53 protein-coding genes (2 of these 53 cut by a window edge) are annotated in these 56,250 nt (G+C 74.0%); 26 read left to right on the forward strand and 27 right to left on the reverse strand.

Features of this window, described 5'->3' with window-relative positions:
• A protein-coding gene (locus GQ466_RS26685; RefSeq protein ID WP_161105809.1) for a GNAT family N-acetyltransferase crosses the window boundary here: on the forward strand, positions 1-462 show its 3' portion. 129 nt of this gene lie to the left of the window's left edge; 462 of the gene's 591 nt are visible here — the last part of the coding sequence; its start codon lies beyond the left edge, outside the window; its stop codon occupies positions 460-462.
• On the opposite strand, the gene GQ466_RS26690 is transcribed toward GQ466_RS26685, so the two are convergent.
• The 4 genes from GQ466_RS26690 to GQ466_RS26705 all read right to left on the reverse strand — a co-directional run bounded on the left by GQ466_RS26690 (position 366) and on the right by GQ466_RS26705 (position 3,189).
• Positions 366-800 (reverse strand): DsbC family protein, encoded by a 435-nt coding sequence (locus GQ466_RS26690; RefSeq protein WP_161105810.1) that lies wholly within the window; start codon positions 798-800, stop codon positions 366-368. The two genes, GQ466_RS26685 and GQ466_RS26690, sit on opposite strands and share 97 nt — an antisense overlap.
• Positions 801-880: 80 nt before the next feature.
• Positions 881-1,453 carry a hypothetical protein gene (locus tag GQ466_RS26695; RefSeq protein WP_202421175.1) on the reverse strand — a complete coding sequence of 191 codons (573 nt, stop codon included), beginning with the start codon at positions 1,451-1,453 and terminating at the stop codon, positions 881-883.
• 75 nt (positions 1,454-1,528) lie between these two features.
• Positions 1,529-2,302, reverse strand: a complete 774-nt coding sequence (locus GQ466_RS26700; protein ID WP_161105811.1) for an ABC transporter permease — start codon at positions 2,300-2,302, stop codon at positions 1,529-1,531.
• Positions 2,299-3,189 carry an ATP-binding cassette domain-containing protein gene (locus tag GQ466_RS26705; protein WP_161105812.1) on the reverse strand — a complete coding sequence of 297 codons (891 nt, stop codon included), beginning with the start codon at positions 3,187-3,189 and terminating at the stop codon, positions 2,299-2,301. The genes GQ466_RS26700 and GQ466_RS26705 overlap by 4 nt, the downstream gene beginning before the upstream one ends.
• A gap of 146 nt (positions 3,190-3,335) precedes the next feature.
• Between GQ466_RS26705 and GQ466_RS26710 the strand changes: the two genes are divergently transcribed.
• The gene (locus GQ466_RS26710; RefSeq protein ID WP_161105813.1) at positions 3,336-6,734 is read left to right on the forward strand and encodes a hypothetical protein; all 3,399 of its coding nucleotides are present in this window, start codon (positions 3,336-3,338) and stop codon (positions 6,732-6,734) included.
• On the opposite strand, the gene GQ466_RS26715 is transcribed toward GQ466_RS26710, so the two are convergent.
• From GQ466_RS26715 to tkt, 8 genes are all read right to left on the reverse strand, one after another.
• A complete protein-coding gene (locus GQ466_RS26715; RefSeq protein WP_161105814.1) occupies positions 6,731-7,390 on the reverse strand; it encodes a response regulator in 660 nt (219 codons plus the stop codon). The genes GQ466_RS26710 and GQ466_RS26715 overlap by 4 nt on opposite strands.
• 53 nt (positions 7,391-7,443) lie before the next feature.
• Positions 7,444-8,637, reverse strand: coding sequence for an Ig-like domain-containing protein (locus GQ466_RS26720; RefSeq protein WP_161105815.1), 1,194 nt, complete (start codon positions 8,635-8,637; stop codon positions 7,444-7,446).
• Between the two features lie 95 nt (positions 8,638-8,732).
• A complete protein-coding gene (gene pgl / locus GQ466_RS26725; protein ID WP_161105816.1) occupies positions 8,733-9,476 on the reverse strand; it encodes a 6-phosphogluconolactonase in 744 nt (247 codons plus the stop codon).
• The gene (locus GQ466_RS26730; RefSeq protein WP_161105817.1) at positions 9,473-10,501 is read right to left on the reverse strand and encodes a glucose-6-phosphate dehydrogenase assembly protein OpcA; all 1,029 of its coding nucleotides are present in this window, start codon (positions 10,499-10,501) and stop codon (positions 9,473-9,475) included. The genes pgl and GQ466_RS26730 overlap by 4 nt, the downstream gene beginning before the upstream one ends.
• A gap of 2 nt (positions 10,502-10,503) precedes the next feature.
• Positions 10,504-12,033: a glucose-6-phosphate dehydrogenase gene (gene zwf / locus GQ466_RS26735; RefSeq protein ID WP_161105818.1), complete on the reverse strand. Its 1,530-nt coding sequence runs from the start codon at positions 12,031-12,033 to the stop codon at positions 10,504-10,506.
• Positions 12,034-12,298: 265 nt separating this feature from the next.
• The gene (locus GQ466_RS26740) at positions 12,299-13,948 is read right to left on the reverse strand and encodes a phosphoheptose isomerase (RefSeq protein ID WP_161105819.1); all 1,650 of its coding nucleotides are present in this window, start codon (positions 13,946-13,948) and stop codon (positions 12,299-12,301) included.
• A 154-nt stretch (positions 13,949-14,102) separates the two neighbouring features.
• Entirely contained in the window at positions 14,103-15,221 is a 1,119-nt protein-coding gene (gene tal / locus GQ466_RS26745) for a transaldolase (protein ID WP_161105820.1), read from the reverse strand.
• Between the two features lie 40 nt (positions 15,222-15,261).
• Positions 15,262-17,379 (reverse strand): transketolase, encoded by a 2,118-nt coding sequence (gene tkt, locus GQ466_RS26750; RefSeq protein WP_161105821.1) that lies wholly within the window; start codon positions 17,377-17,379, stop codon positions 15,262-15,264.
• 530 nt (positions 17,380-17,909) lie between these two features.
• Between tkt and GQ466_RS26755 the strand changes: the two genes are divergently transcribed.
• The 3 genes from GQ466_RS26755 to GQ466_RS26765 all read left to right on the forward strand — a co-directional run bounded on the left by GQ466_RS26755 (position 17,910) and on the right by GQ466_RS26765 (position 21,212).
• On the forward strand, positions 17,910-18,884 hold the full coding sequence (locus GQ466_RS26755) for a heme o synthase (RefSeq protein WP_161105822.1): 975 nt from the start codon (positions 17,910-17,912) through the stop codon (positions 18,882-18,884).
• 74 nt (positions 18,885-18,958) lie between these two features.
• Positions 18,959-20,164, forward strand: a complete 1,206-nt coding sequence (locus GQ466_RS26760) for a PrsW family intramembrane metalloprotease (RefSeq protein ID WP_161105823.1) — start codon at positions 18,959-18,961, stop codon at positions 20,162-20,164.
• A 58-nt stretch (positions 20,165-20,222) separates the two neighbouring features.
• Positions 20,223-21,212 carry a COX15/CtaA family protein gene (locus tag GQ466_RS26765; RefSeq protein WP_337193641.1) on the forward strand — a complete coding sequence of 330 codons (990 nt, stop codon included), beginning with the start codon at positions 20,223-20,225 and terminating at the stop codon, positions 21,210-21,212.
• A gap of 14 nt (positions 21,213-21,226) precedes the next feature.
• On the opposite strand, the gene polX is transcribed toward GQ466_RS26765, so the two are convergent.
• The 5 genes from polX to GQ466_RS26790 all read right to left on the reverse strand — a co-directional run bounded on the left by polX (position 21,227) and on the right by GQ466_RS26790 (position 26,522).
• Complete coding sequence (gene polX / locus GQ466_RS26770) at positions 21,227-22,957, reverse strand: DNA polymerase/3'-5' exonuclease PolX (protein ID WP_161105825.1); 1,731 nt, start codon at positions 22,955-22,957, stop codon at positions 21,227-21,229.
• Positions 22,958-23,002: 45 nt separating this feature from the next.
• Positions 23,003-23,839 carry a proteasome subunit beta gene (gene prcB, locus GQ466_RS26775; RefSeq protein WP_161105826.1) on the reverse strand — a complete coding sequence of 279 codons (837 nt, stop codon included), beginning with the start codon at positions 23,837-23,839 and terminating at the stop codon, positions 23,003-23,005.
• A gap of 75 nt (positions 23,840-23,914) precedes the next feature.
• Entirely contained in the window at positions 23,915-24,832 is a 918-nt protein-coding gene (locus GQ466_RS26780; protein WP_161106004.1) for an EamA family transporter, read from the reverse strand.
• Positions 24,829-25,599 carry an ABC transporter permease gene (locus GQ466_RS26785; protein WP_161105827.1) on the reverse strand — a complete coding sequence of 257 codons (771 nt, stop codon included), beginning with the start codon at positions 25,597-25,599 and terminating at the stop codon, positions 24,829-24,831. The genes GQ466_RS26780 and GQ466_RS26785 overlap by 4 nt, the downstream gene beginning before the upstream one ends.
• The gene (locus tag GQ466_RS26790) at positions 25,596-26,522 is read right to left on the reverse strand and encodes an ABC transporter ATP-binding protein (RefSeq protein WP_161105828.1); all 927 of its coding nucleotides are present in this window, start codon (positions 26,520-26,522) and stop codon (positions 25,596-25,598) included. Before GQ466_RS26790 ends, GQ466_RS26785 begins: the two co-directional genes overlap by 4 nt.
• Before the next feature lie 141 nt (positions 26,523-26,663).
• Between GQ466_RS26790 and GQ466_RS26795 the strand changes: the two genes are divergently transcribed.
• From GQ466_RS26795 to GQ466_RS26855, 13 genes are all read left to right on the forward strand, one after another.
• Positions 26,664-28,055: an APC family permease gene (locus GQ466_RS26795; protein ID WP_161105829.1), complete on the forward strand. Its 1,392-nt coding sequence runs from the start codon at positions 26,664-26,666 to the stop codon at positions 28,053-28,055.
• A 22-nt stretch (positions 28,056-28,077) separates the two neighbouring features.
• Positions 28,078-29,079: an ornithine carbamoyltransferase gene (gene argF, locus GQ466_RS26800; RefSeq protein WP_161105830.1), complete on the forward strand. Its 1,002-nt coding sequence runs from the start codon at positions 28,078-28,080 to the stop codon at positions 29,077-29,079.
• A 30-nt stretch (positions 29,080-29,109) separates the two neighbouring features.
• Positions 29,110-30,045 carry a carbamate kinase gene (gene arcC, locus GQ466_RS26805; RefSeq protein ID WP_161105831.1) on the forward strand — a complete coding sequence of 312 codons (936 nt, stop codon included), beginning with the start codon at positions 29,110-29,112 and terminating at the stop codon, positions 30,043-30,045.
• A 5-nt stretch (positions 30,046-30,050) separates the two neighbouring features.
• Entirely contained in the window at positions 30,051-31,481 is a 1,431-nt protein-coding gene (locus GQ466_RS26810; protein ID WP_161105832.1) for an amino acid permease, read from the forward strand.
• Entirely contained in the window at positions 31,478-32,383 is a 906-nt protein-coding gene (locus GQ466_RS26815; RefSeq protein ID WP_161105833.1) for a universal stress protein, read from the forward strand. The genes GQ466_RS26810 and GQ466_RS26815 overlap by 4 nt, the downstream gene beginning before the upstream one ends.
• A 114-nt stretch (positions 32,384-32,497) precedes the next feature.
• Positions 32,498-33,262 (forward strand): MarR family transcriptional regulator, encoded by a 765-nt coding sequence (locus GQ466_RS26820; protein WP_161105834.1) that lies wholly within the window; start codon positions 32,498-32,500, stop codon positions 33,260-33,262.
• Positions 33,259-34,671, forward strand: coding sequence for a Fe-S cluster assembly protein SufB (gene sufB, locus GQ466_RS26825; protein ID WP_161105835.1), 1,413 nt, complete (start codon positions 33,259-33,261; stop codon positions 34,669-34,671). The genes GQ466_RS26820 and sufB overlap by 4 nt, the downstream gene beginning before the upstream one ends.
• A complete protein-coding gene (sufD, locus tag GQ466_RS26830) occupies positions 34,671-35,795 on the forward strand; it encodes a Fe-S cluster assembly protein SufD (protein ID WP_161105836.1) in 1,125 nt (374 codons plus the stop codon). Before sufB ends, sufD begins: the two co-directional genes overlap by 1 nt.
• A complete protein-coding gene (locus GQ466_RS26835; RefSeq protein WP_161105837.1) occupies positions 35,792-36,109 on the forward strand; it encodes a non-heme iron oxygenase ferredoxin subunit in 318 nt (105 codons plus the stop codon). The genes sufD and GQ466_RS26835 overlap by 4 nt, the downstream gene beginning before the upstream one ends.
• Before the next feature lie 24 nt (positions 36,110-36,133).
• Positions 36,134-36,901, forward strand: coding sequence for a Fe-S cluster assembly ATPase SufC (gene sufC / locus GQ466_RS26840; RefSeq protein ID WP_161105838.1), 768 nt, complete (start codon positions 36,134-36,136; stop codon positions 36,899-36,901).
• On the forward strand, positions 36,898-38,181 hold the full coding sequence (locus GQ466_RS26845; RefSeq protein ID WP_161105839.1) for a cysteine desulfurase: 1,284 nt from the start codon (positions 36,898-36,900) through the stop codon (positions 38,179-38,181). The genes sufC and GQ466_RS26845 overlap by 4 nt, the downstream gene beginning before the upstream one ends.
• Before the next feature lie 43 nt (positions 38,182-38,224).
• Positions 38,225-38,680 carry a Fe-S cluster assembly sulfur transfer protein SufU gene (gene sufU, locus GQ466_RS26850; protein ID WP_161105840.1) on the forward strand — a complete coding sequence of 152 codons (456 nt, stop codon included), beginning with the start codon at positions 38,225-38,227 and terminating at the stop codon, positions 38,678-38,680.
• The gene (locus GQ466_RS26855) at positions 38,677-39,051 is read left to right on the forward strand and encodes a metal-sulfur cluster assembly factor (RefSeq protein WP_161105841.1); all 375 of its coding nucleotides are present in this window, start codon (positions 38,677-38,679) and stop codon (positions 39,049-39,051) included. Before sufU ends, GQ466_RS26855 begins: the two co-directional genes overlap by 4 nt.
• 36 nt (positions 39,052-39,087) lie before the next feature.
• Here the strand turns inward: GQ466_RS26855 and GQ466_RS26860 are convergent, their stop codons facing one another.
• Together GQ466_RS26860 and GQ466_RS26865 are read right to left on the reverse strand one after the other, a co-directional pair.
• Complete coding sequence (locus GQ466_RS26860; RefSeq protein WP_161105842.1) at positions 39,088-39,483, reverse strand: ABC transporter permease; 396 nt, start codon at positions 39,481-39,483, stop codon at positions 39,088-39,090.
• A gap of 52 nt (positions 39,484-39,535) precedes the next feature.
• Positions 39,536-40,297 carry a VOC family protein gene (locus tag GQ466_RS26865; RefSeq protein WP_161105843.1) on the reverse strand — a complete coding sequence of 254 codons (762 nt, stop codon included), beginning with the start codon at positions 40,295-40,297 and terminating at the stop codon, positions 39,536-39,538.
• A 219-nt stretch (positions 40,298-40,516) separates the two neighbouring features.
• Between GQ466_RS26865 and GQ466_RS26870 the strand changes: the two genes are divergently transcribed.
• The 5 genes from GQ466_RS26870 (at position 40,517) to GQ466_RS26890 (ending at position 45,845) form a co-directional block, all read left to right on the forward strand.
• On the forward strand, positions 40,517-42,115 hold the full coding sequence (locus GQ466_RS26870) for an ATP-binding cassette domain-containing protein (protein WP_161105844.1): 1,599 nt from the start codon (positions 40,517-40,519) through the stop codon (positions 42,113-42,115).
• 116 nt (positions 42,116-42,231) lie between these two features.
• A complete protein-coding gene (locus GQ466_RS26875; RefSeq protein ID WP_103566747.1) occupies positions 42,232-42,444 on the forward strand; it encodes a helix-turn-helix domain-containing protein in 213 nt (70 codons plus the stop codon).
• Positions 42,445-42,609: 165 nt separating this feature from the next.
• Positions 42,610-43,404 carry an enoyl-CoA hydratase/isomerase family protein gene (locus tag GQ466_RS26880; protein WP_161105845.1) on the forward strand — a complete coding sequence of 265 codons (795 nt, stop codon included), beginning with the start codon at positions 42,610-42,612 and terminating at the stop codon, positions 43,402-43,404.
• A 177-nt stretch (positions 43,405-43,581) separates the two neighbouring features.
• Complete coding sequence (locus GQ466_RS26885) at positions 43,582-45,492, forward strand: ABC transporter ATP-binding protein (RefSeq protein ID WP_161106005.1); 1,911 nt, start codon at positions 43,582-43,584, stop codon at positions 45,490-45,492.
• A gap of 203 nt (positions 45,493-45,695) precedes the next feature.
• Complete coding sequence (locus GQ466_RS26890; RefSeq protein WP_161105846.1) at positions 45,696-45,845, forward strand: hypothetical protein; 150 nt, start codon at positions 45,696-45,698, stop codon at positions 45,843-45,845.
• Here the strand turns inward: GQ466_RS26890 and GQ466_RS26895 are convergent.
• Positions 45,829-46,785, reverse strand: a complete 957-nt coding sequence (locus GQ466_RS26895) for a sulfotransferase family protein (protein WP_161105847.1) — start codon at positions 46,783-46,785, stop codon at positions 45,829-45,831. The two genes, GQ466_RS26890 and GQ466_RS26895, sit on opposite strands and share 17 nt — an antisense overlap.
• Before the next feature lie 109 nt (positions 46,786-46,894).
• Here GQ466_RS26895 and GQ466_RS26900 point away from each other — a divergent pair, with 109 nt between their 5' ends.
• Together GQ466_RS26900 and GQ466_RS26905 are read left to right on the forward strand one after the other, a co-directional pair.
• Positions 46,895-47,656 (forward strand): SIR2 family NAD-dependent protein deacylase, encoded by a 762-nt coding sequence (locus GQ466_RS26900; RefSeq protein WP_161105848.1) that lies wholly within the window; start codon positions 46,895-46,897, stop codon positions 47,654-47,656.
• A gap of 224 nt (positions 47,657-47,880) precedes the next feature.
• Positions 47,881-48,789, forward strand: coding sequence for a hypothetical protein (locus GQ466_RS26905; protein ID WP_161105849.1), 909 nt, complete (start codon positions 47,881-47,883; stop codon positions 48,787-48,789).
• 25 nt (positions 48,790-48,814) lie between these two features.
• Here GQ466_RS26905 and GQ466_RS26910 read toward each other — a convergent pair whose 3' ends face one another.
• The gene (locus GQ466_RS26910) at positions 48,815-49,249 is read right to left on the reverse strand and encodes a CBS domain-containing protein (RefSeq protein ID WP_161105850.1); all 435 of its coding nucleotides are present in this window, start codon (positions 49,247-49,249) and stop codon (positions 48,815-48,817) included.
• Positions 49,250-49,417: 168 nt separating this feature from the next.
• Here GQ466_RS26910 and GQ466_RS26915 point away from each other — a divergent pair, with 168 nt between their 5' ends.
• Positions 49,418-50,719 carry an FAD-dependent oxidoreductase gene (locus GQ466_RS26915; RefSeq protein ID WP_161105851.1) on the forward strand — a complete coding sequence of 434 codons (1,302 nt, stop codon included), beginning with the start codon at positions 49,418-49,420 and terminating at the stop codon, positions 50,717-50,719.
• Here GQ466_RS26915 and GQ466_RS26920 read toward each other — a convergent pair.
• The 6 genes from GQ466_RS26920 to GQ466_RS26945 all read right to left on the reverse strand — a co-directional run.
• A complete protein-coding gene (locus GQ466_RS26920; RefSeq protein WP_161105852.1) occupies positions 50,716-52,479 on the reverse strand; it encodes an SDR family oxidoreductase in 1,764 nt (587 codons plus the stop codon). The two genes, GQ466_RS26915 and GQ466_RS26920, sit on opposite strands and share 4 nt — an antisense overlap.
• Positions 52,476-53,318 carry a M24 family metallopeptidase gene (locus tag GQ466_RS26925; protein WP_161105853.1) on the reverse strand — a complete coding sequence of 281 codons (843 nt, stop codon included), beginning with the start codon at positions 53,316-53,318 and terminating at the stop codon, positions 52,476-52,478. Before GQ466_RS26925 ends, GQ466_RS26920 begins: the two co-directional genes overlap by 4 nt.
• 315 nt (positions 53,319-53,633) lie before the next feature.
• Entirely contained in the window at positions 53,634-54,563 is a 930-nt protein-coding gene (locus tag GQ466_RS26930) for a metal-dependent hydrolase (protein WP_161105854.1), read from the reverse strand.
• A gap of 131 nt (positions 54,564-54,694) precedes the next feature.
• A complete protein-coding gene (gene fdhD / locus GQ466_RS26935; protein WP_161105855.1) occupies positions 54,695-55,507 on the reverse strand; it encodes a formate dehydrogenase accessory sulfurtransferase FdhD in 813 nt (270 codons plus the stop codon).
• A 9-nt stretch (positions 55,508-55,516) separates the two neighbouring features.
• A complete protein-coding gene (locus GQ466_RS26940) occupies positions 55,517-56,134 on the reverse strand; it encodes a trimeric intracellular cation channel family protein (protein ID WP_161105856.1) in 618 nt (205 codons plus the stop codon).
• Between the two features lie 32 nt (positions 56,135-56,166).
• Positions 56,167-56,250: the 3' end of a DUF3099 domain-containing protein gene (locus tag GQ466_RS26945; RefSeq protein WP_161105857.1), read on the reverse strand. Its footprint extends 99 nt past the window's final position; only the last 84 of its 183 coding nucleotides appear in the window; its start codon lies beyond the right edge, outside the window — the gene reads right to left on this strand; the stop codon is at positions 56,167-56,169.

Here is a 56,250-nt window from a genome sequence, read left to right on the forward strand (position 1 = left end):
GGGCCGGAGGTCACCGAGATCATCGCGGCCAGCGAGCGCGGGTTCGCGCTGCACGGCTACGGCCTGTGGACGCTGCGCCCGGCCGGGGGCGGGCCGCTGCTCGGCGTCGCCGGGCTGCGCGCGCACGGCGACGGCGCCGCCGAGATCGTCTGGAGCCTGGAGCCCGACCGGTGGGGTCGCGGGCTCGCCGAGGAGGCCGCCGGGGCGCTGCTCGGCCACGCGTTCACCGCGACGGGCCTGCGCCGCGTCACCGCCGAGGTCGACGGGGCGGTGACGGCCGAGGTCGCCGGACGGCTCGGGATGCGCCGCGTCCGGCACGACCCGGACGGCGCGGTGCACTTCGCCGCCGACCGCGCGGACACCGGTCACGCCGACAGCATCGCCTCGATCTCCCGTGCCGGGGTGGCGCCCGCGATCATCTCGCCGCTCTCGAACACCAGCGTGGGCGTCGAGACGATCTGAAGCTCCTCGGCGGCCAGCCGGAGCCGGGCGAGCGGCGTGTGCGGGTCCGGGTCGTCCGGCGGCGGCGTCTCGTCGGTCATCCACGCGTACCAGGCGGCGGCGCGGTCGGGCGCGGCCCAGATCCGCCGGGCCGTGTCGTCGGACCCCGGATAGATCTCCAGCGGCAGCAGCAGCGTGTGGACGGTCACGTCCCCGACGCGCGACAGTTCGTCGCGGACCAGCGCGCGCGTGTTCGGGTCGCGCGGGTCGCCGAACAGCGCGAGCCGCCGCGACCCGTCGCCGCGCACGTCGGTGAAGGCCAGGTCGAGCGGCAGCTCGCCGAACCGCACATCCGCCATGTCCGATCCCCCCGAAGTCGGTACCCGGGGGATGTACCCGGCTCGTGCGGGCGGGAATCTCCGCAGGTCAGCGGCGCGTCTCAGCGGCGCACGTGGGCGATGGCGGCGGCGCGGTCGCGCACGAACTCCTCGGGGTCGCCCGCGGCCATCCCGGCGATCTTCCCGCCGAACTGGCCGTAGCCGCTGTAGGACGCGGCGAACAGCGCGGCGTACCGGATGCGGGCGTCCCCGTCGGCGAGCGCGGCGGCGATCCGGCGGTGGACGTCGTCGTCGAACTCGTGGGCGGCGAGGCCGAGGCGCAGCAGCGCCTGGCCGCGGGCGCGGGCGTCGGGCGCGTCGTCCACCGCCGCGCACAGCTCCTTGACCGTCCACGCGTCCAGCGCCTCGGCGGCCTGCGCGGCGACGGCCTCCACCGCCTGGCGTCCGCCCGCCAGCCGGTAGTGGCCGATGCCGAACATCGCGTCCTCGCCGTAGTGCAGGGCGGGGCCGTCCGCCTGCCAGGTGACCCGGCCGTCGGTTCCGGTGGCGCGGTCGCGTTCGGTGACGCCGGTCATGGGCCAGCGCAGGAGCTGCGCGAGGGCGTCCACGTCCTCGACCGTCGTTCCGGGGCGGAGCACGCGCCGCGGCGTCTGGAAAAGATCACTGCTGGGCATGCGGGGCATTGTGCAGCCGTGACCGGGCCGTCCGCCACCGGAACGCGACAACCGGGCATGATCGGCGCGGTCCGCTCAATTGATCTCGCGCCGGTTCAGCCGGACCAGACCGGCCGCGAGCGGGACCACGAGCCACACCGCGAGCGCCGTCGCGAGCCGTGCCCACTCGCCGGAGGTGACGCCGACGTCGCTCAGCGGCTCGGTCGCCCGGTTCAGGTCGATCCAGCCGAGCGGGCCGCGCAGCCGGTGGACGGTCTGGGTGAGCGTCGTCAGCGCGACGGGCAGCACGAAGTTCAGCGTGATCGCGAGCGGGGTGTTCATCAGCAGCATCCCGAACGCCATCCCGGTGAGGACGTTGGCGACGGCGAGGAACGCGGCCGTCCCGACGACGAACAGCGGCAGGTGCCAGGAGCCCTCGGACCGGCCGGCGAGCCCGCCGGCGCCGCGTCCCGCGACGGCCGTGCCGAGCGTGACCGGCAGGGACGCCAGCCCGAGCACCGCCCCGGCGAGGAGCTTGGCGACGGCGACCCGCCACCGGACGGGCACGAGCGCGAACGTCGTCAGCGCCGTCCGCTGCGACCACTCGGCGGTCACCGCGAGGATCCCGACGACGGGCAGCAGGAGCTGCGGGCCGAGCTGCGCGATGGAGAACATGTCCTGGAGGCCCTGGTCGCGGCCGGGCGAGGTGGCGATGACGATCGGCACGGCGACGACGCCGGTCAGCGCGACGAGCACGAGCAGCCAGCGGCCCGCGCGCGTGTCGGTCATCTTGCGGAGTTCGACGCCGGTGAGCCGGGCCAGGGACGGCCGGGGCGGCGCGACGGCGGGGGAGGCGGCGAGGGCGGTCATGCGACGGGCTCCCGGTCGGCGGTGAGGGACAGGAACAGGTCTTCCAGGCCGTCCCCGGCGGGCCGCAGCTCCACCAGGACGGCCCCGGCCGCCGCGGCGGCGCGGCCCACCCGCGCCGCGTCGGCGGCGACGGTGAACGCGCCGGACGCGTCCGGCGTCGCGGGCAGCCCGGCGGCGGCCAGCGCGGCGCCGAGGGCCGCCGGGTCGAGGCCGCGCACGAACGTCCCGGTGCGGCCGGCCAGCAGGTCGGCGGCGGTGCCCTGCGCGACGACGCGGCCCCGCGCGACGACGACGAACCGGTCCGCGACCGCCTCGACCTCCCGCAGCAGGTGCGAGGACAGCAGCACCGTGCCGCCCTTGTCGGCGAACCCGCGCAGCAGCGTCCGCATCCAGCGGATGCCCTCGGGGTCCAGGCCGTTGGCGGGCTCGTCCAGGATCAGGACGGACGGGTCGCCGAGCAGCGCCTGCGCGATCCCGAGCCGCTGCCGCATCCCGAGCGAGTACGCCCGGACGGGCCGCCGCGCGGCCTTGCCCGCGAGGCCCACCATGTCGAGCATCGCGTCCGCGCGCCGGGGCGGGACGCCGATGAGCCGGGCGGTGAGGGCGAGCGTCTCGCGTCCGGTCCGGCCGCCGTGCTGGGCGGACGGGTCGAGCAGCGCGCCGACGTGCCGGGCCGGGTTGGCGATCTTCCGGTACTCGGTGCCCGCGACGGTCGCGGTCCCGGTCGTCGGCGGCGTCATCCCGCAGATCATCCGCATGGTCGTGGACTTTCCGGCGCCGTTCGGGCCGAGGAACCCGGTGACGGTGCCGGGCGCGCACGCGAACGTCATCCCGTGGACGGCCGTGACGTCCCCGTACCGCTTGCTGAGGCCGGTCACTTCGATCATGTGCTCCAGCCTCGCCGGGACGCCCGGCCCGCGGCATCGCCCGAAGGTCGGCGGCGCCGGGCCGAAAGTAGCGTCCGGGCCGAACCGGAGTGGCGCGCGGAGCGTCCACAGTCCCGTACCCGCCGCGATCATGGAAGGCTGCTCCCGTGCCCCTGCCCCCGCCCGACGCCGTCTGGTCCGAGGCCGCCGCGATGGCCGTCCTCGCCGCCGCCGTTCCCGAGCTGTCCCACGCGGGATTCGACGTGCGGCCGGACGGGCTGCGGCTGCGCGACACCGGGGACGGCTGGTGGGCGATCACGCGGATCGCGGGCGGGCGCGCGGTCCTGTACGGCAGCGGGCGGGCGGCCTTCCACACGCCGCCCGTGGACGTCCTCGCCGGAGGACCGGACTGGCTCCCGTGGGACCTGCTCACCGGGCTCCTGGACGAGGATTCCGGGCTGGGCTTCGTCCGGTGGTGGGACGGCACATCCTGGTCCCACGCGCCGCTCCCGGAGCGTTTCGCGGACAGCGTCGCCTACATGGACGGCACCACCGAGGACCTCTACTTCGACCTGGCCGACGTGGACGACCCCGGTACGGCCCTGGAAGCCCTGCTGAAGGCCGCGCGGGCCGGGACCGTGGACCGGGCCGTCATCGCGCCGTTGGCGGACGCACCGGACATCTCGGCCGCCCTCGCCGTCGCCGCCCGGACGGGCGTGGCCCCCGGCTCGGCGCGTCCGGAGATCCCGGCGGGGACGGGCGAGCCGCCGGGCCGCCGCGTCCCGCTCGCCGATCCCGCCCAGGCCGGCGGCGTGATCGCACTCGCGATGCGCGACGCGGCCGAACGCGAGCGGCCCGCGCCCGCGCCGGGCCCGAAGCTGGACGCGGTCGTCGCGCGGGCGCGTGACGGCGCGATCACGGCCGCGTACGTCGGCCACGAGCGGCGCGGGTTCACCTACGCCGCCGCGTCCGGCGGCTGGCTCGACCCCGAGCTGTCCGACCTGCTGACGGCCTGGCGGGAGGCCGAGGCCGATCCCGAGCGGGGCCGCTGGACGCACGCCCGGGTCTGGGTCGCGGGCGACGCCGTCACGGTCGAGCGCGTCTACGACCACCTTCCGGCGTGGTGGGAGAACGACCACCTGCACGAGGCGCAGATCGACGCCCTGCGCGCCGAGATCGCCGGCCGCGCCCCCGACTGGCGACCGTCCTGGACGGGCCTGCTCGACGCGGACCTGCTGCGCACCGGCGTGCCGCCCGAAATGTGCTGGCGCCCCCGCGCGGCGCCGGACGCCGCGACCCTGCTGCGCACCGGCGGGCTGCGGACGGCGCCGCGCGAGGTCTGGGAGGCCGTGCGCTCCGAGGCGGTCGCGCTGGCCCGCGCCGACGCGGCGGACCTGGCCGCGCTCGTCGCGGCGGAGCCCGCCGGGCCCCGTCCGGACGGCGAGCGGACCCGGTGGCTGTGGCTCCGCATGCTCGCCGACGCCGGGGCCGTGCTCCCCGCCGCCTGGTTCGCGACGGTCGGCGCGCGCTGCCCGGAACCGGCGCTGCGGCGGCTGCTGGAGCGGGCCGCGCTCGCGCCCGGCGCGTCGGCCGCCGACGTGCCGCGCGACGTCGCCCGCACCGCCGAGCCCGAGCCCGGCCGCGACCCGGGCTGGGGCGCCGGGACGGACTTCGCCGCGTTCCGCCTGGACGCCGAAAGCTTCCGGACGGTGTTCTCCCTGCGTCTCGGCCGGTTCCTCCGGGAGATCGGGACGTACGCCAACGTCGACTACACGACCGTCCTGGACCGGATCCAGACGGCGCCGGACCCGGTCCCCGCCCTGTTGCGCGCCCGGATCGACGCCGCGCGCGAGCGGGCGGCGCGCGGCGGCCTGCCCGCCCTGGACGACGGCCTCGCCGAACTCGCGCCCGCCGCCTCCGCGGGCCTCCCCGACGTCGCCGACGGCCGCACGGTCACCGACCCCGTGGACGCCCTGGCCGCCGCGCTGCGCACCGGTCTGCCCGCCGAGCTGACCTTCCCGTTCGGACGGCCCGTGCCCGTCCGGGCGACCCACCCGGTGATGGTCGTCCAGCACGGCGACCGGCTGACCGTCACCGACGACTACCTGCGCCGCGCCCGCGTCTACGGCCCGGACGGCGAACTGCTCGCCGAGTCCGTCCCCGTGCCGTCTTTGTTCCCCGACCGGAGGCCCCCGGCGCGGTACGACGGCCCGCTGTTCTGGCACGACGGGACGGCCCTGCGCGCGTCCTCCTACGACCGGGCGGCGGGCGCGTGGCGCACGCTGCGCGTCGACGGCCTCACCGACGACCGCGACGCGCTGCTCACCCGCGACCCGGACACCGCCGCCCTCGGCCCCGAACCGGCGGCGACCGCCGAGGTGACGTTCCCCGGCGCCGACCGGCCCACGACCGTGCGCGCCGGGGACGGGTGGCTGAGCCTGCACGCCCCGGACGGCACCGCGACCGTCCGGGTGCCGTTCGGGATCGTCCAGGCCGTCGCGCGGGACGGGGCGCCCGTCCCGCCGCCCGGCTGGTGGCCGCATCTGCGCCCGGTGGACCCGGCCGGGTCGGCCGCGCTGCGCCGGGTCGGCCCCGCCGCCGCGCGGGAGCTGGCCGAGGCGGCCCTGATCGGCCCGCTGGAGGCCGCGCGGCGGCTGGACGCCCTGCTGCCCGAGATCACCGATCCGGGCCTGCGGACGGCCGTCCTGGACCAGGCCGCGCTGGCGGCGCGCTGCCTGCGCCGGAGCGCCGCGCTGGGCCTGCCGGGCGTCCCGGACCTGCTGGCGCCCGCGCCCGGCCTGCCCGTCCGCCGGTTCACCGGGATCGTCGCGGGCGGACGCGCGCTGGCGGACGCCCTGGAGAACGCGATGCGAAGCGAGCCGGGACGCGTCCACGTCACCGACCTCCCCGACCTCGACCGCCGTCCGCTGCCGTTCCTGCGGCTCGGCGCGCTGGCGCTCGGCACCGTCTGGCCGTGGGTCACGCCGTACGCGCGCTTCCGCGATCTGGACGAGCTGCGCGCGTGGGCGTCGACCCCGCTCGGCGACGGCACCGGCCGATGGTCGGAAGTGCGGCTCACGGGACCCGGCGACGGTCACAGTGACGGACACGGCGGCGAGGTGTGGCGCCTGCCGGACTCGGCGCTGGTCATCCTGCGCGGCGACCGGCCCGCCGGCGCGCTCCGCTTCACGCCGGACGGCGAGTTCACCGACACCGTCCCGCCGGGCTGGGAGTGGAACGCCTGGCTGCGCCACGGCTGGGGCTCCCCGGAGGCCGTCGCCGCCCTCGGCCGCCTGCTCGCCGAACGCGGCCCGCTGCCGCCCGACCCGGCCTGGGCGCTGGAGCTGGCCGACCGCGCCGGGATGACCCGCGCGGACGCCGCGCACGCCTGCTTCGGCGAACCCGGCGACGTCCCGCCCGAGATCGCCGATTTCGGCCGCCCGACGCTCCGGGCCGGCGTCCGGACCCGGCTGCGCGAGCTGATGATGCCCGCCGACCCGGCCGTCCTGTGGACCGAAGGACCCGACCTGGAGCGCGCCGCCGCCTGGTTCGCCGCGCGCGGCTAGCCGGGCTCGACGCCCCGCACCAGCAGCGCGACCTGGACGCGGTTGTTCAGCTCCAGCTTGGCGAGGATGCGCGACACGTGCGCCTTGACCGTCGCGACGCTCAGCGACAGCTCCCGCGCGATCTCGCCGTTGGTGCGGCCGAGCCCGACCAGGTCGGCGACGGCCCGCTCGCCGTCGGTGAGCCGGCCGAGCAGCGCCGTCGCGCGGTCGCGGCGCGGGTCGGCGCCGGTGTCGGCGACGTAGGTCATCATGCGGCGCAGCACGTCCGGCGACAGCATCGGCTCCCCGGCGGCGACGCGGCGGACGGCCTGGAGGATCTCCTCCGGCGGCGTGTCCTTCAGCAGGAACCCGCCCGCGCCCGCGCGCAGCGCCCCGACGATGTGGTCGTCGGTGTCGAACGTGGTCAGGATGATGATCTCCGGCGGCTCGGCGCGGGACCGCAGCCGCTCGGTCGCGGCGAGCCCGTCCAGCCGGGGCATCCGGATGTCCATGAGGACGACGTCGGGCCGGTGCCGGTTGACGGCCGGGATGACCTCGGCGCCGTCCCCGACGCTGTCCACGACCGTCATGTCCCCGGCGCCGGACAGGATCATCGAGAGCCCCGTCCGCACGAGGGCGTCGTCGTCCACGATGAGCACGCGGAGGGGAGTGTCCACGCGATCACCCTAAGGGTCCGGCCGGGCCCGCGCGGCCCGGCCGGACACCGGGTTCAGAGCTTGGCGCCCGTCACGGACTTCCCGAGCGCGCTGCCCGCCAGCCAGTCCTGCCAGGACTTGGCCCACGGCGTCGGCCCGTTGCCGAACCGCAGTTTGCGGGTCGTTCCGCTGATCTGGATGATGTCGCCCCGGTTGGTGAAGTTGTAGAACCACTTCGCGTCGGTCGGGGACGCGTTCACGCACCCGTGGCTGACGTTCGCGTTGCCCTGCGAGCCGACCGACCACGGCGCGGCGTGGACGAACGTCCCGCTGTAGGTGAGGCGGACGTTCCAGTCGGTCGGCGTCCGGTACGCGCCGGGGTCGCCGGTGGTGGCCGAGTCCATGACCATGTGCGGCGTCTTCTCCTGCGCGATCATCGTGCCGGAGTAGCTGTCGTCGCCGGGCTTGCCGAGGCTCACCTTCATCGTCCGGACGGTCGAGCCGCCCGACGTCACGACGGCCTCGTGCGCGTTGGCGTCCACCTTGGTGATGTGCCGGGGGCCGACGGTGAAGGTCAGCGTCCGGTCCTTCGTGCCGTACACGCCGTCGGCGATCTTCAGCCCGGCCAGGTGCGCGACGATCCGGACCTTCTGGCCGCTCGGCCAGTACGTCCGGGGCCGGAAGTCGACCTCCCGGTCGCTGATCCAGCTCCACGCGCCCTCCACGGGCGTGGACATCCGGACCTCCAGCGACCGCTCGACCGCCGCGCGCGCCTCCTTCGTCGCCACCGAGCGCGACAGCAGGAGCTGCACCGGCATCCCGACGCCGACCGTCTCGCCGTCCAGCGGCGACATGCCGCTCTCCAGCTTCTTCGCCGGCTTCAGCGTCGTGAACGTGGACGTCGCCGTGACGGGCTTGCCGCCCGCGTCGCCCTTGGCCGTCACGGTGTAGGTGGTGGACGGCTTGAGCCCCCACGTCGTCCGCCACGTCTTCCCGTCGGCGGCGAGCGTCCCGGCCGCTCTGCCGCCCTTGGCGTCGGTGACGGTCACCTCGGTGAGCCGTCCCGCCTTCGCCTGGACGGTCACCGGCTGGTCCGGTTGGACCTGCTGCGTCCCGTTCGCCGGGGTGATCGCGGGCGGCGGCGCCTCGGCGGCCTTCACCGCGCCGCCGCTCGTCCCGCCGCCGTCCCCCGACGAGCACCCGGCGGCTCCCAGCACGACCGCTGCGGCGATGACCGCGCCCGCCGTGACCGCCTGACCCCTCTGCACGCTTGCCTCCTCGCGGATCCCGCCCACGGGGATTCCCCCGCCCGCCAGGGTATGCGGCGAACGGGGGAGCGCGTCCCCGGGTCGGGGAACCGGGATCAGGCGCGCGGCGCCTCGGCGGCCGCCGCCGCGTCGAGGAGGAACAGCGTGCGGTGCCGTCCGCGCGCCCCGGCGGCGGGCGCCTCGGCCGGGTCCGCGCCCGACAGCGACCGGCCGACGGCTTCGGCCTTGCCCGCGCCCGCCGCGAGCACCCACACCTCGCGCGCGGCCCGCAGCACCGGGAACGTCAGCGAGATCCGGGTCGGCGGCGGCTTGGGGGAGTCGCGGACGGCCGTGGCGACGCCCTCGTCGCGCAGCGCCTCGTTTCCGGGGAACAGGGACGCCACGTGCGCGTCCGGGCCGATCCCGAGCAGCAGCACGTCGAACGACGGCACGAGGCCGTCGCTCCCGCGCAGTTCGGCCGCGTACCGGGCCGCCGCCTTGTCGACGTCGTCGCCGTCCGGGCCGTCGGTCGCGGGCATCGGGTGGACGCGCGCCGGATCCAGCGGGACGTGGTCCAGCAGCGCCGCCCGCGCGCCCGTCTCGTTGCGCTCGGGGTCGCCGGACGGCAGGAACCGCTCGTCGCCCCACCACACGTCCAGCCGTCCCCAGTCGATCGCGTCGCGGGCGGGGGAGCGCTCCAAAGCCGCGAGCACGGACGTCCCGACGCCGCCGCCGGTGAGCACCACCGACGCCGAGCCCCGCGTGGCCTGCGCGTCGGTGAGGGCCGCCACCAGCCGTGCCGCGACCGCCGCCGCGAGCACGTCCGCGTCCGGATGGACGACTACTTCAACTTCGGTCACGCCTCGTCCGCCTTCTTGGTGCTGCGGGGCGTCGCGCGCTTGCCCGGACGCTCGGACTGGGCGCGGGCGGCCTCCTCGGTGCGGCCGATCGGCGGCGTCTTGGTCTCGGCGGCGGCCGACAGGTCCTTGGCGAACCGCTCGGCGGCCTCCTGGTACGGCTCGTCGGGGTCGAGCCGCCGCAGCTCCTCGGCCAGCAGGTCCGACATCGGGCGCCGCAGCAGCGACACCCGCCGGTCCGGCTGGCCGGGACGGGCGAGCGTGGCGACGCGGCCGTCCGGACGGGACACCACGAGGTCCCCGCCGGTCGTCGTCAGCGTCACGCCGGTGATGCCCGGGCCGTCGGACACCTCGCGCAGGATGTCCACGCCGAGCCGCACCGACAGCCACGACGCCAGCAGCTCCGCGCTCGGGCTGTCCGGCTCGGCCGACACCGAGCCGCCGGTGACGGGGTCGTGGTCCTGGTCGAGGATCGAGGCGAGCAGCGTCCGCCACGTCGTGATGCGCGTCCAGGAGAAGTCGGTGTCGCCCGGCCGGTAGCCCTCGGCGAGCCGCGCGAGCGTGCCGAGCCGGTCGCGCGCCGCGTAGGCGTCGGTGACGCGCCGCGACGCGAGCCGGCCGAGCGGGTCCAGCGCGGGCGCCTTCGGCACCTTGCCGCCCGGCCACCACGTCACGACCGGCGTGTCCGGCATGAGCAGCGGCACGACGACCGAGTCGGCGTGCTCGGCGAGCGGCCCGTACATGCGCAGCAGGACGGTCTCGCCCGGCCCGGTCTCGCCCATGCGGATCTCGGCGTCCAGCCGCGACGAGCTGCCGCGCGCGTCGCGGGAGATGACGGTCAGGACCCGGCAGGGGTGCTCGCGCGCCGCCTCGGTCGCCGCCCGCACCGCGTCGTACTGCGCCGACTCGTCGGTGACGATGATCAGCGTCAGCACCATCCCGACGGCGGGGCCGCCCATGAGGTGCCGGGCCTGGGTCAGCGCGTCCTGGATCGCCCGGGTCGTCGTCCCGGTGAGGTCGATGTTCATTCTTAGAGTCGCCTCCAAGCGCGCCCGTCGCGCGCCATCAGTTCGTCGGCGCTGTCGGGGCCGTAGCCCCCGGAACGGTACTGGTCGACGTGCCCGCGCCCGGCCCAGAACTCGGTGATCGGGTCGAGGATCTGCCAGGACAGCTCGACCTCCTCCTGCCGGGGGAACAGCGGGGGGTCGCCGATGAGGACGTCCAGCAGCAGCCGCTCGTACGCCTCCGGCGAGGACTCGGTGAACGACTCCCCGTAGGCGAAGTCCATGTTCACGTCCCTTATCTCCATGGACGTGCCCGGCACCTTGGACCCGAACCGGACGGTGATGCCCTCGTCCGGCTGGACGCGCATCACCAGCGCGTTCTGCCCCAGCTCCTCGGTGTCGGTGTGCGAGAACGGCTGGTGCGGGGCCTTCTGGAACACCATCGCGACCTCGGTCACGCGGCGGCTGAGGCGCTTGCCCGTCCGCAGGTAGAACGGGACGCCCGCCCACCGCCGGTTCTCGATCTCCAGCTTGACCGCCGCGTAGGTCTCGGTGCGCGACGACGCGGGGATCCCGTCCTCCTCCAGGTACCCCTTGACGTTGCGCCCGCCCTGCCAGCCCGCCGCGTACTGCCCGCGCGCCGTGCTGAGCGCGAGGTCGCCGGGGACGCGCACCGAGGACAGGATCTTCGCCTTCTCCGCGCGGACGGCCTCGGCGCTGAACGACGTCGGCTCCTCCATCGCCGTCAGCGCGAGCAGTTGCAGCAGGTGGTTCTGGATGACGTCGCGCGCCGCGCCGATCCCGTCGTAGTAGCCCGCGCGCCCGCCGATGCCGATGTCCTCGGCCATCGTGATCTGCACGTGGTCGACGAACCCGCGGTTCCAGATCGGCTCGAACATCGTGTTCGCGAACCGCAGCGCGAGGATGTTCTGGACGGTCTCCTTGCCGAGGTAGTGGTCGATCCGGAAGATCGACTCCTCGGGGAACACCCGGTGGACGGTCGCGTTCAGCTCCTGCGCGCTCGCCAGGTCGTGCCCGAACGGCTTCTCGATCACGACCCGGCGGAACCCGCCCGAGCCGTCGCTGTTGGCGAGGCCGCTGTTGCGGAGCTGCTCGACGACCTCGGGGAAGAACTTCGGCGGGATCGACAGGTAGAACGCGTAGTTGCCGCCCGTGCCGCGGCTCTCGTCCAGCTCCTTCACGGCCATCGACAGCGCCTCGAACGCGCCCGGGTCGCCGAACTCGCCGGGGACGAAGTGCATCCCCTCGGCCAGGTGCTCCCAGACGTCCTCGCGGAACGGCGTCCGGGCGTGCTGCTTGACGGCCTCGTAGGCGATCTGGCGGAAGTCCTGGTGGTCCCAGTCGCGCCGCGCGAACCCCACCAGCGAGAAGCCCGGGGGGAGGAGGCCGCGGTTGGACAGGTCGTAGATGGCCGGGAGGAGCTTCTTGCGCGACAGGTCCCCGGTGACCCCGAAGAGGACCAGCACGCTCGGCCCCGCGACCCGGGGCAGCCGTTTGTCCCGGGGATCCCGGAGCGGATTGGGTGTGGTGGTCACGTGGGCGCCCCCTCTTCTCGCACTCTTGGCCCTAGGCGTGGGCGTCTCGCGCCCACTCTTGCAACTTCGCCGTCCTCGCGCCCGCCCGCCGGAACGGTCGGCCGCGAGCGCCGGCCCGCCCGGACCGGGACCACGCCCCTCTCGGGTCGATCCTTCCCGATGGCCGGGCAACGGCAATCCCAACCCCGTGTCACGGGGCGGACAGCGGGTCGGCGGCCTACCCGCCGTGACCCCGCGTACACCGGGCGCCGTTTCACGACCCGCTTCACGACAGCGCCACGGCGGCGGCGCGGGCCGCGGCGGCGAGCCGTCCGGCCCCGGCCACCGGGTCGCGCAGGTGCAGGTGGACGACCGGGAGCCCCCGCTGCCGCAGCGCGCGCGCCTCCGCGACGCCCCGCGTGAACTGCAGCGTCGCCAGGCTGTACGGACGGCCGGGGACCGCCGGGTCGCCGAGCGGGTCGCCCGCGGGCGCCTCGCCGGTGACGACGAGGAACGCGCCCGTCCCCGGACCCTCCTGGTGGACGGCCCCGGTCGCGTGCAGGTAGCCCGGCCCCGGCCCGTAGGCGACGGGACGCCGCGCCCCGCGCGCCAGCGACGGCGCCAGGTACCGGCCGGAGAACTCGCCGGACAGATAGCTCGCCACGGCGAGGTACCCGGTGCCGGGCACGCGGTCCAGCAGCGCGGTGAGCACCGACTCCAGGTCCGAGCCGCCGCGCCAGGCCAGGTCGGTGTGGATCTCGATGTCGCCGTCCACCGCCACCGGCCGCCCGATGATGGGCCGCCCGCCGGCCGCCTCCTGGAGCATCGTCGCGGCCTGGTCCTCGGCGTCCTGCGCGGACGCGCCGCCCGCCTCGAACGGGTTCACGCCGAGCAGCCAGCCCGTGATGGCCGTCGCGTACTCCCAGACGAGGAACTGCGCGCCCACGGGACCCCACACCGAGGTGTCGTCGTCCTCGCCCGCCGCGCCCGCCGGGTTGATCGCGACGGCGTGCAGGTCGGGGTAGGCGCGCGGCACGCCGGGCGGCTCGAACGTCACGATGCCCCGGCCGCGCTTGCCCGTCCCGACCGCGAGCAGCTGCGCGATCCACGCGGTGAGCGGGCCCGGGCCGCCGCGCTCGCGCAGCAGCAGCTTGTCGCGGGCGAGGCCCTCGGGCCCCTGCTGGGCGCAGCCGCCGAGGATCGCGCCGAGCAGCAGGCCCGGGTTGTCCTCGGTGCGCGACAGGGACGGCACGACGTCGGCGGCCTCGTCCAGCAGCGTCGCCGCGTCCGCCCCGGCCAGCACCGCCGGGACGAGCCCGTACGCCGACAGCGCGCCGAAGTGCCCCGGCAGGTACGGGTCGGTGAGCCCGATGCGGTAGCCGCACTGCCGCGCGAAGCCGTGCAGCGGGCTGCCGTGGTCGGTGACGACGAGGAACCGCGCCGCGATCTCCTTCTCCGACAGACCTTGCTCGCGGAACGCGGCGGTCAGGATGCGCCGGTAGGCGTCGCCCTCCAGCGAGACGCCCGACTTGCTGGCGAGGACGACGAGCGTCCGGTCCAGCCGCTCCAGCGTGAAGCCGAGCCCGGCGGTGTCGCCGCCGTCCAGCACGGTCAGCTCGCCGCCGGCCCCGGGCGGGCGCGCCGCGACGATCGCCTGCGCGGCGAGCGCCTCGGCCCCGACCGCGATGAGCACCACATGGTCGAGCCCGGACGCGCGGGCGTCGGCGACGAGACCCTCCACCTGCGCCAGCAGGCCGCGCGACGCCGACGGCAGGTCGAGCCAGCCGAGCCTGCTGTGGTCGACCGCGCGCCGCCCCCACAGCCGCGGGTCCTTGGCGGCGAGCGAACCGGGCACGCCGCAGCTCACCAGGTAGTCGCGCGCCTTCAGGGCGGCGTGCAGCACGTCGCCGCGCGTCAGTACGTCGAATCCGGGCACCGTTCCTCCTGCCCCCATCGTTCCAGGAGAGAAGCGGCATCCGCGACCCAGTGCGCGATCTTCTGGAAACAGGGCGTAGGGCCCGTGGGCGCGGGCCCGCGGGGACGCCGAAGGCGGGACGGCCGCATCCGACCGTCCCGCCTCCGACCGAACGTCAGGCGGCGGGTCCCGCCTGCTTCTTCAGCTCGCCCTCGACCGTGCCGAGGAGCTGCTTCCAGGACGCCTCGAACTTCTCGACGCCCTCCTCCTCCAGCACCCGGACCACGTCGTCGTAGTCGACGCCGGCGTCCTTCAGCGCGGCCATGTGCGCCCGCGCGTCGTCGTAGGCGCCGGTGACCGCGTCCCCGGCGGGGTCGCCGTGGTCGGCCTCGGCGTCCAGCGTCGCCTCCGGCATCGTGTTCACGGTGTCGGGCGCGATGAGCTGGTCCACGTACAGCGTGTCCGGAAGGTTCGGGTCCTTCACGCCGGTGGACGCCCACAGCGGGCGCTGCGGACGCGCCCCCGCGTCCCGGAGCGCCGTCCAGCGGTCCGACCCGAACTTCTCCTCGTACAGCGCGTACGCCAGCCGGGCGTTCGCCACGCCCGCCTTGGAGCGCAGCGCCGCCGCCTCCGGCGACCCGATCTTGTCCAGGCGCTTGTCGATCTCGGTGTCGACGCGGCTGACGAAGAACGACGCCACCGACGCGATCGTCGACAGGTCGTGCCCGTTCGCCTTCGCCTGCTCCAGCCCGGCGAAGAACGCGTCGATCACCCCGGCGTAGCGCTCCAGCGAGAAGATCAGCGTCACGTTCACGCTGATGCCCTCGGCCAGCGCCGCCGTGATCGCGGGCAGCCCCGCCTCGGTCGCCGGGATCTTGATGAACAGGTTGGGCCGGTCGACCATCCACCACAGCGCGCGCGCCTCGGCGACCGTCCGCTCGGCCTCGTGCGCCAGCCGGGGGTCGACCTCCAGCGACACGCGGCCGTCCAGCCCGCCGGTGCTGTCGTACACCGGACGCAGCACGTCGCAGCCCCACCGGATGTCGTAGGCGGTGATGGCCCGGACGGCCTCCTCCACGTCCACGCCCCGCACCGCGAGGTCGCGGACCTGGCCGTCGTAGGCCGACCCCTGCGACAGGGCCTTGGCGAAGATGGTGGGGTTGGAGGTCACGCCCACCACGTGCTTGTCCTTGACCAGTTCTTCCAGGTTGCCCGTCCGCAGGCGTTCCCGGCTGATGTCGTCCAGCCAGATGGACACGCCCTGGTCGGAGAGCCTCTTCAACGTCTCGCTCATCGCTTCCTCTCCCGGAGTCTCGCGGAACGGCGCGGAACGGTCAGTTCCCCGTCGTGGAGCCCTTGCCGTCCCGGCCGGCCTTGATGAGGCTGGACCGGGCCGCGGCGACGACCCGCTCGGCCGTGAGGCCGAACTGCTCGAACAGCGTCTTGTAGTCGGCGGACGCGCCGAAGTGCTCCAGGCTCACCGCCTCGCCGTACTCGCCCGTGTAGATGCGCCAGCCGAGCGCGATGCCCGCCTCGACCGAGACGCGCGCGCGGACGCGGGGCGGCAGCACCTCCTGGCGGTAGGCGTCGTCCTGCGCCTCGAACCACTCGACGCACGGCATCGACACGACCCGCGTCGGGGTCCCGTCGGCCTCCAGCGTCTCGCGGGCGGCGAGCGCGATCTCGACCTCCGAGCCGGTCGCGATGAGGATCACCTCGGGGCGGCCGTCGGACGCGTCCGCCAGCACGTACCCGCCCTTGGCGGTGCCCTCGGCGGACGCCAGCTTCGTCCGGTCGTACACCGGCAGCTTCTGCCGCGTCAGCGCGAGCCCGGCCGGACGGTCGGTGTGCTGGAGGATCGTCCGCCACGCGACGGCCGTCTCGTTGGCGTCGGCGGGCCGGACGACGTCCAGGCCCGGGATCGCCCGCAGCGACCAGAGCTGCTCCACCGGCTGGTGCGTCGGGCCGTCCTCGCCGAGGCCGATGGAGTCGTGCGTCCACACGTAGGTGACCGGCAGCTTCATCAGCGCGGCGAGCCGGACGGCGGGCCGCATGTAGTCGGAGAAGATCAGGAACGTGCCGCCGTAGGGGCGCGTCCCGCCGTGCAGCGCGATGCCGTTGCAGATCGCGCCCATCGCGTGCTCGCGCACGCCGAAGTGCAGCGTCCGCCCGTACGGGCCGCCGGGGAACTCCTTGGTCTGGAACTCCTCGGGGATGAAGGACGGCTCGCCCTTCATCGTCGTGTTGTTGCTCTCGGCGAGGTCGGCCGAGCCGCCCCACAGCTCCGGCAGCACCGGCGCCAGCGCGGCGAGGACCTGCCCGGACGCGGCGCGCGTCGCGATGCCGGTGCCCGCCTCGAACTCCGGCAGCGCCTCGGTCCAGCCGCCGGGCAGCGTGCGGGTCGCGATGCGGTCGTACTCGGCGGCGCGCTCGGGGTGCGCGGTCCGCCACGCCTCGTAGGCCTTGCCCCAGGCGGCGTGCGCGGCGCGGCCCCGGTCCACCACGGCGCGCGCGTGGTCCAGGACCTCCGGCGCGACCGCGAACGTCTCGGCCGGGTCGAAGCCGAGGATCTTCTTGGTGGCCGCGACCTCGTCCGCGCCGAGCGCCGAGCCGTGGATCTTGCCGGTGTTCTTCTTGTTCGGCGCGGGCCAGCCGATGATCGTCCGGAGCGCGATGAACGACGGGCGCGACGTCTCGGCCTTGGCCGCCTCGAACGCCGCCGCGAGCGCCGCGACGTTCTCGGAGTAGTCGCCGTCGGCCGTCCAGTCGACGTGGTGGACGTCCCAGCCGTAGGCGGCGTAGCGGGCGCGGACGTCCTCCGACAGCGCGATCGCCGTGTCGTCCTCGATCGAGATGTGGTTGTCGTCGTACAGGACGACCAGGTTGCCGAGCCGCTGGTGACCGGCGAGCGAGCTGGCCTCGTGGCTGATGCCCTCTTCGATGTCGCCGTCGGAGCAGAACGCCCAGATCGTGTGGTCGAAGGGGGACGTGCCGGGCGCCGCGTCCGGGTCGAACAGGCCGCGCTCGCGCCGGGCCGCCATCGCCATGCCCACCGCGTTCGCGATGCCCTGGCCGAGCGGGCCCGTCGTCGTCTCCACGCCGGCCGTGTGCCCGTGCTCGGGGTGGCCGGGCGTGAGGCTGCCCCACTTGCGCAGGGACTTCAGGTCGTCCAGCGTCAACGGGTAGCCGGACAGGTAGAGCTGGATGTAAAGGGTCAGGCTGGAGTGCCCGCACGACAGGACGAACCGGTCGCGTCCGGCCCAGTCGGGGTCGGTCGGGTCGTGCTTCAGGAACCGCTGGAAGAGCAGGTAGGCGGCGGGCGCGAGGCTCATCGCCGTGCCCGGGTGCCCCGAACCGGCGGCCTCCACCGCGTCCGCGGCGAGAACACGGATCGTGTCCACGGCCCGTCGGTCCAGCTCGGACCATTCAAACGTGCTGTTGTCCCCACTCACGGAACGCCAGGCTCCTCTCACAACCGCTGTGCATAATCGTCGGGTCGGACGCGGGCGGTCGTCCCGGCGGGCCGTGGCGATCGTTCCGGCGGCCCGCCACGCCGGGTCGCGCGAAGATCCGCGAAGATCACCGCGCCCGCTTCCGAGCCTACCGCTCCGCCGGGACGGCGCACCGGGCCGGGAAGTCCGGTCGCGGCCGGGGTGATCAGGGACGTCACCGCGGCCGGATCGGCCGTCCGCATAGGGTGACCCTTGCCCGAAGCGCCGTCGGACTAACCCCCCGCCCGGGTGAACTCGCGGGGGAGCCCCGCGCCCCCCGGCGGGCCCTGTCACAAGGCGTGACGGCGCGTCCCGGACCCGGTGCGTGACCCCGGGAGGGGGCGGACTACAGTGAGGGCGCGGTTGACGACATCGGCCGCGACAGGTTTCGCCGAGCCGAAGTTGCAGCGGCCCGAGGTGCGGCCCGGAACGCGGGGGCGCCGCCGAGGCGGCATGTGATTTCTCATCCCTAGTTGGACGTGGACCCGATTGTGACGGTGCTCAGTAACAAGCCCGGGCTCGATCTGGGCGAGCAGGCGCCGGGGGCGCCCGCGGACCCGGTCGCGACGGCCGAACGCCGCTCGTTCGGCGCGAGCGTGCGCGCCTACGTGGCGCTCACCAAGCCGCGCGTGATCGAGCTGCTCTTGATCACGACCATCCCGGTCATGTTCCTCGCCGCCGGGGGCGTCCCCCCGCTGCGCACGGTCCTGCTGACGTTCGCGTTCGGCGCCATGTCGGCGGGCGCCGCGAACGCGGTCAACTGCTACATCGACCGCGACATCGACGCCAAGATGCGCCGCACCCGGCGCCGTCCGCTGGCGCGCGCGCAGGTCACGCCCGCCCGGGCGCTGGTGTTCGGGATCACGCTCGGCGCCGCGTCCACGGCGGGCTTCGCGCTGACGGTCGACGTGTTCGCCGCCGCGCTGTCGCTGTTCGCGATCCTGTTCTACGTCTTCGTGTACTCGCTGCTGCTCAAGCGCCGGACGTCGCAGAACGTCGTGTGGGGCGGCATCGCGGGGTGCATGCCCGTCCTCATCGGCTGGGCGGCCATCACGCACAGTCTGAGCCTGACGCCGTTCGTGCTGTTCGGCGTCGTGTTCCTGTGGACGCCGCCGCACACCTGGACGCTCGCCATGCGCTACCGCGAGGACTACGCGGTCGCCAAGGTGCCGATGCTGCCGGTCGTCGCGACCGAGCGCCGCGTCGTGATCGAAAGCCTGGTCTACACCTACGCGACCGTCCTGTGCTCGCTGGCGCTGTGGCCCGTGGCGGGCATGGGGCCGGTGTACGGGGCCGTCGCGGTCGTCCTCGGGCTGGCGTTCCTCGCCGAGGGGCACCGGCTGCTGCGGGACGTCCTCGCCGGCGTGACGGGCGTCCACCTGCGGCCGATGCGGTTCTTCCACCTCTCCAACGTGTACCTCGCGCTGCTGTTCGCGGCGGTCGCGGTGGACCCGCTCCTGCACTGATGCTGCACTGACCGCTGGAGCGCCGGACGGCCCCGGCCGCGCCGCCGCCCGGCCCGTCCGGTTACGCTCCCGGTATGGCGCAGGTTGACCCGAAGGCGGTGCTGGAGGGCCGGGTGCCGGGACGTCCCCCGGTCCTGCTCATCCTCGGCCTGTTCGGCTGCTCGGTGTGCGCGCTGCTCGCGCTGGCGCTGGACGCGCTGTCGGGCGGCAGCGGCTTCTGGGCCGGGCTCGTGCTGGCGATGCTGCCGATCCCGCTGCTGGTCGCCCTCGTCCTCACCCTGGACCGGATGGAGCCCGAGCCGCCGCGCGCGCTCGCGTTCTCGTTCATGTGGGGCGCCGGGGTCGCGGTGTTCGGCGCGCTCGTGCTCAACACGCTCGGGCTGCTGTACGTGACCGTCCCGATCTTCGGGGAGACGAAGGGACACTTCGTCAGCGCGACGTTCGGGGCGCCGGTCATCGAGGAGACGCTGAAGGGCGCGGTGCTGTTCGGCCTGCTGTGGCTGCGCCGCAACGAGATCGACGGGTTCGCCGACGGCGTGATCTACGCCGGGATGGTCGGGCTCGGCTTCGCGATGATGGAGAACGTCACCTACTACATGCGCGCCTACGAGGACGGCGGCGCGCAGGCCCTCCAGGCGGTGTTCGTGCTGCGCGGGCTCGTCGTGCCGTTCAGCCACCCGCTGTTCACGTCGATGACCGGGCTCGGCGTCGCCTACGCCGCCACGCACCGGCGCGGGCAGCTCGCCGCGCCGCTGCTCGGGCTGTTCGGGGCGATGCTGCTGCACGGGCTGTGGAACGGGTCCACGGCGTTCGGCGGGACGGGCCTGGCGATCGTGTACGTGCTGGACCTGCTCGTCCTGCTGGTCATCATCGGGATCGTGTCGGTGGAGCGCCGGGCCACCGTCCGCCGCATCGAGACCTACCTGCCCGCCTACGCCGCGACCGGGCTCGTCACGCCGGAGGACGTCCGGATGCTGCGGTCCCTGCGCTCGCGGCGGCACGCCCGGCGCTGGGCGAAGATGGTCGGCGGGCCGTTCGCGGCGCGCGCGATGGGCGACTACCAGCTCGCCGCGACCGAGCTGTCGCTGCTGCACAAGCGGGCCGAGCGCGGCGTCGCGGACCCGGCGTGGTTCAGCGCCCGCCGGGACGCCCTGCTGGACCTCATGGACCTCGCCCGGCAGGCGTTCCTGCGGACCCCGCCCCGGCGGCCGGCCGCGCCGCCGTGGGCGCCGGGCGGACCGTCGGGGTTCCTGCCGCAGGACCCGCCGCCGTACGGCTGACCGAGCCTGACCGGGGGGTGCGTCGGGGCTGCGGCCGACCGCCCTTACGATGAATGCCGTGGCCGAACGCTCCGCTCCGAACCCGCTCCTGCGGGCCGTGGACGCCGTCTGGCGCCCCACCCCCGCCTCGCTCCGCCTGCTGGCGCTCCTCGGCGTCCTCGGCAACGCGGTCATCGTGGCGACCGGCGGCGCCGTCCGCGTCACCAAGTCCGGGCTCGGCTGCCCCACCTGGCCGCGCTGCACCGGCGACAGCCTCGTCCCGGCCGGCAACCCCGACCATCCGGCGCTCAACATGGGCATCGAGTTCGGGAACCGGCTGCTGACGTTCGTCGTGCTCGGCGTCGGGGTGCTGGTGTTCGTCGCGGCGCTGCGGCTCGTCCCGCGCCGCCGGGACCTCGTGCTGCTCGCGCTCGCGCAGCCGATGAGCGTCGTCGCGCAGGCGGTGATCGGCGGGATCGTCGTCCTGACGGACCTGCACCCGGCCGCCGTCGCGCTCCACTTCCTCGTGTCCCCGGCGCTGCTGGTGTTCTGCGTCGCGCTGTGGGTCCGGACGGGCGAGGGCGACGAGAAGCCGCGCCGCCTCACCGGCCCTGCGCTGCGCGTGCTGACGTGGGCGCTGCTCGCCGCGGCGGGCGCGGTGCTCGTCGCCGGGACGGTCGTCACCGGCACGGGCCCGCACGCCGGGGACGCCGAGGCGCGCCGGTGGCCGTTCGACATCGAGGAGGTCGCGCGGATCCACGGCGAGCTGGCCTGGGCGCTCGTGCTGCTGACCGTCGCGGTGCTCGGCTGGGCCGTCCGCGCCAAGGCGCCCGCCGCGCTCCGGCGCCGCGCCGCCGAACTGCTCGCGGTGGAGCTGGCGCAGGGCGTCATCGGCTACGTCCAGTACTTCAACGGCGTGCCGGGGCCGCTGGTCGTCGCGCACATGCTCGGCGCGGTCCTGCTGTGGATCGCCGCGCTGCGGGTGCTGTTCGCCACGCGCGAGCGCGGTCCGGTCCCGGTCGCGGCGCCCAAGGCCGCGCCGGTGCGCGAGGCCCCGCAGCCCGCCTGATCAGACCCGTCTGGTCAAACCCGCTCGGCCTTCGCGGCGAAGAACGCGCGCAGCCGGTCCAGCGGCCAGGTGTTGATGACGTCGTCGGGCGTCAGCCAGCCGCGCTGCGCGACGCCGACCCCGAACCGGATGTTGCGGTGGTCGCGCAGCGAGTGCGCGTCGGTGTCGATCGAGAACCGCACGCCGAGGCGCCGGGCGCGCCGGACGAGGTCGGCGGGCAGGTCCAGCCGGTCGGGGAAGCAGTCGATCTCCATCGCGGTGCCGGTGCGGGCGGCGGCGCGGAACACCTCGTCCCAGTCGGCGTCGACCGGGCCGCGCCGCCCGAGGGACCGCGTCGTCGGGTGCCCGATGACGTGGACGTACGGGTTCTCGCACGCCCGGACGAACCGCCGCGTCATCGCGTCCTTGTCCTGCCGGAACTGGGAGTGGACGGACGCCACGCACACGTCGAACCCCGCGAGGAACTCGGCGTCCCAGTCCACGTTCCCGTCGCCGTCGATGTTCAGCTCGGTGCCGTGCAGGATCTCCAGCTCCGGCGTGCGCGCGTTCAGCGCCCGGATCCGCTCCCGCTGCGCGAGCATCTTCTCCGACGTCATCCGCTGCATGACGAGGTTCGGCGCGTGGTCGGTGACGGCGTAGTACTCCAGGCCGCGCCCGATCGCCGCCCGCACCATCTCCTCCAGCGTCGCGGTGCCGTCGGTGAGGTCGGTGTGGCTGTGCAGGTCGCCGCGCAGGTCGTCCACGGTGACGAGCCGGGGCAGCTCGCCCGCCAGCGCCGCCTGGATCTCGCCGGCGTCCTCGCGCAGCGTCGGGTGGATCCACGGCAGGCCGAGCCGCGCGTAGACCTCCTCCTCGGTCTCCGACGCGATCAGCGCGCCGCTCTCGACGTCGAAGATCCCGTACTCCGACAGCCGCAGCCCGGCGCGCACCGCGATCTCCCGCGTCCGGACGTTGTGCGCCTGCGACCCGGTGAAGTACTGGAGCGCCGCGCCCCACGCCTCCGGCGGGACGACCCGCAGGTCCACCTGGAGCCCGCGCGAGGTGCGGACGGACGTCTTCTTGTCGCCGCCCGCGATCACCTCGGTGACGAACGGCAGCGCGGTGAACGCCTCCATCACCGGACGCGGGTCGTTCGTCGCGGCGAGGACGTCCACGTCCCCGATCGTCTCGCGCATCCGGCGCAGTGACCCGGCGAACGCGCAGCGCTCCACGCCGGGCACCTCCGACAGGACCGCGACGATCTCGTCCGCGAGGTCGGCGGCGACGTCCACCAGCGACCGCTCGCCCGCCTGCCGCAGCAGCTCGATCCCGTGCCGGATGTTCTCCTCGGTCTTCGGCCCGAACCCCTTGAGCCCGCGCAGCCGCCCCCGGCCGATCGCCTCGGCCAGCTCGTCCACCGAGGAGACGCCGATCTCCTCGTACAGCGCGAGCGCCTTCTTCGGCCCGAGCCCCGGGATCTCGGTCAGCGCGCGGACCCCGGCGGGGATCCGCGTCCGCAGCTCCTCGACCTGCCGGATCGTGCCGGTGGCGAGGTAGTCCTCGACCTTCTTGGCGATGGCCTCGCCCACCGACGGGATCTGCCGGAGCCGGGACGGCGGCAGGTCCGCGACGTCCTCGGGGTGGCCCTGCAGCGAGCGGGCGGCCTTCTCGTACGCGCGGATCTTGAACGCGTCGCCGCCCGTGATGGACAGCAGGTCCGCCAGTTCCCGCAGGAGGGCCGCAGCCTCGTCGTTCGCCCGTGCCATGGCCCCGAGTCTACGAACCGGGTCCGACACTCCCGGTGAGCGCGGTCAGCGCAGCGGCGCGACCGGCCCGCCCGGACGCTCCATGCGCCCGTCCACGACCGTGTCCACGACCGCCGCGATCTCGCTCTCGGGCAGCGCCCGGTAGCCGTCGGCGGTGACCACCGAGATCGACGGGTAGATCCGGCGGGCCCGGTCCGGGCCGCCGGTGGCCGAGTCGTCGTCGGCGGCGTCGTACAGGGCCTCGACGGCGACGCGCGCGGCGTCCTCCACCGACAGGTCCGGCCGGTACAGCTTCTTCAGCGAGCCCTCGGCGAACGGGGAGCCGGAGCCGTCGGCGTGGAAGTCGCGCGCCCGCTGCGGAGCCCCGGTGATGTCGTAGGTGTAGATGTGCGCCTCGCCCCGGTCGGCGTCGTACCCGGCGAACAGCGGGACGACCGCGAGGCCCTGCAGCGCCTGCGCGAGGTTGGCCTGGATGACGGCGCCGAGGCGGCGGGCCTTGCCCGGCAGCGACAGCGGGACCGTCTCCATCTTCTCGTAGTGCTCCAGCTCGACCTGGAACAGCCGGACCATCTCCAGCGCGAGGCCGACGGTGCCCGCGAACGCCACGACGGAGTACTCGTCGGCGCGCTGCACCTTGTCCAGCTCGCGGTAGGCGATGACGTTGCCCTGGGTGGCGCGGCGGTCGCCCGCCATCATGACCCCGCCGGCGAACGTCAGCGCGAGGACGGTCGTGCCGTGCGGCAGGTCGAGCCGGTCCTTCGGGCGGACGCGGTTGACCGGCAGCAGCTCGGGCGCGCGCTGGCGCAGGAAGTCCACGAAGGAGGGCGTGCCCGGCTCGAACAGCTCCGGGGCGAGCCCCTGGTCATCGGCCCAGCCGCTCACGGTGGCTCCTCACGTTCGGTTCCGTCCGGTCTTTCCGATCCTTCCATGCCCGGACGGGCACCCGCCACTCGCCGCTCAGCCGTCCCCGCCGCGCGCGCCGAGCGTCGCGCCCGCCGACGCGACGATCACGCAGCCGATCGCGGCCCACTGCCGCGCGCCGAGGACCTCGCCGAGCAGCAGGACGCCGACGAGCGCCGCCACGGCCGGTTCCAGGCTCATCAGGACGCCGAAAACGCGCGGCGGGACGCGGCGCAGCGCCTCCATCTCCAGCGAGTACGGGATCACCGACGACAGGACGCCGACGCCGAGGCCGAGCAGCAGCAGCCGCCAGTCCAGCAGGGCCGTGCCGCCCGCCGCCACGCCGAACGGCACCGCGACGGCCGCCGCGACGACGCTGGCGGCGGCGAGGCCCGTGGAGCCCGCGAACCGGCGTCCGGTGGCCGCGCTCAGCAGGATGTAGCAGGCCCAGCCGACGCCCGCGAGCAGCGCGAGCCCGACGCCCACCAGGTCGAGATGGTCGCCGCCGCGCGCGAGCAGGACGACGCCCGCGCCCGCGAGCAGCGCCCAGCCGACGTCCCGGACGCGCCGGGACGCCGCCACCGCGACCGCGAGCGGCCCGAGGAACTCGATCGTCACCGCCGCGCCGAGCGGGATCCGGGCCATCGCCTGGTAGATCGAGGTGTTCATCACGCACAGCGAGACGCCGAACCCGGCGGCGACCGCGAGGCTGCGCGGCGAGTGGTCGGCGAGGACGGTCCGCAGCGCCCGCCGCGCCAGGAACGCGAGCACGACGGCCGAGGTCAGCAGCCGCAGGAACACGACGGCGCTCGGCGGCAGCCGGTCGAACAGGTGCTTGGCGATCCCGGCGCCGATCTGCACCGACAGGATCCCGAGCAGGATCAGCGCGGGCGGCGGCACGGCCCCGGCCGTCAGGAGGCGCGGACGGCGCGGCAGCCGCCCGGCGGGGGAACCGGGCGCCGCGGCGAGCGTCACTCCCACCGGAAGAACCGCGCGGCGAGCGCCAGCCCGGCGACCGCCCACACGGCGAGGACCAGCAGCGGCCCGCCGGGAAGCGTGTGCCCGTCGCGCAGGACGTCGCGGAGCCCGTCGGCGAGCGCGGACACCGGCAGCAGCTCCAGCGCCGACCGCACCCCGGACGGGAACCGGTCCAGCGGGAACACCACGCCGCCCGTCGCGAGCAGCAGGATGTACACGAGGTTGGCGGCGGCGAGGGTGGCCTCGGCGCGCAGCGTCCCGGCCATGAGCAGCCCGAACCCGCTGAACGCGGCGGTCCCGAGCAGCAGCAGGACGAGCACCGAGAACGGGTCGCCGTGCGGATGCCAGCCGAGCGCGAACGCGACCGCGCCGATCACCACGGCCTGCAGCGCCTCCACCAGCACGACCGTGAGGGTCTTGGCGGCGATGAGGCCCGCGCGCGGCAGCGGCGTCGCGCCGAGCCGCCGCAGCACGCCGTAGCGGCGCTCGAACCCGGTGCCGATCGCCTGCCCGGTGAACGCGGTGGACAGGACGGCGAGCGCGAGGATCCCCGGCGTGAGGAACCCGACGCGCGGGCCCGGGCCGAGGTCGAGCAGGGACGTCCCGCCGAACAGCAGGAGCAGCACGACCGGGATGATCAGCGTCAGCAGGAGCTGTTCCCCGTTGCGCAGCAGCGTGCGGACCTCGTAGCCGGTCTGCGCGGCGATCATCCGGGGGACGCTCACGGCGCCGGGCGCGGGGGTGAGGTCGAGGACGGCGGTCATCCGCGCAGCTCCCGTCCGGTGAGTTCGAGGAAGACGTCCTCCAGCGTGCGGCGCTCGATCCGCAGGTCGTCGGCGCGGACGTCGTGGGCGGCGCACCACGCGGTGACGGTGGCGAGCAGTTCGGGGCCGAGGTCGCCCTCGACCAGGTAGTGCCCGGCGGGCGACTCCTTGGCGGCGCTGCCCGGCGGGAGCGCGGCCAGCAGCTCGTCGGTGGCGAGGCCGGCCCGGGCGCGGAAGCGCAGCTGGCGCTCGGCGCCGGTCAGCTCGGCGGGCGCCCCGGCGGCCACGACCCGGCCGCCGTCGATGATCACGACGCGGTCGGCGAGGCGCTCGGCCTCCTCCATGTGGTGGGTCGTGAGGACGACCGACACTCCGGCCGACCGCAGTTCCTCCACGAGTTCCCAGGTCGCGAGCCTGGCCTGCGGGTCCAGGCCGGTGGTGGGCTCGTCCAGAAAGACCAGCTCGGGCCGTCCGACGACGGCGACCGCGAGCGACAGCCGCTGCTGCTGCCCGCCCGACATCCGCCGGAACGGGGTCTTGGCGTGCTTGGTCAGGCCGAGACGTTCCAGCAGCGCGCCCGGGTCCAGCGGCGCGGTGTGGAAGGACGCCACGAGCCGCAGGAACTCCCCGGCGCGGGCCGTCCCCGGCACGCCGCCCGACTGCGGCATCACGCCGACGCGGGCCTTCAGCGCGCGGGCGTCGGCGACCGGGTCCAGGCCGAGCACGGCGACGCGGCCGGCGTCGGCGCGGCGGAAGCCCTCGCAGATCTCGATCGTCGTGGTCTTGCCCGCGCCGTTCGGGCCGAGCAGCGCGGTGACCGCGCCGCGCTCGGCGCGCAGCGACAGCCGGTCGACCGCGGTGACCGCGCCGTAGCGCTTGACCAGCTCGTCCAGGACGAGCGCGCCGTCGTCGGGGGGTGCCATGCGCACGAGTCTAGGTCGGGGGGCGGCGCGGTTCGCGCGCAGGTCCGCGCGGCGCGGGAAGCGGTTTTCGGCTGCGACCGCTCGGGTATTCCCTGCGTACCGCATGGGACACGGAGCGTGATCGGGCTGTCGGGGGGACGCATGGGGGAGCCGGGGACGTCGGCGGTCGAGGCCGTCGGAGCGCCGCCCGGAGCGCCGCCCGGCGCGCGTCTCGGGCTGCCGCAGGCGACCGCGCTGGTCGTCGGCAACGTCGTCGGCACCGGGATCTTCCTGCTCCCCGCCTCGCTCGCCGCCGTCGGGACGATCAGCCTGCCCGTCCTCGCGGTCACGACGGTGGGCGCGATGGCGGTCGCGGTCGTCCTCGGCCGCCTCGGCGCCCGGATCCCCGCCGGCGGCGGCCCCTACGCCTACGCCCGCGAGGCGTTCGGCGAGTTCGCCGGGTTCTGGACGGCCTGGTCGTTCTGGCTGACGGCCTGGGCCGGGAACGCCGGGGCCGCCGTCGCGTGGGTCGGGTACGTCGACTACTTCCTCGGCTGGCACGGGACGACGGCCGGGGTCGTCCTCGGCCTCGCCGGGATCTGGGCGGCGGCGGCCGTCAACCTGACCGGCGTGCGGAGCATGGGACGGTTCCAGCTCGCCACGACCGTGCTGAAGTTCCTGCCGCTCGTCCTCGTCGCCGTCGCCGGGCTGTTCTTCCTGGAGGTCGCCAACTTCGGCCCGCTGGTCGAGGGCGGCGGGTCGGTGTGGGACGCGGCGTGGCTCGCGGCGGGCCTCATCCTGTTCGCCTACTCCGGCATGGAGAGCGTCGCGATCGTCGCCGAGCGGCTGGCCGACCCGGCGCGCGACGTCGGCCGCGCGAGCGTCCTCGGCGTCGCCGCGTGCGGGGCGCTGTACCTGCTGGTGACGGTGGCCGTGTTCGGGACCGTCCCGCACGACCGGCTCGCGCACAGCACCGCGCCGTTCGCCGACGCGGTCGAGGCGATGGCGGGCGGCGGGCTCGGCGGCGAGCTGTGGGGCGGCGTGCTGGCGGCGTGCGCGATCGCGGCGGGCCTCGGCGTGCTCAACGGCTGGACGCTGCTCGTCGCCGAGATGCCGCTCGCGGCGGCCAGGGACGGCATGTTCCCGCGCGCGTTCGCCCGGCTGACCCCGCGCGGCGTGCCCGCCGTCGGCGTCGTCACCGGCGCGGCCCTGACGTCGCTGATGCTCGTGTTCGCCTACGCGTCGGAGAACGCGTTCGCGACGATCCTGCTGTTCGCCTCGTTCACCTCCGCCGTCCCGTACTTCTTCTCGGCCGCCGCGCAGCTCCTGTGGCTGCGCACGCGCGGCCGGTCCGCGCACCGCCGCCGGGCCGTCGCGGACACCGCCGTCGCCGTCGCGGCGCTGCTGTTCGCGACCGCGATGGTCTACGGCGCGGGGGAGCGGGCGGTGATGCTGGGCGTCCTCGCGCTGCTGGCGGGCGTCCCGGTCTACATCCGGGCCAAGGCGCGGCGCGGCGAGTACGGGCCGCGCGAGACGGCCGTCCAGGGCTCCTGACCACGACAGAAACGGAAGCGACATGGCCTTCAATCTGCGGGGCCGCAGCTACCTGCGGGAACTCGACCTCACGCCGAAGGAGTTCCGCTTCCTGCTCGACCTCGCCGCCGACCTGAAGGCGGCCAAGTACGCGGGCACCGAGCGGCCCCTGCTGACCGGGAAGAACATCGCGCTGATCTTCGAGAAGACCTCGACGCGGACGCGCTGCTCGTTCGAGGTCGCCGCCCACGACCAGGGCGCCCACGTGACGTACCTCGACCCGTCCGGTTCGCAGATCGGGCACAAGGAGTCGATGAAGGACAGCGCGCGCGTCCTCGGCCGCCTGTTCGACGCGATCGAGTACCGGGGATCGCGCCAGGCGTACGCGGAGGAGCTGGCCCGCTACTCGGGCGTCCCGGTGTGGAACGGGCTCACCGACGAGTGGCACCCGACGCAGATGCTCGCCGACATGCTCACCATGCGCGAGCACAGCGACAGGCCGCTGGACGAGATCACGTTCGCCTACCTCGGGGACGCCCGCAACAACATGGGCCACTCCTACGTCGCGGCGGGCGCGCAGTGCGGGATGAACGTCCGGATCGTCGCGCCGCGCGAGCTGTGGCCGGACGAGGACCTGGTCGTCCGGCCCGCCCGCGCCGTCGCCGACCGGACCGGCGCCGACCTCGTCGTCACCGACGACGTCGCCGCGGGCGTGCGGGGCGCGGACTTCGTGCTCACCGACGTGTGGGTGTCGATGGGCGAGCCCGCCGAGGTGTGGAACGACCGCATCCGGCTGCTGCGGCCCTACCAGGTCAACGCCGACGTGCTGCGCGCGACGGGGAACCCGGACGTCAAGTTCATGCACTGCCTCCCGGCCTTCCACGACCGGCACACCGTCGTCGGGGAGGACGTCTACCAGAAGACGGGCCTGGAGGCGCTGGAGGTCACCGACGACGTGTTCGAGTCCGACGCCTCGATCGTCTTCGACGAGGCCGAGAATCGGATGCACACGATCAAGGCCGTGATGGTCGCGACGCTCGCCTGACCGGCGGCGGGCGACGGAAGGGGGGCCGCGATGCGCATCGTCGTCGCGCTCGGCGGGAACGCGCTCATGCGGCGCGGGGACCGGCCGGACGCCGATCTCCAGCGGGCCAACGTGGTGGCGGCGGTGAAGTCGCTGGCGCCGCTCGCCGCGAAGCACGAGATGATCCTGACGCACGGGAACGGGCCGCAGGTCGGGGTGCTGGCGCTGGAGAGCGTCAACGACCCGAACCTCACCCGGCCCTACCCGCTGGACACGATCGGCGCCGAGACGCAGGGCATGATCGGCTACTGGATCCTCCAGTCGCTGCAGAACGCGCTGCCGGGCCGCCAGGTGCTCGCGATGATCAACCAGACGCTGGTGTCGGCGGTGGACCCGGCGTTCGAGGAGCCCGCCAAGTTCGTCGGGCAGGTCTACACGCACGAGGAGGCCGTCCGGCTCGCCCGCGAGTTCGGCTGGACGGTCAAGCCGGACGGCGAGCACTGGCGGCGCGTCGTCCCCTCTCCCCGGCCGCAGCGCGTCATCGAGACGCGGCTGATCCACCAGCTCGTCCGGGCCGGGACGGTCGTGGTGTGCGCGGGCGGCGGCGGGGTCCCGGTCTTCCGCAACGACGTCGGGCAGCTCGAAGGCGTCGAGGCCGTCATCGACAAGGACCTGACGGCGGCCGTCCTCGCCGAGGCGCTGGAGGCCGACGCGTTCCTCATCCTCACCGACGTCCCGCGCGTCCTGCGCGGCTACGGCACGCCGCAGGAGGAGGAGATCAAGCACACGACCCCGCACGAGCTGCGGTCCGAGCGCTTCCCGGCCGGGTCGATGGGGCCGAAGGTGGAGGCGGCGGCCGGGTTCGTGGAGCGCACCGGCGACATGGCGGCGATCGGCCGGCTCGACCAGTGCGTCCAGATATTGGACGGCACGGCGGGCACGATCGTCACGCCGAACGCCACCTGGCCCTTGGCGAGCACGCTCTGAGCGGGATGGCGCCGCTGCTGCGCAGCCTCGCGCGGACGAAACCGGTGGACCGGCTCGTCCGGGAGAGCGGCGCGGGCGAGGGCGGCGAGCTGCGGCGGTCCATGAGCCCGCTCCAGCTCACGCTGTTCAGCGTCGGCGCGACGCTCGGCACCGGCATCTTCGTCGTGCTCGGCGAGGCGGTGCCGCTCGCCGGGCCCGCCGTCGTCCTGTCGTTCCTGCTCGCCGCCGTCACCGCGCTGTTCTCCGCGCTATCCTACGCCGAGCTGGCCGGGACGATCCCGCTGTCCGGATCGTCCTACTCCTACTCGTACGCGACGCTCGGCGAGCTGGTCGCGTGGGTGTCGGGCTGGTGCCTGATGCTGGAGTACGCGGTGTCGGTCTCGGCCGTCGCGGTCGGCTGGGGCCAGTACCTCAACGACCTGTTCGACAAGGGCTTCGGGTTCACGCTTCCGGCGGCGGTCAGCAGCCCGCCGGGCGAGGGCGGGCTCGTCAACCTCCCGGCCGTGGCGATCGTCGTGCTCGCGGCGCTCCTGCTGCTGCGCGGGACGTCCGAGAGCGCCGCCGTCAACGTGATCATGGTGTTCTTCAAGACGGGCGTGCTGCTGTTCTTCTGCGCGGTCGCGTTCACCGCGTTCCGGTCCGGCAACGTCAAGCCGTTCGCGCCGCTGGGGTTCGCCGGGATCAGCGCGGCCGGATCCAAGGTGTTCTTCTCCTACATCGGCTTCGACGCGGCGTCCACGGCGGGCGAGGAGGCGCGCAATCCCCGGCGCGACCTGCCGCTCGCGATCGTCGCGTCGCTGGCCATCGTCACCGCGCTGTACGTGCTCGTCGCGCTGGCCGCCGTGGGCGCGATGCCGCTGAGCGCGTTCCAGGGGAGCGGCGGCGAGGCGTCGCTGGCGACCGTGCTGGAACGCGCCACCCACGCCACCTGGCCGTCGGTGATCCTGTCCCTCGGCGCGGTGGTCGCCATCGCCAGCGTCGTCCTGACGGTCATGTACGGGCAGACGCGCATCCTGTTCGCGATGTCGCGGGACGGGCTCATCCCGCCGATCTTCCAGCGCGTCCACCCGCGCAGCCAGGTGCCCGTCGCCAACACCGTGATCGTCGCCGCGTTCATCGCCGTGCTCGGCGCGGCCGTCCCGCTCGGCCGCCTCACCGACGCGACCAGCATCGGCACGCTGTTCGCGTTCGCGATGGTCAACGTCGGCGTGATCGTGCTGCGCCGGACGCGCCCGGACATGCCGCGCGGCTTCCGCACCCCGTTCTTCCCCGTCACGCCGCTGCTCGGCGTCGCGTTCTGCGTGTACCTGATGGTGAAGCTCAGCGGCGTCACCTGGGTCGTGTTCTCGCTCTGGACGCTCGGCGGGCTCGTCGCCTACTTCCTCTACGGCCGCCGCCACTCCCGGCTGAACAACGATCCCGGAGGCACGCCATGACCCCGGCGCCCGTCCTCGTCGGCTACACCGCCGACGAGCGCGGCGACGACGCGCTCGCCCTCGCCGACCTGTACGCCCGCGCGACCGGGGCGCCGCTCACGGTCGCGAACGTCCGCCCGCCCGGCTGGCCCGCGCGCGGCCCCGGCTCCGTCGACGCCGAATGGACGGCCTACCTGCGCGAACACTCTGCCGAAGTGCTCGACCTGGCCGCCCGGCGGCTCGGCGACCGCGCCGACACCGACTTCGTCTCGCACCCGCACCGGGGCAGCGGCCGGGGACTCGCCGAGGCGGCCCGCGCCGCCGGGGCCGGGCTGATCGTCATCGGGTCCGCGCCCGGCGGACCGCGCGGCGGCGTCGCCGTCGGCAGCACCGCCGACCAGCTCCTGCACGGCGCGCCGGTGCCCGTCCTGCTGGCCCCGGTCGGCTTCGCGGACGCCCCGCCGCCCCGGCTGGAACGGCTGACCGTCGCCTACCGCCGCGGCCGGGAGGACCCGCTGCCGGGCGCGGCCGACCTCGCCGCCGCGCTGGACGCGCCCGTCCGGCTCGTCTCGCTCGTGCCGCGCCCGGCCGGGCTGCCCGCCCGGTTCCGGCGCGGCGCCCAGGACGCCGGGGACGTCGTCGCCCGCGCGCTCGCCGCCGCCGAGGACGACCTGGCCGACGCCGCCGCCCGGCTGCGCGACCGCCTCCCCGCGCACCTGGAGATCACGACCGAGACGGCCGAGGGCGCGGGGATCGGCGCGGCCCTGCGCTCCCTCGCCCTGCTCCCCGGGGAACTGCTGGCCTGCCAGTCGAGCCACGACGGACCCATCCGTAAGGTGTTCCTCGGCGAAAGCTCCGGAAAAATCGTGCGCGCCGCCCCGTGCCCCATCGTCGTGCTGCCGCGCGGAAACCCCCCGGAATGACCGGTGCCACGGGCGTTTCGCCTTATTAGGTAAGGCTTACCTGCGTGAGGGACGACATCGGACGTTCCGTTGGCCGCCGGGAAGCAATTAGGGCACACTGATGTTGTGAAAAACGTGAGCGAGGAGACGAACGCCGGAACCGCGGACGCGCGGCCCGTCGGCGCGCCGTCGGGCCAGCGGGAGCGCGACACGCGCGCCCGGGTCGCCCGGCACATCCTCGAACACGGGCCGATCACGGCGTCCGCGCTCGGCGAGCTGATGGGCCTGACGCCCGCGGCCGTCCGCCGGCACCTGGACGCCCTGCTCGCCGAGGGCATGATCGAGATCCGCCGGGCGCGGCCCCAGTCGCGGCGCGGCCGGGGTCGTCCGGCCAAGTGGTTCGCGATCACCGAGTCCGGCCGGAGCGCCTTCGTCCACGCCTACGACGACCTCGCGACCAGCGCGCTGCGGTTCCTCGCCGAGACGGCGGGGGAGCGCGCGGTGGCCGAGTTCGCCCGGCGCCAGATCGGCGAGCTGGAACGCCGGCACCGTCCCGCCGTCCAGGCCGCCCCGCCGCACCAGCGGGTCCGCAGGCTGGCCGAGGCCCTGTCGGGCGACGGCTACGCCGCCGCCGCGGGCAAGGCGCCGCCGCCGGGCGGCGGCGAGCAACTGTGCCAGCACCACTGCCCGGTCGCGCACGTCGCGGCCGAGTTCCCGCAGCTCTGCGAGGCCGAGACCGAGGCGTTCAGCCGGATGCTCGGCACCCCGGTGCAGCGGCTCGCGACGATCGCCCACGGCGACGGCATCTGCACGACCCACGTCAGCCCGCGCTCCCTGTGCGCAGGGAACGGCGCCGACGCGACCTTGACCGACGAGGAGTCCGGGAGGACCTCCCTATGACCACGGCTGCCCACCCCGAGCTGGAAGGGCTCGACCGGTACAAGTTCGGCTGGGCCGACACCGACACCGCCGGCGCTTCCGCCCGCCGCGGCCTGAACGAGGACGTCGTCCGCGACATCTCAGGCAAGAAGGGCGAGCCGGACTGGATGCTCGACCTGCGCCTCAAGGGCCTGCGGCTGTTCGACAAGAAGCCCATGCCGAGCTGGGGATCGGACCTGTCGGAGATCGACTTCGACAACATCAAGTACTTCGTCCGCTCCACCGAGAAGCAGGCGGCCTCCTGGGAGGAGCTGCCGGCGGACATCAAGAACACCTACGACAAGCTCGGCATCCCCGAGGCGGAGAAGCAGCGCCTCGTCGCCGGCGTCGCCGCCCAGTACGAGTCCGAGGTCGTCTACCACAAGATCCGTGACGACCTGGAGGAGAAGGGCGTCATCTTCGTCGACACCGACACCGGCCTCCGCGAGCACCCGGAGATCTTCCAGGAGTACTTCGGTTCGGTGATCCCGGTCGGCGACAACAAGTTCGCCGCGCTGAACACGGCGGTGTGGTCGGGCGGGTCGTTCATCTACGTCCCGCCGGGCGTCCACGTCGAGATCCCGCTGCAGGCCTACTTCCGGATCAACACCGAGAACATGGGCCAGTTCGAGCGGACGCTGATCATCGCCGACGAGGGCTCCTACGTCCACTACGTCGAAGGTTGTACCGCTCCGATCTACAAATCGGACTCGCTGCACTCGGCCGTGGTCGAAATCGTCGTGAAGAAGGACGCCCGCGTCCGCTACACGACGATCCAGAACTGGTCGAACAACGTCTACAACCTCGTCACCAAGCGCGCCGTCGCCTACGAGGGCGCGACGATGGAGTGGGTGGACGGCAACATCGGCTCCAAGGTCACGATGAAGTACCCCGCCGTCTACCTGCTCGGCGAGCACGCCAAGGGCGAGACGCTGTCGATCGCGTTCGCCGGCGAGGGCCAGCACCAGGACGCGGGCGCCAAGATGGTCCACGCCGCGCCGAACACCTCCAGCAGTGTCGTGTCCAAGTCGGTGGCGCGCGGCGGCGGCCGGACGTCCTACCGCGGGCTCGTCCAGATCCAGGAGGGCGCCGCGCACAGCAAGGCCACGGTCAAGTGCGACGCGCTCCTCGTGGACCAGATCAGCCGGTCCGACACCTACCCCTACGTGGACGTCCGCGAGGACGACGCCGAGATGGGGCACGAGGCCACGGTCTCCAAGGTGTCCGACGACCAGCTCTTCTACCTGATGAGCCGGGGCCTCAGCGAGGACGAGGCGATGGCGATGATCGTCCGCGGGTTCGTGGAGCCGATCGCGCGCGAGCTGCCGATGGAGTACGCGCTCGAACTGAACCGCCTGATCGAGCTGCAGATGGAAGGGGCCGTCGGCTGATGGGTCTGGAACAGCGGCCCGTCTCGACCCTGCACGAGCGGGCGTCCTTCGACGTCGCCGACTTCGAGGTCCCGACCGGACGCGAGGAGGAGTGGCGGTTCACCCCGCTGCGCCGCCTGCGCGGCCTGCACAACGGCACCGCCGAGGCCCACGGCAAGGTCATCGCCGAGGCCGTCGCGGCGGCCGGCGCGACCGTGGAGACGGTCGGCCGCGAGGACCCGCGCCTCGGGCGCTCGTTCGTCCCGGCCGACCGGGTCAGCGCGCAGGCGTGGGCGTCGTTCGCCCAGGCCACGATCGTGACCGTCCCGAAGGAGACCGAGCTGACCGAGCCGGTCGTGCTGCGGCTGCGCGGCGAGGACGCCTCGGCCGCGTCGTTCGGGCACACGGCCGTCGTGCTGGAGCCGTTCGCGCGGGCCACCGTCGTGCTGGAGCACCGCGGCGCGGCGACCTACGCCGACAACGTCGAGTTCGTCGTCGGCGACGGCGCCTCGCTGTCGGTGATCGGCCTCCAGGACTGGGACGACGACACCGTCCACGTGTCCTACCAGCACGCCCGGCTCGGCCGGGACGCCCGGTTCGTCTCGCACAACGTCACGCTCGGCGGCGACCTCGTGCGGATCTCCCCGTCGGTCGTCTACGACGGCCCCGGCGGGGACGCCGAGCTGTACGGCGTCTACTTCGCCGACGGCGGCCAGCACCTGGAGCACCGGCTGTTCGTCGACCACGACCGGCCGCGCTGCCGCAGCCGCGTCGACTACCGGGGCGCGCTGCAGGACGCCGACGCGCACGCCGTGTGGATCGGGGACGTCGTGATCCGCGCGGAGGCCGAGGGCACCGACACCTACGAGCTGAACCGCAACCTCGTCCTCACCGACGGGACCCGCGTCGACTCGGTGCCGAACCTGGAGATCCTGACCGGCGAGGTCGTCGGGGCGGGGCACGCCTCGGCGTCCGGCCGCCTGGACGACGAGCACCTGTTCTACCTCCAGGCGCGCGGCATCACCGCCGACGAGGCCCGCCGCATGGTGGTCCGCGGGTTCCTCGGGCAGCTCGTGGAGCGCATCGAGGTCCCCGAGGTCCGCGCGAAGGTCGAGGAAGCGATCGAGGCGGAGCTGGACCGATGAGCTTCGTGAAGGTCTGCCCGCTGGCGGAGGTCCCGGCCGACGGCGCGATCGCGGTCGAGATCGGCGGCACGCCCGTCGCGCTCGTCCGCACCGGCGACGGCGTGTTCGCCGTGAACGACATCTGCTCGCACGCCGAGGTCTCCCTCGCCGAGGGCGAGGTCTACAACGGCACGATCGAGTGCTGGCTGCACGGATCGTGCTTCGACCTGCGCACCGGCAAGCCCACCAACCCGCCGGCGACCCAGCCGGTGGCCACGTACCGCGTGAAGGTCGAGGACGGCGACGTCTACGTCGCGCTCGGCTCCGACGACTGATCCACGAAGAGAGCGCACACAGTTATGGCCACGCTTGAGATCCGCGACCTCCACGTCTCCGTCGGGGACGGCGCCGAAGGGGCGAAGGAGATCCTGCGCGGGGTCGACCTGACCATCCGGGCCGGCGAGACCCACGCGATCATGGGACCCAACGGGTCCGGAAAGTCCACGCTCGCCTACGCCATCTCGGGGCACCCGAAGTACACGGTGACCTCGGGGAGCGTGACGCTGGACGGCGAGGACGTCCTCGCGATGAGCGTGGACGAGCGCGCCCGCGCCGGGCTGTTCCTCGCGATGCAGTACCCGGTGGAGGTGCCGGGCGTGTCGGTGTCGAACTTCCTGCGCTCGGCCGTCACCGCCGTGCGCGGCGAGGCGCCGAAGCTGCGCGACTTCGCCAAGGAGATGAAGGGCGCGATGGACGCGCTGTCCATCGACCCGGCGTTCGCCCAGCGCAGCCTGAACGAGGGCTTCTCCGGCGGCGAGAAGAAGCGCCACGAGATCCTGCAGCTCGAGATGCTGAAGCCGAAGATCGCCGTGCTGGACGAGACCGACTCCGGCCTCGACGTGGACGCGCTGAAGGTCGTGTCCGAGGGCGTGAACCGGTTCAGCGCCGGCGGTGAGACGGGCATCCTGCTCATCACCCACTACACGCGGATCCTGCGGTACGTGAAGCCGGACTTCGTCCACGTCTTCGCGGGCGGCCGGGTCGTCGCGGCGGGCGGCCCCGAGCTGGCCGACGTGCTGGAGAACGAGGGCTACGAGAAGTACGTGAAGGCGGGCGCGTCGGCATGACCGAGGTCTCTCAGGGCGCGGGGCTGCTCCCCGGCGAGTTGAAGAAGGACTTCCCGCTCCTGCAGCGCACGGTCCGCGGCGGGCGTCCGCTCGTCTACCTGGACTCGGGCGCGACGTCGCAGAAGCCGGCCGCCGTGCTGGACGCCGAGCGCGAGTTCTACGAGCGGCACAACGCGGCCGTCCACCGGGGCGCGCACCTGCTCGGCGAGGAGGCCACCGACGCGTTCGAGGGCGCGCGGGCCACGATCGCCACGTTCATCGGCGCGGTGCCGGGCGAGATCGTCTTCACCCGCAACGCGACCGAGGCGCTGAACCTCGTCGCGTACTCGATGAGCAACGCCGCGACGTCCGGCCCGGAGGCCGAGCGGTTCCGGCTCGGCCCCGGCGACGAGGTCGTCGTCACCGAGATGGAGCACCACGCCAACCTGGTGCCGTGGCAGCAGCTCTGTCAGCGCACCGGCGCGACGCTGCGCTGGTTCGGGCTCACCGACGACGGCCGGCTCGACCTGGACGACCTGGACGGGCTCGTCAACGAGCGGACCAAGCTGGTCGCGCTGACCCACCAGTCCAACGTCCTCGGCACGATCACGCCGGTGGAGGCCATCGCCGCGCGCGCCCACGCCGTCGGCGCGCTCGTCGTGGTGGACGCGGCGCAGTCGGTCCCGCACATGCCGGTGGACGTCACCGCGCTCGGCGCCGACCTGCTCGCGTTCTCCGGCCACAAGATGCTCGGCCCGACCGGCATCGGGGTCCTGTGGGGCCGCCGGGAGCTGCTGGAGGCGATGCCGCCGTTCATCACCGGCGGCTCGATGATCGAGGTCGTGCGGATGGAGGAGTCGACCTTCCTGCCGCCGCCGCAGCGGTTCGAGGCCGGGTCGCCGAACGTCGCGCAGGCCGTCGGGCTCGGCGCGGCCTGCGACTACCTGTCCGAACTCGGGATGGACCGCGTCCACGCGCACGAGGAGATCCTGCTCGGGTACGCGCTGGAGCGCCTGAGCGAGATCCCGGGCGTGCGGATCGTCGGCCCCGGGACGGTCGAGTCGCGCGGCGGCGCGGTGTCGTTCGTCGTGGACGACATCCACCCGCACGACGTGGGCCAGGTGCTGGACGAGCTGGGCGTCGAGGTCCGGGTCGGGCACCACTGCGCGGCGCCGATCTGCCGCCGGTACGGGATCCCCGCCACGACGCGCGCGAGCCTGTACGTGTACAACACCCTGGCCGACGTCGACGCGCTGGCCGACGGGGTGCGGCACGCCCAGAAGTTCTTCGGAACAGCCTGAGCCCCGCGCCGGTTGTCCCCGGGAGGGACAGGGAAAGGAAGCCATGCAGCTAGAGGCGATGTACCAGGAGGTCATCCTCGACCACTACCGCAACCCCCAGAACAAGGGGCTGCGGGAACCGTTCGAGGGCGAGGCGCACCACGTCAACCCGACGTGCGGCGACGAGGCGACGGTGCGCGTCCACCTCACCGGGGACGGGCCGGACGCGGTCGTCGCCGACGTCTCCTACGACGCGATGGGCTGTTCGATCAGCCAGGCCAGCGTGTCGGTCCTGACCGACCTGGTCATCGGCAGGTCCGTGAAGGACGCGCTGGCGATCGGCGACGCGTTCCTGGAGCTGATGCAGTCCCAGGGCAAGATCGAGCCGGACGAGACCGTCCTGGAGGACGCCGTCGCCTTCGCCGGCGTGTCGAAGTACCCCGCGCGCGTGAAGTGCGCCCTGCTGGGCTGGATGACCTGGAAGGACGCGACCGCGCGCGCTCTTGGAGAGGCATCATGACCGACGACACCGCGGCCGAGGCCGCCCCCGCCGCTTCCACCGCGGGCGTTGACGCGCTCGCCGACGCCTCCCCCGAGGAGGAGGTGCTGGAGGCGCTGAAGGACGTGGTCGACCCCGAGCTCGGCATCAACGTGGTCGATCTCGGGCTCGTCTACGGCGTCGACCTCAGCGACGGCGTCGCCACGCTCGACATGACGCTGACCAGCGCGGCGTGCCCGCTGACCGACGTCATCGAGGACCAGGCGCACAGCGCGCTGGCGGACCTGGTCTCCGACGTCAAGATCAACTGGGTGTGGCTGCCGCCGTGGGGCCCCGACAAGATCTCCGACGACGGCCGCGACCAGCTCCGGGCGCTCGGCTTCAACGTCTGACCCCGGTCCCGGGTCCCGCCGCGCGGGACCCGGGGCTCACAGCGCCCGGCCCGCCACCAGCGCCGAGAACGCGTAGGTCACGCCCGCGATCAATGCCAGCCACGCGAACGGCGTCACGTCCGCGCCGCGCAGCGCCTGCACGACCAGCGTCCCGACGATCGCGGCGGTCAGCACGTCGCCGGTCATCGCGGCCGAGCGCAGGTGGGCCCGCGCCCGGTGCCCGCTGCCGAACGCCTCGCTGAGCGGCAGCGCCGGCTCGTGCCGCCGGTAGCCGAGATGGGCGGCGTACCCGGCGAGCACCGCGAGCGCGACCAGGCCGGTCCGCCCGCGCCCGTCGAGGGCCAGGACGGCGCCCACCACCGCCCCGGCGGCGAGGACGAGGCCGGGGACCAGCCACCGGCTGAGACTGCGGCGTTCCGACGCGATCCACATGACCGACATCTTCCCCGATCGCGGATCACGCGGCGCGGGCAACGCGCCGGGCTCAACCTGCCAGCACCCGGAACGGCGTCCCGACCGGGTCGCGGACGTCGGCGACGCGGCCGTAGGGCGAGTCCCACGGGTTGCCGGCGATTCCGCCCTCGTCCCGGACGATCGCGACGGCCCGATCCGCGTCTTCCACCCCGAAGTAGGTCAGCCAGGACGTCGCGGGGGTGTCGGGCATGCCGTGGATGCCGCCGATGATGCGGCCGTCCGGCCGGGCGAGCGTCGTGTAGTCGAGGTCGTCGCTCGCCGGAAGCTGCTCGGCGGCGTGGTCGAACACGCTTCCGTAGAACCGGCGGGCCGCGCCCGGGTCGGCCGTGACCAACTCGTTCCAGACGAGCGACCCCGGCTCGTTGACGAGCCCGGCGCCGGTGTGCGCGCGGCCCTCCCACAGGCCGAACTGCCCGCCCGTCGTGTCCTCGACGATCGCCATCCGGCCCTTGTCCATGATGTCGTCGGCGGGGACGAGCACCGAACCGCCCGCGTCGGTCACCCGCCGGACGGTCGCGTCGCAGTCGTCGGTGGCGAAGTAGACGGTCCACGCGGGCACGTCGTCGCCGCTCTCCACCGGCCCCGGCATGATCGCGGCGACGTCCCGGCCGTCCTTGCGGCACAGCGTGTAGTGGCCCGCCTCGGGGCCCAGCTCCTCGTAGTCCCAGCCCAGCAGGGCCGTGTAGAACTGCCGGGTCCGGGCGGGGTCGCGCGTGGCGAGGTCGAGCCAGTCCGGCGTCCCGGCGGGCGCGTTTCCGGTCAGATGGGTCATCGGTGCCTCCTCGCCGCCGGACGGTCCGGCGGTCGCGCCCCCTCCTGCCCGCCGGGCGCCCCGCGCACGCGTGCGCGCCGCGCGGGGACGTCCCGTACACTTGATCGGGTGGTCGTGCTCCCGCCCTGACAGCCCCCGGGCGCGCCGCCGCGGACCCCCCGCCGGCGCGCCGTTCCGTGCCGTCCGCCGAGCCTTCCGTCCGGGGAGCCCTGAGTCACTGTGATCATCGCCAACGACATCGAGCTGCGCGCCGGCTCCCGGCTGCTGCTGGAGGGCGTCACCTTCCGCGTCAACCCCGGCGACCGGGTCGGCCTGGTCGGCCGCAACGGCGCGGGCAAGACGACCCTCACCAAGGTGCTGGCGGGCGAGGCCCAGCCCGCCGGCGGGTCGGTGACGTCCTCGGGCGCCATCGGCTACCTCCCGCAGGACCCGCGCGGCGTGGACCTCGCCGAGCTGGCCCGCGACCGCATCCTGTCGGCGCGCGGCCTGGACGAGGTGATCCGCCAGCTCCGCGCCGCCGAGGAGGCGATGGCCACCGCGACCGGCGACGCGCGGGACAAGGCCGTCCGCAGGTACGGCCGCCTGGAGGACCGGCTGCACGTCCTCGGCGGCTACTCCGCCGAGGCCGAGGCCGCGTCGATCGCCTCCAGCCTCGGCCTGCCCGACCGCGTGCTCGGCCAGCCGCTCGGCACCCTGTCCGGCGGGCAGCGCCGCCGCGTCGAGCTGGCGCGGATCCTGTTCTCCGGCGCGGACACGCTGCTGCTGGACGAGCCCACCAACCACCTCGACGCCGACTCGATCGTGTGGCTGCGCGACTTCCTGAAGTCCCACCAGGGCGGCCTGGTCGTGATCAGCCACGACGTGGACCTGCTGGACGTCGTCGTCAACCGGGTCTTCCATCTGGACGCCAACCGCAGCGTCATCGACCTCTACAACGTCGGCTGGAAGAAGTACCTGGAGCAGCGCGAGACCGACGAGCGCCGCCGCAGGCGCGAGACCGCCAACGCCCAGCGGCAGGCCGCGACGCTGCTGTCGCAGGCCGACAAGATGCGCGCCAAGGCGACCAAGGCCAAGGCCGCGCAGCAGATGGACCGCCGCGCCCGCCAGCTCCTCGCCGGGGTGGAGGGCGAGCGGCAGGCCGACAAGGTCGCCAAGATCCGCTTCCCGGACCCGGCGCCGTGCGGGAAGACGCCGCTCACCGCCGCGGGCCTGTCCAAGTCCTACGGCTCGCTGGAGATCTTCACCGACGTCGACCTCGCGATCGACCGGGGCAGCCGCGTCGTCGTCCTCGGCCTCAACGGCGCGGGCAAGACGACGCTGCTGCGGATGCTCGCGGGCGTCGACAAGCCCGACACCGGCGCGGTCGTGGCCGGGCACGGCGCGCGGATCGGCTACTACGCGCAGGAGCACGAGACGCTCGACGTGGACCGCTCGGTGCTGGAGAACATGCAGTCGGCCGCGCCCGACCTCGCGCCGGTGGAGGTCCGCAAGATCCTCGGCTCGTTCCTGTTCTCCGGCGACGACGTCGACAAGCCCGCGGGCGTCCTGTCGGGCGGGGAGAAGACCCGGCTCGCGCTGGCGATGCTCGTGGTGTCGAGCGCGAACGTCCTGCTCCTGGACGAGCCGACCAACAACCTCGATCCGGCCAGCCGCGCGGAGATCCTCGCCGCGCTGCGGACGTTCGCCGGGGCGATCGTCCTCGTCACCCACGACGAGGGAGCGGTCGACGCGCTGGCGCCGGAAAGAGTGATTTTGCTGCCCGATGGTGTGGAAGACATCTGGAGTGACGAGTTCGCCGATCTGGTGGCACTCGCGTGACCTGCACGGTGACTTCCGTCGATCTTTTATCTCCGAGTGGGTAGCCGAACGCGCGGGAATGACTGATCATGGCGGGGGATAACGCAGCGGTCACCACATCACTACGGGAGGTACTCGTGGCCGAGACCCTCAAGAAGGGCACCCGCGTGACCGGTGCCGAGCGCGACAAGCTGGCGACGGAGCTCAAGAAGAGGTACGACTCCGGCGAGAGCATCCGCGCCCTGGCAGCCGCCACCGGCCGCTCCTACGGCTTCATCCACCGGATCCTCACCGAGGCCGGCGTCAACCTGCGCGGTCGCGGCGGCGCGACGCGGGGCCGCAAGTCCTGACCCGGCGCCCGTCCCGGACGTGCCGCCCGCCCGCATCGCCGCCGCGCCCGACCGAGTAGGGTTCGGTCGCGGCGGCGGCCGGGCGGACCGACCCCCGCGCCCCGCCGCCGGACGGCGCCCGCGCGCGCCGCGCCGGTGATCGCTCCGAGGCGGAAGGGGTACACGATGGGGGACGCGCAGAGCGCGGCCACGGGCCTGCCGGACGACGCCGCGCTGGCCGAGGCCGGGCTGCGGCTGGACGTCGACGGCGCCGTCGCGACCGTCACGCTGGACCGTCCCGAGCGCCGCAACGCGATGACGTTCGCGACCTGGCGCGCGCTCGCCGCGATCGGCCGCTCCCTGCCCGCCGACGTGCGCGTGGTCGTGCTGCGCGGGGAGGGGCCCTCGTTCTCGGCGGGCATCGACCTGTCGATGTTCTCCGGGGGCGGCGGCTTCCCGGCGGGCGAGGACGACCTGGACGCGTTCATCGCCGACCTCCAGGAGGGCTTCACCTGGCTGCGGCGCCCCGAGTTCGTCACCGTCGCGGCCGTCCACGGGCACGCGATCGGGGCGGGCTTCCAGCTCGCGCTCGGCTGCGACATCCGCGTCGTCGCCGACGACGTGAAGTTCTGCATGAAGGAGCCCGCGCTCGGGCTCGTCCCTGACCTGACCGGCACCAAGCCGCTGGTGGAGATCGTCGGGGTGAACCGGGCGCTGGAGCTGTGCCTGACGGCCCGGACGGTCGGCGCCGCGGAGGCCGCCCGGCTCGGCCTGGCGGAGATCACCGCGCCCGCCGGGGAGCTGGACAAGGCCGTCGCGGACCTCGTGGCGTCGCTGCTGGCGGTGAACGCGGGCGCGGCCGTCGCGACCAAGCGGCTGCTGCTGGAGGCGCCCGGCAACGACCTGGCGGCGCAGTGCGCGGCCGAGCGGCGCGAGCAGGCCGGACGGCTCCGCGAGATGTTCGGCGGCCTGCCCGGCTGACGGATCTCCGGACGGCCCGGATCCCCGAGCGGGGGTCCGGGCCGTCCTGTTTTCAGCCGATAGCGGACTCCGGAAGCGGAGCCCCGGCCTCGGCGTTGTCGCGAGGGCGAACAGATGCTTACTTGATGACGGCGCCAACGGAGGCGCCCTTCGACCCCGAGGGAGGCCGCGGTGGGAATGCCGGGTGCCGGCTGGCAGGTCATGGCGTCGTTCCGGAGGGACAGCTCGGTCACGCGGGAGCGGCTGAAGCCCGGCACCGTCCGGCGCATCGCCGGGTACGCGCGTCCCTACACGCGCGAGCTGCTGATCTTCCTCGGGCTCAACGCGTTCGGCGCGCTGATCGTCGTCGCCAACCCCCTGCTGCTCAAGTCGATCATCGACCGGGGGATCGTCCCCGGCAACATGCACCTCGTCGTCTGGCTCGCCGTCGCGGTCGCCGGGCTCGCGCTGGTCGAGGCCGTGCTCGGGCTCGCCGAGCGCTGGTTCTCCGCGCGGATCGGCGAGGGACTGATCTACGACCTGCGGACCCAGGTCTTCGCGCACGTCCAGCGGCAGCCGGTCGCGTTCTTCATGCGCGCCCAGACCGGGTCGCTGGTCAGCCGCCTCAACTCCGACGTCATCGGCGCGCAGCGGGCCATCACGAGCACGCTGTCGTCGGTCGTCACCAACGTGATCAGCCTGGTGATCGTGCTGATCACGATGCTGATCCTGTCCTGGCAGGTCACGCTGATCGCGCTGGCGCTGCTGCCGGTGTTCATCCTGCCCGCCAAGTGGGTCGGCCGGAAGCTCCAGCGGATCAGCCGCGAGTCGATGCAGCTGGACGCCGAGATGAGCTCGCTCATGACCGAGCGGTTCAACGTGGCGGGCGCGATGCTCGCCAAGCTGTACGGACGGCCCGCCGAGGAGGAGGACCGGTTCTCCGGTCGCGCCGCGCGGGTTCGCGACATCGGCATCACCCAGGCCATGTACGGGCGGGTGTTCTTCACCGCGCTCACGCTCGTCGCGTCGCTCGCGACCGCGATGGTCTACGGCGTCGGCGGCTCGCTCGTCGTGGACGGCGGCCTGCAGCTCGGCACGCTCGTCGCCCTCGCGACCCTGCTCACCCGGATGTACGGACCGCTGACCGCGCTGTCCAACGTCCACGTGGACGTGATGACCGCGCTCGTCAGCTTCGACCGGGTGTTCGAGGTGCTGGACCTGAAGCCGCTCATCGACGACCGTCCCGACGCGCGGGCGCTCCCGCCGGCGCGGCAGGCGCCGGCGGTGGAGTTCGACCACGTCCGGTTCCGCTACCCGGGGGCCGACGAGATCTCGCTCGCGTCGCTGGAGTCGATCGCGCGGGGCGACACCTCGCCGGGTCGCGAGGTGCTGCACGACGTCCACTTCACCGCCGAGCCCGGGCAGATGGTCGCGCTCGTCGGGCCGTCCGGCGCGGGCAAGTCCACGATCACGCACCTGGTGTCGCGCATGTACGACGCGACCGGCGGCGCGGTCCGGGTCGGCGGCACGGACGTCCGGGACGTCACGCTGGAGTCGCTGCGCTCGACCGTCGGCGTCGTCAGCCAGGACGCGCACCTCTTCCACGACACGATCGGGGAGAACATGCGCTACGCCGCGCCGGGCGCCACCGACGAGGAGATCCTCGCCGCGCTGGAGGCCGCGCACGTCGGTGACCTCATCGCCGCGATGCCCGACGGGCTCGACACGGTCGTCGGCGACCGCGGCTACCGGCTGTCGGGCGGGGAGAAGCAGCGGCTGGCGATCGCGCGGCTGCTGCTGAAGGCGCCGTCGGTGGTCGTCCTGGACGAGGCCACCGCGCACCTGGACTCGGAGTCGGAGGCCGCCGTGCAGCGGGCGCTGCAGACCGCCCTCGCCGGCCGGACGTCGCTGGTGATCGCGCACCGGCTCTCGACCGTCCGCGAGGCCGACCAGATCCTCGTGATCGACGGCGGCCGGATCGTGGAGCGCGGACGGCACGAGGAACTGCTCCTGGAGGGCGGCCTCTACGCCGAGCTGTACCGCACCCAGTTCGCCCGGCAGGGCGAGACCGCTCCCTCGCCGCGGACGGACGAGCCCGCTACGATGTGAGGCTCGTCACGCCGCCGTGTCGCGCCGCCGTCCCCGGGGAGGGGGTCGGCGGCGCAGGTCGGCCGCTCTTCCCGCCGTCGCGGGACGCCGGTCACCCGGGCGACATCCGGGGACGGCACCGTGGCGGGTGCGGGAGAGACCGGCGGGCCGCGTCCGGGGACGCGCCGGTGCGGGCGCTCCCGGAACGCGAGGAAGGGAGCACCATGCGCATGCCGATCCGCCCCGACCGGGTGATCAGGACCGGACCGGGCCGCTACACCGTGCTGCTCGTCGGACTCGGCGCCGCGGGCGTCGCCATCGGCTGGCTCGGCCCGGACATGGCCGACCGCGCCGCCGTCATCCGCCGTCGCTGAGCGTGTAGCCGAGGCGGGTCAGCTCCGTCTCGGCGACCCGCTCCACCTGGACGACCTGGCGCGGCGACAGCCGGTCGCGCCAGATGCCCGTCTCGGGCTCGGCCGCGCGGCGGTCGCGGGGCCGGACGAGGCCCGCGACGGTCCCGGTGGAGATCTCGGCTTCCAGATAGCCCGACAGCGTCCGGGCGATCTCGGTAGGACGCCGGACGAGGTCCTCGTAGCGCAACGTGAGGAGCTGGTCCTCGGGCGTCTGCGCGCGCAGCCGGGCGCTCAGCCGGACCGCGCCCCGCCAGCGCAGCGCGCACTTCACGGCCGGTGCGGCGGACGGCCAGCGGTCGCGGTCCTCGACGTCCTCGACGCCGAGGAACGGGTTCGGGAACACCGTGTCCAGGTTCGCGAGGCCCGGGCGGAACCACGCCATGCAGCGCTCGTCGCCGAGCATGTCGGCGACGACGTCGCGGCCGTCGCGGATCACCTGGACGAGCTGGGCGTCGGGGAAGGCGTCCAGCAGGACGTCCGCGCTGTAGAGCAGGTCGGGCGAGGCGTCGCCGAACCGCTCGACGCGCTGCGACTCCACGCACGGGCCCGTCCGCTCGGCCTCCGCGCGGGACGCGCCCGCGCGCAGCCGCAGCCCGGCCAGCTCCCGGCACTCGGGCGGACATTCCGCGCACGACCGCGCGGAGATCTGCCACGACTCGGCGTAGGCGTCGCGCAGCACGCGGGCGGCGCCCACGACGCGGTCGGCGGCGATCTGGGGACGGCGCGCGAACGCGTACGTGACGCGCAGGACGCTCGGCCGCCCGGACGTCAGATGGAACCCGGCGGAACGTTTCACGGCACGGGCGATCAGGTCCGCACCCGAGTGGGGGGCGCCCAGGACGAACACCGGGCGGCGGACCTTCGTGCCGTGGATCACCAGGATGTGCGGCGTGGACCTCATATGACTTCCCAGTTTGTCATCCCGGTGGAGGTGCGCGCGGTTCCTGCGGTGTGCGCCCTCATGGACATCGGGGCAGTACCCGGACGTACCGGGCCGTAGCCTGGTTCTCATGGAGCTTCCCGCCGCCCTCGCCGCCGCGCTGCCGCGGGCTTCGGCGATCACCGTCCTCACCGGGGCGGGGATCAGCACCGACAGCGGCATCCCCGACTTCCGCGGCGCCGAAGGGGTCTGGACGCGCGACCCGAACGCCGCCGAGCGCGCGACCATCGGCGCCTACTTGTCCGATCCCGAGGTCCGCCGCGAGACGTGGCGGATGCGCCGCGACCACGCCGTGTGGGGCGCCGAGCCGAACGCCGGACACCGCGCGCTGGCGGACCTGGAGCGGGCCGGACGGCTGCGGGCGCTCGTCACGCAGAACATCGACGGCCTGCACCAGCGGGCCGGGTCCGGCGCCGTCCTGGAGATCCACGGGACGATGCTGGAGGCCGAGTGCCTGGTCTGCGAGCTGCGGACGCCGATGCCGGACGTCCTCGCCCGCGTCGCCGCCGGGGAGGACGACCCGCCGTGCGTCGAGTGCGGCGGCGTCCAGAAGGCCGCGACGATCTCGTTCGGCCAGGCGCTGGACCAGGACGTGCTGGACGCCTGCGTCCGCGCCGCGCGGTCCTGTGACGTGTTCCTCGCCGTCGGGACGTCGCTGACCGTCCAGCCCGCCGCCGGGCTGTGCCTGGAGGCCGTGGAGCACGGCGCCGCGCTGATCGTCGTCAACGCGACCGAGACTCCTTACGACCCGATCGCCGCCGCCGTCGTGCGCGAACCCATCGGAACCGCCCTGCCGGAGCTGGTCGCGGCGGTCCTCGCGCCGCCGTCCTGATCGTTGGACCTTCGTGACCGCCGACCCCTTCCCCCTGCGGCCAACTCCTGCAATTCTCAGTAGGTCGCACGGGGAGGAGGGGTCGGGTTGGGACACGGGGGAGCCCGTCGGGGGGCGGGCGGGGACGGTTCCGTCCTGCCCTGGACACGCCGTGCCGGCCGCATCGTCGGCGCGTCCGCTTGGACCGCTCCGGGCTGCGGTCCAGCCCCCGAGGGAGGTCCCCGATGACCGGACGGCACGCGCGCCCCGAGCCGACCCACGACGGCACCCTGGACTCACTGCTCCACCTCGTCGCCGAGAGCCTCGGCTACGCCTGCGCCACGTTCCCCGGCGACGTCGTGCAGCTGGAGGGCGCCGGGCCGGACGGCCGGTCCAACCGCCTCCACGTCAGCATGCGCACGCTGCGCCAGCTCGCCCGGCTCGTGCCCCGCGACGACTGGCCCGCGCTCGTCTCCGACCACGTCACGACGATCGTCACGGCGATCGAGGAGCCGCTGGACCTCAGCGACTTCGACCTCGCCCAGCACCTGCTGCGCACCCGCATCTACCCGGCCGAGGCCGACAACGGGGTGCTCGCGGCGCGGCCGTTCGCGCCCGGCCTCATCGAGGTCGTCGTGGTGGACACCCCGACGACCGTCCGGACCGTCACGATCGACGAGATGGACGGCTGGCCGGTGTCGGGCGACGCGCTGTTCATGCTCGGCCGCGCCAACGTCCGCGCGGACGGGCCGCTGGAGCACGAGGAGCGCGACCTCGCGGGCGTGCGGGTGTCGGTCCTGCACGGCTGGACGTTCTACGCCGTCACGCACCTGGCGTGGCTGGAGGAGTACCTGCCGATGGGGTCGCGGGGCGCGCTGGTCATCGCGCCGAACCGGGGCCTGGTCGTCGCGCACCCGCTGCGTCCGGGCGGCGCGGACGTCCGCGCGCGGTACCGGGCCGTCGCGACGGCGGCGGCCGAGCTGCAGGCGCACGCGCACCGCGCCTACGAGGACGGCCCCGGCTCGCTCAGCCCGCACCTGTACTGGTGGCGCGGCGGCGAGCTGACGCTGCTGGAGACCCGGTACGAGGGCGACGCGCTCGTGCTCCCGCCGGACCTGGTGTCCGTGCTGACGTCGCACGCGGCCGAGCACTGAGGCTCCGCGCCGCCCTCGCCTTGGGTCAGGGCGACTGCTGGATGTAGCCCACGAGGTGCTCGCGCTCGCTCTCCAGCGCGTCGATGGAGCTCTTGACGACGTCGCCGATGCTGACGATGCCGGCGAGGCGTCCGTCCACGACGACGGGCAGGTGGCGGAAGCGGTGCTCGGTCATGGACTGGCGCACGTCCTCGACGCGGTCGTCGGGGGAGCACGTCCGCACGTGCGCGGTCATGATCTCGGTGACGGGCACGCCGAGCAGCCCGGCGCCGCGCGCGTGCAGGTGGCGGACGACGTCGCGCTCGGACACGATGCCGTTGATCGCGGCGCCGTCGGCCGACACGACGGCGGCGCCGATGTTGTGCTCGGCGAGGACGGACAGCAGGTCGCGGACGGTGGTGGCGGGCGGCACGGTGGCGACGAGGTCGCCCTTCCTCCGCAGGATGTCCCGGATGCGCATGGGGGTCACACTCCGCAGTTCCGTTGGGGCGGGTACCGCAACGGTCGCATGGATTCGGGGAGCGGAAAAGGCCGTCGGTCGGAACTTGACCGGCCCCCGGTCGCGGGCCGCGCCGGTGTCGTCACGTACGGTGATTTAACGGCAGCCGAACCGTACGGAGGAACGACCGTGCCCGCACCCCGCATTGTGATCATCGGAGCCGGGTTCGCCGGCTACACCGTCGCGCGCCGGCTGGAACGGACGCTCCGCCCGCACGCCGCCCAGATCCGCATCGTGTCGCCGTTCGGGTACACGCTCTACCAGCCGCTGCTGCCGCAGGTGGCGGCCGGCGTGCTGGACCCGCGCTCGATCGCCGGGTCGCTGCACCGGCTGCTGCGGCGGACGCAGCTCGTCCCGGGCTCGGCGACCGGCGTGGACCTGCGCGCCCGGACGGTCGACGTCGACACGATCGACGGCCGTACGACCACCCTCCATTACGACCGTCTCGTGGTCTGCCCCGGCAGCGTGACCCGCACGTTCGACATCCCGGGCCTGCACGAGCACGGGCACGGCATGAAGAACCTCGCCGAGGCCGTCTACCTGCGCGACCACGTCGTCGCGCAGCTGGAGCTGGCGAGCATCGCGCGCGACCCCGCCGAGCGGGCGGCGCGGTGCGGCTTCCTCGTCGTGGGCGGCGGCTACTCCGGCGTCGAGACGGCCGCGAACCTGCAACTGCTCACCGCGCAGGCCATGCGCCGCTTCCCCCGGCTGGACCCGGCGCTGCTGAGCTGGACGCTCGTCGACGTCGCCGATCGCCTCCTGCCCGAACTCGGCGGACGGCTCGGCGAGGTCGCGCGGCGCAAGCTCGGCGAGCGCGGCATCGACATCCGGCTCGGCGTGAGCCTGGACCGGCTGACCGAGGACGAGGCCGTCCTCACCGACGGCCGCGTCCTGCCGTGCCGGACGGCGGTCTGGACGGCCGGCGTCAAGCCCGCGCCGTTCGTGGGCGCGATGGCGGCGCCGACCGAGCGCGGCCGGCTGATCGTCGGCGCGAACCTCGTCCTGGAGGGCCGTCCGGACGTGTTCGCGCTGGGCGACGCCGCCGCCGTCCCCGACCTGGCGAAGGGCAACGGAGCGATCTGCCCGCCGACCGCGCAGCACGCGAGCCGCCAGGCCGAGGTGGCGGCCGACAACGTCGTCGCCTCCCTACGCGGCGCCGACCTGACGGAATACCGCCACCGGGACCTAGGCCTGGTGGTGGACCTGGGAGGCGGCCAAGCAGTAGCCCGCCCTCTGGGCCTGGGGCTCACCGGCCTCCCCGCCCAGGCCGTCACGAGCGGCTACCACCTGCTGACCGTCCCCGGCCTGCGCGCCAAGGCCCGCGTCCTCACCAACTGGACCCTGCACCGCCTCGGCGGCGACGACCTGATCCGCCTCGGCTTCCTCGACACCCGCACCGGCGCCCTCGCCGACCTCGAACACACCGCCTAGCCGAGGTTGAGGCGGGCCAGGCGGCGCATCGCGGCGGGGGAGACGCGGGCGACGAGGTGGGCCAGGCGGGCTTCGGGGGTCACCGGGACGACCGCGCGGTTCTTCCGGACGGACGCGACGATCTGTTCGGCGACGCGTTCGGGGCCGAAGCCGCGCAGGGCGTAGGCGCGGGACGCTCGGCGGCGGTTGGTCTCCTGGTCGGCGTCGCTGCGGCCGACGAAGCGGGACGTCCGGGTGATGTTGGTGTTCACGATCCCCGGGCAGATCGCCGTGACGCCGATGCCGTCGCCGTGGAGTTCCGCGCGCAGGCACTCGGTCAGCATGAGGACGGCGGCCTTGCTCGTCGCGTAGGCGGGGAGCGTCCGCGACGGCGTGAAGGCCGCCGCCGACGACGTGTTCACGATGTGGCCGCCCTCGCCGCGCGCCTTCATCTGCGCGGCGAAGAGGCGGGAGCCGTGGACGACGCCCCACAGGTTCACGTCGAGGACGCGTTTCCAGTCGTCCTCGGTGTGGTCGAGGAACGAGCCCGCCATGCCGATCCCGGCGTTGTTGACGACGACGTCCGGGACGCCGAGGTCGTGTTCGACGGCCTTGGCGAAGTCCTCCATCGCGGCGCGGTCGGACACGTCCACCTCGTGGGCGTGCGCGGCCGGGCCGAGCAGGCCCGCGAGTTCGGCGGTGCGGCGGGCGGCGGCGCCGTCGACGTCGGCCGCGACCACCTCGGCGCCGCGCTCGGCGAACGCCAGCGCGGTCGCGCGGCCGATCCCGCTGCCCGCGCCGGTGACGACGACGAGCGCGCCCTCGAACGGGCGCCGGTCCGCGCCGACCCGCGCGCCGCGGACGGCGCGCTCCTGCGCCGGGGCGAGCGGCGCGCCGGTGACGCGGTCGATGTGCTCGGCGATCCAGCGGGCGACGACGTCCGGGCGGCTGCGCGGCACCCAGTGCCCGGCCGCGATCGTCCGCAGCGACAGGTCAGGGACGTGCGCGGCGAGCCCGCCGACCAGGTGCGGCGACACGAACCGGTCCCGCGTCGGGACGATCACCTGCGTCGGCACGGTCGTGCTCGGGTCGCGGGGCCGCAGGAGCCGCTGCGGCATGTTGGCGCGGTAGAGCCCGACCCCGGCCGAGCCGTCGCGCGGCAGCGTCCGGGCGGGATGGCCGGGACGCGGCGCGACGCCCTCGCCGGTCTCCAGCGCGCGGGCGAACGGCCGTCCGATCCCGGCGCGCCACAGCACCTCCGGCACCAGCGGCGTCTGGAAGAACCCGATGTACCAGGACCGCAGGCCCTGCCCGGCGAGGCGCCGCAGGTTGCGGGGCGTCGGCCGGCGCAGGCCGGCGCGGAACCAGCGGCCGACGTGGTCGAGGGAAGGCCCGGAGATCGAGGTGAAGGACGCGAACCGGTCCGGCATCGTCCGGACGGCCTCCCACGACTGGATCGACCCCCAGTCGTGCCCGACGAGGTGGACCTTCCGGTCGGGCGCGGCGGCGTCCAGCACGGCCCGCAGGTCCGACATAAGGTAGGCGAAGGTGTAGCGGCGGCGTCCGTACGGCCGCGACGACGCGCCGGATCCGCGCACGTCGTACCGAACGACGTGGAACCGATCGACCAGCCGCGCCGCGACCTCGTCCCACACCGCGTGCGTGTCGGGGTAGCCGTGGACGAGCAGCACGGTCGGCCGGGCCGGGTCGCCCTGCTCGTAGACGGCGAGGTCGACGCCGTCGCCCCGGACGCGCCGGACCCGGACGTCTCCGCCGCTCACGCCGCCGCCCGCGCGGCCCAGCGGCGGACGTGGGGCAGGTCGTCGTCGAGCCAGTACGCGTCGTCCTCGGTGACAACGAGCAGCTCCTCGAACTTCACACCGACGCCCCGGAACCCGATGTGCGGCTCGACGGCCCACAGGCCCGGCGTCGGCGGATGCTGCGACTGCCGGGCGCCGTTCCACAGCGGCGACCGTCCGGCCATGCGCTCCTTGACCAGCTCGCGCCCGATCGTCTGGAGGAACCGGACGCCGAACGGGAACGCGACGCCCTTCGGCAGCAGCCCGCCGATCACGCCGACCTGGTGCCCGATGACGCGCCCGGGGTACTTGCGGTGCCGGTTCTGGTAGCCCTGCCGGTCGATGAGGGCGTCCACCTCGGCGTAGATGTCGGCGAACTTCCGGCGCTCGCGGACGAGCCCGAGGATCAGCTCGCGGTGCGCGGCGAGGTCGGCGTCGACCTGCTCCCAGACGCGGTTCTCGCCGAGGACGCCCGCGTACCCGATGTCGGCGCAGTACCCGTCCCGGACGGGCGCGAAGTCGAGGATGTACGGCATCCCCTCCTCCAGCCGGACGTTGGTCGGGAGGAACTGGGTGGGGATGCGGAAGCCCCGGAAGGCGGTCCGGTCGCCGAACCAGGCGAAGGGGACGTGCAGCCAGTCGTCCACGCCGTGGTCGAGCAGCCAGCGGCGCATGCGGCGGCAGGCCTCGCGTTCGGTCACGCCGGGCTCCAGCGTGGCGGCGACCTCGTCGGCGCACTGGTAGCAGAGGCGCTGGATCTCGCGGAACCGATCGAGCTCGGCGGCGTCGTCGGTACGGGCGAGCGCGACTTTATTGGACACGGTGTTAATTAACCGCCTGCACTGAACCAGGGTCAAGCCGTTAGGTAAGTGACGCAGGCCACATTAACACCAAACCCGACAAAGCCGGGCTGCGAACCTCGCGTCCCACCGACAAAACCAGCAGTCCCAGCAGCATCCTGAGTAACACCCGCCGTCGCGCGACCGCACGAACCGAGCGCGGGACGCGAGCCCCCTGCGCGGGACGCAAACCCCTGCGCAGGAAGCGAGCCCCTGCGGGACGCAAAGCCCCTGCGCGGGACGCTTACCCCCTGCGGGACGCGAGCCGCTAGGCGAGCGGCCCGCAGGAGAGACCCGTTAATACGGGTCGTATCCAGCGGCCTGCGCGGCGGGGGAGCGGTGGATGTACTCCAGTGCCTTCGGCGTGGAGCAGATCTGCGACGGGTGGTGCGACGGCTTGAGGTAGATGGGCGCCTCGCCAAGCAGCAGCTTGAAGATCCCGGGCACGTGCCCCCGGCGCACCGACCGCCGGTAGGCGAGCAGGACGCGCGGCAGCGAGACGCGCTTGACGGTCGGGTCCTGCTTGAGCAGGTACAACGATCCGCCGATCAGCGCCCAGTAGAGGAAGAACAGCGACACGACCCAGGCGAGGACGCGCGTCGGGTAGCGTCCGCCGAGCGCCTGGAACACGTCGAACACGACGGACCGGTGCTCGACCTCCTCGGCGCCGTGCCAGCGCAGCAGGTCGAGCATCGTCGGGTCGATGCCGGCGCGGTCGAGCCGGTCGTCCTCCATGAGCCACTGGCCGAGGACGGCGGTGTAGTGCTCGATGGACGCGACGGCCGCCAGCTCGAACCGGAGCCGCCGCCGCCAGGCGCGCGGGTTCTTCTTCTTGAGCGCGGCCATCTGCGCGGGCCGGTCGGCGTTGCCCTTGGCCGCCGCCTCGGTGATCTTGCTGACGTCGATGCCGTTGGCGGTGAGGATCTGGTCCAGGACGCCCTGGTGCGAGCGCGCGTGGACCATCTCCTGCCCGATGAAGCCCTTGATCTCCTCCAGCAGCCGCTCGTCCTTGATGTACGGACGCGCGTCCTTCACGCACTGGATGAACCACTTCTCGCCCTCGGGTAGGACGATGTGGAACGAGTTGATGATGTGCGTGGCGACCGGGTCGCCCGGGATCCAGTGCAGCGGCGTCTTCGTCCAGTCGAAGGCGACCCGGCGCGGCCGGATCGGAGGGTGCCGCTCGTCGATCGCGGACGCGGGGCTCTCGGGCGTCGACCTCGTCATTCTCACTCCTCACATCCGTACCGTGTCCGACGAAGGGTACAGAGTAGACCTACCGTGCAGTACGCAGAGCGACCAATTAAATCGGACACACTGCGACGGGCGCGCGGGATCTGTCCGCCGGTGACAAAGTCTCAGGTCGCGATGCGCTCGGCCCCGGTGTAGACGTTCATCGTCTCGCCGCGCAGGAACCCCACGAGCGTCAGCCCGGCGTCCTCGGCGAGGTCCACCGCGAGCGACGACGGCGCCGACACCGCCGCCAGTACGGGGATCCCGGCCTGCGCCGCCTTCTGCGTCAGCTCGAAGGACGCGCGCCCGCTCACCATGAGGATCCGCCCCGACAGCGGCAGCAGATCGGCGCGCAGCGCCCAGCCGACGACCTTGTCGACGGCGTTGTGGCGCCCGACGTCCTCGCGGACGGCCAGCGGTTCCCCCGCCGCGTCGAACAGTCCGGCGGCGTGCAGCCCGCCCGTCCGGTCGAAGACACGCTGCGCCGCGCGGAGCCGGTCCGGCAGGGACGCGAGGACGGCGGCGGTGACGGTCACGGGGTCGGCGGCGACGTCGTAGGGCCGCTCGGCCGCCAGCGCCTCGATGCTGGACTTGCCGCACACGCCGCACGCGCTCGTCGTCGTGAACGCGCGGGTCAGCGCCGCCTCGGGCGGATTGACGCCGGGCGCGAGCACCACGTCCAGGGTGTTCTGCTCGGTCGTGTCGGCGCAGTACCGCAGCGCGGCGACGTCGCCGGGCCCGCCGATGATCCCCTCGGCGGCGAGGAAGCCCGTCACGAGGTCGAAGTCGGCGCCGGGCGTCCGCATCGTGATCGTCAGCGGCCGTCCCGCGACGCGGATCTCCAGCGGTTCCTCGACCGCGAGCGTGTCGGGCCGCCGGCCGGCCGCTCCGGTGGTGCTCAGCCGCAGGACCGGCCTGCGCACGGTGATCCGCCCCATGGGGGCACGCTACCCCGGAACTCCGCGCGGACGCGGCGTCCGCCAGCCGTACCGCAGCGCGAGGAGCCGCAGCGCGAACGCCAGCGCCGCCGCCCCGGCCGTCACGGCGCCGCCGCCCGCCCCGAGCACGTGCGCCACCGCGACGACGGACGCGCCGAGCGCGGCGGGCAGCGCGTAGAGCTGCCGGTCGTACAGCACGGACGGGACCTGCCCGCTCAGCACGTCCCGCAGCACGCCGCCGCCGACGGCCGTGACGACCCCGAGCAGCACCGCGTGCACCGGCGACAGCCCGAACGCCAGCGCCTTCCCCGTCCCGGTCGCGCAGAACAGCCCGAGCCCGGCGGCGTCGAAGAACAGGACGGCGGGCAGCAGCCGCGTCACCTGCGGGTGCCAGAAGAAGACGAGCGCGGACGCGGCGAGCGGCATCACGACGTACCCGACGCTCGTGAACGCCTTCGGCGGGACGGCCCCGATCGCGACGTCCCGCAGGATCCCGCCGCCGAGCGCCGTCGCTCCGGCGAGGACGGCCATGCCGACGAGGTCGAGCCGCTGCCGGACGGCCGTGAGCGCGCCGGACAGCGCGAACACGAAGATGCCCGCGAGGTCCAGCGCGGCAGGGAGGCCCATGCAGACGATCATGCCCCGGACCGGGCGCGCCGTCACCGCCGCCCGTCGACGTTCCAGTTCGCGACGATCGCGGCGAACGGCGGGATGACCATCGCCACGACCGCCATGACGACGGC

The sequence above is a fragment of the Actinomadura rayongensis genome (assembly GCF_009831215.1).
GTDB classification, from domain to species: domain Bacteria; phylum Actinomycetota; class Actinomycetes; order Streptosporangiales; family Streptosporangiaceae; genus Spirillospora; species Spirillospora rayongensis.

What these genes read in the sequence shown, in the direction of transcription:
- GQ466_RS26690 (WP_161105810.1), bottom strand. Translation starts at nt 800, where the DNA reads ATGGCGGATGTGCGGTTCGGCGAGCTGCCGCTCGACCTGGCCTTCACC.
- GQ466_RS26695 (WP_202421175.1), bottom strand. Translation starts at nt 1,453, where the DNA reads ATGCCCAGCAGTGATCTTTTCCAGACGCCGCGGCGCGTGCTCCGCCCC.
- GQ466_RS26700 (WP_161105811.1), bottom strand. Translation starts at nt 2,302, where the DNA reads ATGACCGCCCTCGCCGCCTCCCCCGCCGTCGCGCCGCCCCGGCCGTCC.
- GQ466_RS26705 (WP_161105812.1), bottom strand. Translation starts at nt 3,189, where the DNA reads ATGATCGAAGTGACCGGCCTCAGCAAGCGGTACGGGGACGTCACGGCC.
- GQ466_RS26730 (WP_161105817.1), bottom strand. Translation starts at nt 10,501, where the DNA reads ATGAACATCGACCTCACCGGGACGACGACCCGGGCGATCCAGGACGCG.
- tal (WP_161105820.1), bottom strand. Translation starts at nt 15,221, where the DNA reads ATGAGCGAGACGTTGAAGAGGCTCTCCGACCAGGGCGTGTCCATCTGG.
- GQ466_RS26760 (WP_161105823.1), top strand. Translation starts at nt 18,959, where the DNA reads ATGGCGCAGGTTGACCCGAAGGCGGTGCTGGAGGGCCGGGTGCCGGGA.
- polX (WP_161105825.1), bottom strand. Translation starts at nt 22,957, where the DNA reads ATGGCACGGGCGAACGACGAGGCTGCGGCCCTCCTGCGGGAACTGGCG.
- GQ466_RS26785 (WP_161105827.1), bottom strand. Translation starts at nt 25,599, where the DNA reads ATGACCGCCGTCCTCGACCTCACCCCCGCGCCCGGCGCCGTGAGCGTC.
- GQ466_RS26790 (WP_161105828.1), bottom strand. Translation starts at nt 26,522, where the DNA reads ATGGCACCCCCCGACGACGGCGCGCTCGTCCTGGACGAGCTGGTCAAG.
- GQ466_RS26795 (WP_161105829.1), top strand. Translation starts at nt 26,664, where the DNA reads ATGGGGGAGCCGGGGACGTCGGCGGTCGAGGCCGTCGGAGCGCCGCCC.
- argF (WP_161105830.1), top strand. Translation starts at nt 28,078, where the DNA reads ATGGCCTTCAATCTGCGGGGCCGCAGCTACCTGCGGGAACTCGACCTC.
- arcC (WP_161105831.1), top strand. Translation starts at nt 29,110, where the DNA reads ATGCGCATCGTCGTCGCGCTCGGCGGGAACGCGCTCATGCGGCGCGGG.
- GQ466_RS26810 (WP_161105832.1), top strand. Translation starts at nt 30,051, where the DNA reads ATGGCGCCGCTGCTGCGCAGCCTCGCGCGGACGAAACCGGTGGACCGG.
- GQ466_RS26815 (WP_161105833.1), top strand. Translation starts at nt 31,478, where the DNA reads ATGACCCCGGCGCCCGTCCTCGTCGGCTACACCGCCGACGAGCGCGGC.
- sufB (WP_161105835.1), top strand. Translation starts at nt 33,259, where the DNA reads ATGACCACGGCTGCCCACCCCGAGCTGGAAGGGCTCGACCGGTACAAG.
- sufD (WP_161105836.1), top strand. Translation starts at nt 34,671, where the DNA reads ATGGGTCTGGAACAGCGGCCCGTCTCGACCCTGCACGAGCGGGCGTCC.
- GQ466_RS26835 (WP_161105837.1), top strand. Translation starts at nt 35,792, where the DNA reads ATGAGCTTCGTGAAGGTCTGCCCGCTGGCGGAGGTCCCGGCCGACGGC.
- sufC (WP_161105838.1), top strand. Translation starts at nt 36,134, where the DNA reads ATGGCCACGCTTGAGATCCGCGACCTCCACGTCTCCGTCGGGGACGGC.
- GQ466_RS26845 (WP_161105839.1), top strand. Translation starts at nt 36,898, where the DNA reads ATGACCGAGGTCTCTCAGGGCGCGGGGCTGCTCCCCGGCGAGTTGAAG.
- sufU (WP_161105840.1), top strand. Translation starts at nt 38,225, where the DNA reads ATGCAGCTAGAGGCGATGTACCAGGAGGTCATCCTCGACCACTACCGC.
- GQ466_RS26855 (WP_161105841.1), top strand. Translation starts at nt 38,677, where the DNA reads ATGACCGACGACACCGCGGCCGAGGCCGCCCCCGCCGCTTCCACCGCG.
- GQ466_RS26860 (WP_161105842.1), bottom strand. Translation starts at nt 39,483, where the DNA reads ATGTGGATCGCGTCGGAACGCCGCAGTCTCAGCCGGTGGCTGGTCCCC.
- GQ466_RS26865 (WP_161105843.1), bottom strand. Translation starts at nt 40,297, where the DNA reads ATGACCCATCTGACCGGAAACGCGCCCGCCGGGACGCCGGACTGGCTC.
- GQ466_RS26880 (WP_161105845.1), top strand. Translation starts at nt 42,610, where the DNA reads ATGGGGGACGCGCAGAGCGCGGCCACGGGCCTGCCGGACGACGCCGCG.
- GQ466_RS26885 (WP_161106005.1), top strand. Translation starts at nt 43,582, where the DNA reads ATGCCGGGTGCCGGCTGGCAGGTCATGGCGTCGTTCCGGAGGGACAGC.
- GQ466_RS26890 (WP_161105846.1), top strand. Translation starts at nt 45,696, where the DNA reads ATGCGCATGCCGATCCGCCCCGACCGGGTGATCAGGACCGGACCGGGC.
- GQ466_RS26895 (WP_161105847.1), bottom strand. Translation starts at nt 46,785, where the DNA reads ATGAGGTCCACGCCGCACATCCTGGTGATCCACGGCACGAAGGTCCGC.
- GQ466_RS26900 (WP_161105848.1), top strand. Translation starts at nt 46,895, where the DNA reads ATGGAGCTTCCCGCCGCCCTCGCCGCCGCGCTGCCGCGGGCTTCGGCG.
- GQ466_RS26905 (WP_161105849.1), top strand. Translation starts at nt 47,881, where the DNA reads ATGACCGGACGGCACGCGCGCCCCGAGCCGACCCACGACGGCACCCTG.
- GQ466_RS26910 (WP_161105850.1), bottom strand. Translation starts at nt 49,249, where the DNA reads ATGCGCATCCGGGACATCCTGCGGAGGAAGGGCGACCTCGTCGCCACC.
- GQ466_RS26930 (WP_161105854.1), bottom strand. Translation starts at nt 54,563, where the DNA reads ATGACGAGGTCGACGCCCGAGAGCCCCGCGTCCGCGATCGACGAGCGG.
- fdhD (WP_161105855.1), bottom strand. Translation starts at nt 55,507, where the DNA reads ATGGGGCGGATCACCGTGCGCAGGCCGGTCCTGCGGCTGAGCACCACC.
- GQ466_RS26940 (WP_161105856.1), bottom strand. Translation starts at nt 56,134, where the DNA reads ATGGGCCTCCCTGCCGCGCTGGACCTCGCGGGCATCTTCGTGTTCGCG.